The 51710-nt window shown below is 47.6% G+C and carries 48 protein-coding genes (1 of these 48 only partly in view); 27 read left to right on the top strand and 21 right to left on the bottom strand.

What is annotated here, in order from left to right:
* On the top strand, positions 1–589 hold a 589-nt coding region (pgk, locus tag HUF13_RS06850), incomplete at its 5' end, for a phosphoglycerate kinase (protein WP_173474427.1).
* A 251-nt stretch (positions 590–840) separates the two neighbouring features.
* Positions 841–1350: a hypothetical protein gene (locus tag HUF13_RS06845; protein WP_173474426.1), complete on the top strand. Its 510-nt coding sequence runs from the start codon at positions 841–843 to the stop codon at positions 1348–1350.
* On the opposite strand, the gene HUF13_RS06840 is transcribed toward HUF13_RS06845, so the two are convergent.
* Complete coding sequence (locus HUF13_RS06840) at positions 1347–1502, bottom strand: hypothetical protein (protein ID WP_173474425.1); 156 nt, start codon at positions 1500–1502, stop codon at positions 1347–1349. The genes HUF13_RS06845 and HUF13_RS06840 overlap by 4 nt on opposite strands.
* Positions 1503–1634: 132 nt before the next feature.
* On the opposite strand from HUF13_RS06840, the gene HUF13_RS06835 reads away from it, so the two are divergent.
* On the top strand, positions 1635–1781 hold the full coding sequence (locus HUF13_RS06835; RefSeq protein ID WP_173474424.1) for a hypothetical protein: 147 nt from the start codon (positions 1635–1637) through the stop codon (positions 1779–1781).
* 124 nt (positions 1782–1905) lie between these two features.
* Positions 1906–2253 (top strand): hypothetical protein, encoded by a 348-nt coding sequence (locus HUF13_RS06830; protein ID WP_173474423.1) that lies wholly within the window; start codon positions 1906–1908, stop codon positions 2251–2253.
* A gap of 224 nt (positions 2254–2477) precedes the next feature.
* Here the strand turns inward: HUF13_RS06830 and HUF13_RS06825 are convergent, their stop codons facing one another.
* Complete coding sequence (locus tag HUF13_RS06825) at positions 2478–3095, bottom strand: hypothetical protein (protein WP_173474422.1); 618 nt, start codon at positions 3093–3095, stop codon at positions 2478–2480.
* Positions 3096–3298: 203 nt separating this feature from the next.
* On the opposite strand from HUF13_RS06825, the gene HUF13_RS06820 reads away from it, so the two are divergent.
* Together HUF13_RS06820 and HUF13_RS06815 are read left to right on the top strand one after the other, a co-directional pair.
* Complete coding sequence (locus HUF13_RS06820) at positions 3299–6103, top strand: fibro-slime domain-containing protein (RefSeq protein ID WP_173474421.1); 2805 nt, start codon at positions 3299–3301, stop codon at positions 6101–6103.
* Positions 6104–6289: 186 nt separating this feature from the next.
* Positions 6290–6805, top strand: a complete 516-nt coding sequence (locus HUF13_RS06815; protein WP_173474420.1) for an LptE family protein — start codon at positions 6290–6292, stop codon at positions 6803–6805.
* Between the two features lie 146 nt (positions 6806–6951).
* On the opposite strand, the gene HUF13_RS06810 is transcribed toward HUF13_RS06815, so the two are convergent.
* Positions 6952–7437 carry an 8-oxo-dGTP diphosphatase gene (locus tag HUF13_RS06810; RefSeq protein WP_173474419.1) on the bottom strand — a complete coding sequence of 162 codons (486 nt, stop codon included), beginning with the start codon at positions 7435–7437 and terminating at the stop codon, positions 6952–6954.
* A 124-nt stretch (positions 7438–7561) separates the two neighbouring features.
* Between HUF13_RS06810 and HUF13_RS06805 the strand changes: the two genes are divergently transcribed.
* Together HUF13_RS06805 and HUF13_RS06800 are read left to right on the top strand one after the other, a co-directional pair.
* Positions 7562–7975 (top strand): ATP-binding protein, encoded by a 414-nt coding sequence (locus HUF13_RS06805; RefSeq protein WP_173474418.1) that lies wholly within the window; start codon positions 7562–7564, stop codon positions 7973–7975.
* Positions 7976–8011: 36 nt separating this feature from the next.
* Positions 8012–8308, top strand: a complete 297-nt coding sequence (locus tag HUF13_RS06800; protein WP_173474417.1) for an STAS domain-containing protein — start codon at positions 8012–8014, stop codon at positions 8306–8308.
* Positions 8309–8537: 229 nt separating this feature from the next.
* Here the strand turns inward: HUF13_RS06800 and ilvD are convergent, their stop codons facing one another.
* Positions 8538–10334: a dihydroxy-acid dehydratase gene (gene ilvD, locus HUF13_RS06795; protein WP_173474416.1), complete on the bottom strand. Its 1797-nt coding sequence runs from the start codon at positions 10332–10334 to the stop codon at positions 8538–8540.
* Positions 10335–10542: 208 nt separating this feature from the next.
* On the opposite strand from ilvD, the gene HUF13_RS06790 reads away from it, so the two are divergent.
* Both HUF13_RS06790 and HUF13_RS06785 read left to right on the top strand, forming a co-directional pair.
* The gene (locus tag HUF13_RS06790) at positions 10543–13803 is read left to right on the top strand and encodes an InlB B-repeat-containing protein (RefSeq protein ID WP_173474415.1); all 3261 of its coding nucleotides are present in this window, start codon (positions 10543–10545) and stop codon (positions 13801–13803) included.
* A 10-nt stretch (positions 13804–13813) separates the two neighbouring features.
* Positions 13814–13975, top strand: coding sequence for a hypothetical protein (locus tag HUF13_RS06785; RefSeq protein WP_173474414.1), 162 nt, complete (start codon positions 13814–13816; stop codon positions 13973–13975).
* Here HUF13_RS06785 and HUF13_RS06780 read toward each other — a convergent pair.
* Complete coding sequence (locus tag HUF13_RS06780) at positions 13972–15531, bottom strand: class I SAM-dependent RNA methyltransferase (protein WP_173474413.1); 1560 nt, start codon at positions 15529–15531, stop codon at positions 13972–13974. The two genes, HUF13_RS06785 and HUF13_RS06780, sit on opposite strands and share 4 nt — an antisense overlap.
* Before the next feature lie 22 nt (positions 15532–15553).
* On the bottom strand, positions 15554–15934 hold the full coding sequence (locus HUF13_RS06775; RefSeq protein WP_173474412.1) for a hypothetical protein: 381 nt from the start codon (positions 15932–15934) through the stop codon (positions 15554–15556).
* 226 nt (positions 15935–16160) lie between these two features.
* On the opposite strand from HUF13_RS06775, the gene HUF13_RS06770 reads away from it, so the two are divergent.
* Positions 16161–17363: a hypothetical protein gene (locus HUF13_RS06770; RefSeq protein WP_304038905.1), complete on the top strand. Its 1203-nt coding sequence runs from the start codon at positions 16161–16163 to the stop codon at positions 17361–17363.
* A gap of 94 nt (positions 17364–17457) precedes the next feature.
* Here the strand turns inward: HUF13_RS06770 and HUF13_RS06765 are convergent, their stop codons facing one another.
* On the bottom strand, positions 17458–18183 hold the full coding sequence (locus tag HUF13_RS06765; protein ID WP_304038903.1) for a TrmH family RNA methyltransferase: 726 nt from the start codon (positions 18181–18183) through the stop codon (positions 17458–17460).
* A gap of 138 nt (positions 18184–18321) precedes the next feature.
* On the opposite strand from HUF13_RS06765, the gene surE reads away from it, so the two are divergent.
* The 3 genes from surE to HUF13_RS06750 all read left to right on the top strand — a co-directional run bounded on the left by surE (position 18322) and on the right by HUF13_RS06750 (position 23963).
* Positions 18322–19137: a 5'/3'-nucleotidase SurE gene (surE, locus tag HUF13_RS06760; RefSeq protein WP_173474409.1), complete on the top strand. Its 816-nt coding sequence runs from the start codon at positions 18322–18324 to the stop codon at positions 19135–19137.
* Positions 19138–19189: 52 nt separating this feature from the next.
* Positions 19190–21916, top strand: a complete 2727-nt coding sequence (gyrA, locus tag HUF13_RS06755) for a DNA gyrase subunit A (protein WP_173474408.1) — start codon at positions 19190–19192, stop codon at positions 21914–21916.
* Positions 21917–22139: 223 nt separating this feature from the next.
* Positions 22140–23963: a glycoside hydrolase family 11 protein gene (locus HUF13_RS06750; protein ID WP_173474407.1), complete on the top strand. Its 1824-nt coding sequence runs from the start codon at positions 22140–22142 to the stop codon at positions 23961–23963.
* A 320-nt stretch (positions 23964–24283) separates the two neighbouring features.
* Here HUF13_RS06750 and HUF13_RS06745 read toward each other — a convergent pair whose 3' ends face one another.
* The 3 genes from HUF13_RS06745 to HUF13_RS06735 form a co-directional block, all read right to left on the bottom strand.
* Positions 24284–24973, bottom strand: a complete 690-nt coding sequence (locus HUF13_RS06745; RefSeq protein ID WP_173474406.1) for a hypothetical protein — start codon at positions 24971–24973, stop codon at positions 24284–24286.
* Positions 24974–25088: 115 nt separating this feature from the next.
* On the bottom strand, positions 25089–26045 hold the full coding sequence (gene dapA, locus HUF13_RS06740) for a 4-hydroxy-tetrahydrodipicolinate synthase (RefSeq protein ID WP_173474405.1): 957 nt from the start codon (positions 26043–26045) through the stop codon (positions 25089–25091).
* Between the two features lie 265 nt (positions 26046–26310).
* The gene (locus HUF13_RS06735) at positions 26311–26814 is read right to left on the bottom strand and encodes a hypothetical protein (RefSeq protein ID WP_173474404.1); all 504 of its coding nucleotides are present in this window, start codon (positions 26812–26814) and stop codon (positions 26311–26313) included.
* A 243-nt stretch (positions 26815–27057) separates the two neighbouring features.
* Between HUF13_RS06735 and HUF13_RS17285 the strand changes: the two genes are divergently transcribed.
* From HUF13_RS17285 to HUF13_RS06705, 7 genes are all read left to right on the top strand, one after another.
* A complete protein-coding gene (locus tag HUF13_RS17285; protein WP_304038901.1) occupies positions 27058–27420 on the top strand; it encodes a PD-(D/E)XK nuclease family transposase in 363 nt (120 codons plus the stop codon).
* 38 nt (positions 27421–27458) lie between these two features.
* Positions 27459–28088, top strand: coding sequence for a hypothetical protein (locus HUF13_RS17280; RefSeq protein ID WP_304038899.1), 630 nt, complete (start codon positions 27459–27461; stop codon positions 28086–28088).
* Positions 28089–28257: 169 nt separating this feature from the next.
* Complete coding sequence (locus HUF13_RS06725; RefSeq protein WP_304038898.1) at positions 28258–29871, top strand: phosphomannomutase; 1614 nt, start codon at positions 28258–28260, stop codon at positions 29869–29871.
* 27 nt (positions 29872–29898) lie between these two features.
* Positions 29899–30621, top strand: a complete 723-nt coding sequence (locus HUF13_RS06720; RefSeq protein ID WP_173474403.1) for a hypothetical protein — start codon at positions 29899–29901, stop codon at positions 30619–30621.
* A 113-nt stretch (positions 30622–30734) separates the two neighbouring features.
* Positions 30735–31478, top strand: a complete 744-nt coding sequence (locus HUF13_RS06715; RefSeq protein WP_173389159.1) for a YebC/PmpR family DNA-binding transcriptional regulator — start codon at positions 30735–30737, stop codon at positions 31476–31478.
* A 248-nt stretch (positions 31479–31726) separates the two neighbouring features.
* Entirely contained in the window at positions 31727–32785 is a 1059-nt protein-coding gene (locus HUF13_RS06710; protein WP_173474402.1) for a hypothetical protein, read from the top strand.
* A 106-nt stretch (positions 32786–32891) separates the two neighbouring features.
* Positions 32892–33977, top strand: coding sequence for a hypothetical protein (locus HUF13_RS06705; RefSeq protein ID WP_173474401.1), 1086 nt, complete (start codon positions 32892–32894; stop codon positions 33975–33977).
* A gap of 43 nt (positions 33978–34020) precedes the next feature.
* Here HUF13_RS06705 and HUF13_RS06700 read toward each other — a convergent pair whose 3' ends face one another.
* The 9 genes from HUF13_RS06700 to HUF13_RS06660 form a co-directional block, all read right to left on the bottom strand.
* Entirely contained in the window at positions 34021–35118 is a 1098-nt protein-coding gene (locus HUF13_RS06700) for an N-acetylmuramoyl-L-alanine amidase (protein WP_173474400.1), read from the bottom strand.
* Positions 35119–35177: 59 nt separating this feature from the next.
* Complete coding sequence (gene smpB, locus HUF13_RS06695; RefSeq protein ID WP_173474399.1) at positions 35178–35648, bottom strand: SsrA-binding protein SmpB; 471 nt, start codon at positions 35646–35648, stop codon at positions 35178–35180.
* Positions 35629–35982, bottom strand: a complete 354-nt coding sequence (locus HUF13_RS06690; protein WP_072826937.1) for an HU family DNA-binding protein — start codon at positions 35980–35982, stop codon at positions 35629–35631. The genes smpB and HUF13_RS06690 overlap by 20 nt, the downstream gene beginning before the upstream one ends.
* A gap of 32 nt (positions 35983–36014) precedes the next feature.
* Positions 36015–37016, bottom strand: coding sequence for a GTPase ObgE (gene obgE, locus HUF13_RS06685; protein ID WP_173474398.1), 1002 nt, complete (start codon positions 37014–37016; stop codon positions 36015–36017).
* Positions 37017–37221: 205 nt separating this feature from the next.
* On the bottom strand, positions 37222–38187 hold the full coding sequence (gene argC / locus HUF13_RS06680; protein WP_173474397.1) for an N-acetyl-gamma-glutamyl-phosphate reductase: 966 nt from the start codon (positions 38185–38187) through the stop codon (positions 37222–37224).
* Positions 38188–38439: 252 nt separating this feature from the next.
* Positions 38440–38937 (bottom strand): YchJ family protein, encoded by a 498-nt coding sequence (locus tag HUF13_RS06675; RefSeq protein ID WP_173474396.1) that lies wholly within the window; start codon positions 38935–38937, stop codon positions 38440–38442.
* Between the two features lie 198 nt (positions 38938–39135).
* Complete coding sequence (locus tag HUF13_RS06670; RefSeq protein ID WP_173474395.1) at positions 39136–39756, bottom strand: methyltransferase; 621 nt, start codon at positions 39754–39756, stop codon at positions 39136–39138.
* Positions 39750–40823, bottom strand: coding sequence for a 23S rRNA (adenine(2503)-C(2))-methyltransferase RlmN (gene rlmN / locus HUF13_RS06665; protein ID WP_173474394.1), 1074 nt, complete (start codon positions 40821–40823; stop codon positions 39750–39752). Before rlmN ends, HUF13_RS06670 begins: the two co-directional genes overlap by 7 nt.
* Positions 40824–40863: 40 nt before the next feature.
* A complete protein-coding gene (locus HUF13_RS06660; protein ID WP_173474430.1) occupies positions 40864–41226 on the bottom strand; it encodes a helix-turn-helix domain-containing protein in 363 nt (120 codons plus the stop codon).
* 203 nt (positions 41227–41429) lie between these two features.
* On the opposite strand from HUF13_RS06660, the gene HUF13_RS06655 reads away from it, so the two are divergent.
* The 3 genes from HUF13_RS06655 (at position 41430) to radA (ending at position 47445) form a co-directional block, all read left to right on the top strand.
* Positions 41430–42167: an SDR family oxidoreductase gene (locus HUF13_RS06655; RefSeq protein ID WP_173474393.1), complete on the top strand. Its 738-nt coding sequence runs from the start codon at positions 41430–41432 to the stop codon at positions 42165–42167.
* A 208-nt stretch (positions 42168–42375) separates the two neighbouring features.
* Complete coding sequence (locus HUF13_RS06650; RefSeq protein WP_173474392.1) at positions 42376–45981, top strand: EAL domain-containing protein; 3606 nt, start codon at positions 42376–42378, stop codon at positions 45979–45981.
* Positions 45982–46056: 75 nt separating this feature from the next.
* Positions 46057–47445 (top strand): DNA repair protein RadA, encoded by a 1389-nt coding sequence (gene radA / locus HUF13_RS06645; protein ID WP_173474391.1) that lies wholly within the window; start codon positions 46057–46059, stop codon positions 47443–47445.
* A gap of 129 nt (positions 47446–47574) precedes the next feature.
* Here the strand turns inward: radA and HUF13_RS06640 are convergent, their stop codons facing one another.
* Positions 47575–48888: a pentapeptide repeat-containing protein gene (locus HUF13_RS06640; RefSeq protein ID WP_173474390.1), complete on the bottom strand. Its 1314-nt coding sequence runs from the start codon at positions 48886–48888 to the stop codon at positions 47575–47577.
* A 122-nt stretch (positions 48889–49010) separates the two neighbouring features.
* On the opposite strand from HUF13_RS06640, the gene HUF13_RS06635 reads away from it, so the two are divergent.
* The 3 genes from HUF13_RS06635 to HUF13_RS06625 are packed head-to-tail and all read left to right on the top strand — an operon-like array spanning position 49011 to position 51363.
* Complete coding sequence (locus HUF13_RS06635) at positions 49011–50207, top strand: NAD(P)/FAD-dependent oxidoreductase (protein ID WP_173474389.1); 1197 nt, start codon at positions 49011–49013, stop codon at positions 50205–50207.
* Between the two features lie 7 nt (positions 50208–50214).
* A complete protein-coding gene (locus HUF13_RS06630; RefSeq protein ID WP_072827180.1) occupies positions 50215–50661 on the top strand; it encodes a SufE family protein in 447 nt (148 codons plus the stop codon).
* 9 nt (positions 50662–50670) lie between these two features.
* Positions 50671–51363 (top strand): hypothetical protein, encoded by a 693-nt coding sequence (locus HUF13_RS06625; protein ID WP_173474388.1) that lies wholly within the window; start codon positions 50671–50673, stop codon positions 51361–51363.
* Between the two features lie 158 nt (positions 51364–51521).
* On the opposite strand, the gene tsaE is transcribed toward HUF13_RS06625, so the two are convergent.
* Positions 51522–51710 carry the final stretch of a tRNA (adenosine(37)-N6)-threonylcarbamoyltransferase complex ATPase subunit type 1 TsaE gene (gene tsaE, locus HUF13_RS06620; RefSeq protein WP_173474387.1) on the bottom strand. Its footprint extends 225 nt past the window's final position, so the window shows 189 of its 414 coding nt (coding positions 226–414); its start codon lies off the right edge, out of view — the gene reads right to left on this strand; it ends in the stop codon at positions 51522–51524.

Here is a 51710-nt window from a genome sequence, read left to right as displayed (position 1 = left end):
CAAGGTCGCTGACAAGATCCAGCTCATCAACAACCTCCTCGACAAGGCCGACAAGATCATCATCGGCGGTGGCATGGCTTTCACCTTCAAGAAGGTTCTCAACAACATCGAAATCGGTTCTTCTTTGTTTGACGAAGAAGGCGCCAAGCTCGTTCCGGATCTGATGGCCAAGGCTAAGGCTGCTGGCAAGGAAATCATCCTCCCGGTTGACTACATCGCTGCTGACAAGTTCGCTGCCGACGCTGCTACCAAGGCTGTTTCTGACGCCGAAGGCATTCCGGCTGGCTGGATGGGCCTCGATGTGGGCGCTGAATCCACCAAGCTCTTCGTGAACGCTATCAAGTCCGCTAAGACCATCGTCTGGAACGGTCCTGCAGGCGTGTTCGAATTCGAAGCCTTCGAAAAGGCCACCGTCGAAGCTACCGCTGCTGGCGCAATCACCGTGATCGGTGGTGGCGATACCGCTACGGCTGCCAAGAAGTACGGCGCTGACAAGAAGGTGACCCACACCTCTACGGGTGGTGGCGCTTCTCTGGAACTCTTGGAAGGTAAAGTCCTCCCGGGTGTTGCAGTGCTCACTGACAAGTAATTCAAAAATTCGTAAGGCGAGTGAAGCGCGAACGCTTGCGTTCGCATTTCCGAGCCTAGAATTTTGCGCTTGCGCAAAAAATTCCTGACTTTAAAACCCTGCAAGTTTTTGCAGGGTCTTTTTTGTATTGTCTTCCCCGCTATACGATACTTAGCAACTTGTTGCTATAGTAGAGTTATCCTCTATGAGGAGAAGGCGGGGATCCCCTTTCGAAGACTCTCGCTTTTGCGGAGTTTTTTATATTACTTCGTATGAAAATTATTTTGTTGTGTATTGTGTTGATTATCGCGCCGTGCTTGGCTAATGAACCGATTCCGGTTATGCCAGTTGATTCTGTTGCGTATTATGACAGTTTAGCCAATTATAATTACCAAAGGTTTCGTGCTAACGAGTCTATGTCCGATGTGTTTTATTGGACGAGTGTTGGTTTGTCTATTGCCACCCCGATTTTGGTGTTTGCCGCTAGAGGTGCTTCAGAATGTTATGGACCTGAAGGATGCCGAGGGGGGAATGTTGTTTTGGATGCTATTGCGATTACCGCTGCGATTTTATTCTTGCCTTCTTGGATTACTTATGGCGGTTTCAGTATCGCAAAAATCAGGCGTCAGCGGGATTTCAATAATTACAATCGAAAAAAAGAGGAGCTTTTAGAGCGACGAAAATTGAACGACGCTGAATCCGTCAATTTGCAAGTGCAAATTTCTCCCTTGCTGAATCCTCTGGATGGGCGTTATGGCGCCGTTTTGGCTTTCTCGTTTTAGCCTTGTTCGCCTTGCTTTGGCTTGGCGGTTTCGTCGTGTTCCTCGATTTTACTGACTTTGGTGAACCAGTAGTCTTCGCTGTTGATGGAACTCATGTTGCCGATGAGTGCGTCGAGATCGAGATTCTTGATGTCGTTGTTTTCGTTAGGCATGGTATGAATATAAAAATCATTTAAAAAGGCGGTTCCCGCTCGGAGGCGGGAATGACAATAAAAATGGCGAATTTTACGTCAAAATTTTCAATGTCGGTGCGGTTTTTACGTAAAATTTTAATGTTGTATGTAATGAAAGCTGGTGAAAATGGTTCTTTTGTAAATTTTTTTGCCTTTTGGAGTATTTTTTTGAGTGAAAATAGGCTTTGGGGCTTGCGATTTGAGCTGTTTTTGGGGCTGAAACCAGATTTTTTAAAAATTTTGTTTAATTTGTACTAAAATTTACGTAAGAAACTCAAAAAATTATCCGTTTTTTACGTAAATATTGCCGAAAATTTGAAATCTAGATTTTCAGCGCCAGCCAGGAATGTAAATTTACGTAGTATTTAGCAAAGGAGCTTTTATGTCGATTGCCGAATTTTCGAAGAAATTCCACGCGGATAAGCGCGGTAACTGCGCCATGGCTGTGGCTTATGGCTACGCTCGCGCAACGGGTAAATCCGAAGAAGAAGCGGTGAAGGCTGCCGAAATGTTCCGTGCTTTTGGCGGTGGCAAGGCTCCTGATGGCTTGTGTGGGGCGCTTTATGCGGCCAAGATGATGCAGCCCGACCATGCCGATGCCATCGAAGACTTTTTCAAGCGTGGGGCGCAGGGTTGCACCAAGTGCGGCGAAATTCGCCCGAACAAAATTATCCCGTGCAACCGTTGCGTGGAACTGGCGGGCGAGGCGCTGGATTTTCTGGAGAAGTAACTAGATTCTTCGACTTCGCTTCGCTACGTTCATGACGCAATCAGCCTCATGCGCACAATGTATGGATTCTCCTTCGGAGAATGACTAAAACCAATTCCTAATTCCGAACTCCTAATTCCGAATTATCCCTGCATGGATCCTATCGGCTGTCGCCTCCAGGATGGCAAAAAAAACATTACCCCACTGGCTCGTACCTCAAAGGCGCGCAGCGCCAAGCCCATACCTCATAACCTCACGTTCAGCAAATCGTCTTCCCAGGCTTCTTTGAGCTTGCGGAGTTTTTCGAGCGATTTGTCGTCGGCCAAGCTTTCGTCGCGGGTTTGCATTAGCTGTTTGTAGCTTTCGGCAAGTTCGTTTGCGTGCGGGTAATCTGGAGCGAGCTTGGCTAGCGCTTCTAAAATGGCGTCGTCGGAATACAGGCGGGCAATCCCTTCGAGTGTGCGCTCGATGTATTTTTGCGTTTCGCCTTCGCTTTTAAAAGCCTCGGCTTCTTTAAATTCGAAAGGCGTAATTTTGTCCATCCATGCGGTTTCAGCGGTGTAAAGTTCGTTATCTTCAGCAATCGCGTCTTTGCGGCCAAAAATTTCCAACTGCGACTTGAGGTACGGACGATAGCTCTCGACATCGATTTCTAACGATGATCGTTCGGCGAATTCGGCAAGATTCCTCAAATTAGCTTCGGATGGATTGTTCAGAAGACATTCCTTGAGCACTGTAAGCTGATCTTTGGGTGGGAGTCTTTTGAATGATTCCGAACGGGTGGTATTGGCTCGGATTCTCAAGCGCAAAATGCGCAGGAGCAATAGCATCATGGCTGCAAAAAATACAATAGACCAATTCATGGGCGGAAAAAATAGCTATTCCATTTAAAAAGCCGGCTAAACATAGTTGATTTTGCCTATATAATACTATAAAGAGGATGTTTATCAAATGATTCCATGTTTTTACATATATTTTGCAATATCATCAGACCTCATTTTACTCTAATTGGTTTATATTTAGGTGGAATTGTTGTAACCTATTATTAGGTGGAGATTGGACTATTATGAAATTTTATAGATGGATTACTCTCGGTGCTCTATTTGGCTGCTCCGTTGCTGGCTTTGCTCAAGTCGCCAAGGATATCCGTACGTTGGATATTATCATTCGCGATTTCGAACCGAATCATCCCGATTTCGAAAACTTTTCTGAAGAATCAGTCCAACATTTAGACGAAATTTATAACTACGTGTCTCCTAGCGGCGGCGCTTTAATGAATTTTTATGGGTACGGCAATGATTGGTATGCTAGTTATCCATATCATACTACTTGCGGCAATGAAAACTCTTTCAGTAAGTTTGGCGCAGGTGTTCAGATTGGTACTGACGGCCTTCCGAAGTTGGCCAATTCCTATTTGCCAGGATATTTGCAGCAAACTTCTACTAACGAAACTTTGAAATACGGTGAATGTTCTGATAAAGGTAGAGATCCTGTTTCTGGTAAAGAAGTGACAATGCGTGGATACGCAAACGCTAGAGATGACGTGAGCGGCTACAAGTGTCCTGGTGGAAGAACAGTATGGAGTAATGAGGTTATTTACACGCCCGGCATGGTGATTCCATATTTGAAGTTTACCAAGATGGTTGGTGAAAAGTTTAATATGTACGATGGCGTTGTGATTGAAAAACTTAGTGAACGCTGTGATAACCAGTTCTTTAATGAATGGTATACTGATGTGCCTGGGCGAAATAGGCGCATCAACACAACGATGGTTATTCCGAAAGATCCGAATTCCAAATATTACATTTACGATTATAACTACAATAATGGTGGTTACTCTCCGCTCGATAGTATCAATCCGGATACGAGAGAGTGGGTGATGAATAAGCCCTGTAAATTGAAAGTTCAACCGGATACAACGAAATGCGATCAGTTTGAACCGCAGACGCTTTCGATTTTCTGCCCTCCCTATAATTATCAATATGCTTCCAGCCAGAAAGACTTCTTGGGACAGTCGACTGCTGAGCTTTGTAAGGAATGGTTGAATCAGGGTGGCCCACGTGCCGTTAATTCGTTTGGTTCTGGTCATAGCGCCGCTTGGCAGGCTGCTATTAAGTTGTATACTCTAGGCGATAATATTGGCATGAAGCATCTCCGCAACTATGCCTTTACCATGATGGGTTATGCCAGCTTCAAGTACAAGGCCGCAAACCAGGTGAACAGTTTGGGACTGCCGGAACCGGAAGTGTTCGAATTCGCCGGTGACGATGATATGTGGATTTTCGTCGATGGTGTGCTTGTTGTGGATTTGGGTGGTACTCACTTGTCTGCTCCGGGTAAGGTCAATATTCAGACTTTGGCTAAGTTCAATCATGGGTGCCATGCGGGTGAACCTCTTGCTGGTTATACGAACTGCAACGGTTCTTCTGATGCTACTGGTTGGGCTGATGATACTTGGCATCACTTGCACTTCTTCTATGCTGACCGTCAGTCCGATGGTTCTAACATTTACATCCGTACGTCTCTTGCCGAACTTGCTCCATCTCGTTTTGGACAGCCGACGGTTAACGATGTTGTTGTAAAGGTGGACGAAAACGGTAAAGCTCAAAACAGCATGTACATGAACGTTGCTCTTGCTGATTCTAGCTTTATTGCAATGAATAACCCGAATGTGCCGTCGATTGTAGTCTTGCGCAATAAGACTGTGTTGGGCGCTAATGGAATGCCTCTTAAGACGATTACGGGTCAAGATTCAATTGTAACGATGGTATATGGTTACTATGTAACATCTATGACAGGGCCGATTGACAAGGAAGATGCCGGTCAGATGTATCAGTTTGAAGGTGTCTTGAAGGACCTTGATGGCAATATTGTCGGTGACGGAGGCCTTTTGGGCGATGACCGTATAGCCTTTAACGTGCCTTGGAGCACGGGTCTTGATGATGACGGCAACGGCGGCAACTATACGGCTTTCGAATGGGCTCAGTTGATGGCTTGGTCCAAAAAGTTTGACGTCAGCTTAGGTGGCTTCTTTGTTGCTTCTATTTCTGGTAACCATGTTGCTGGTTTTGATGAACGTGAAAAGTGGGGTAAGATTACTTATACCGCTGTGGCTCAGACGCCTGTTATTCCTGATGATCCTGCTTACGACCGTCCGGACTTTACAAACGAAGCTCAAACACTTACTGATTTGGCTGGTAGCGGTGCTCTCCCGACGGACATGACTGCTGACCTCGTTTTGACGCCGATTCCGGCTGTTATTGGTACCGACCCGCTCAAGTGGGCTAAGGATAATGCCGATCAGCTTATGGCTTCTGGTGCTCAAGGTGCTACGGCTTACGCTCCAGGAACCTCTGTTGTGTATGGTGCTGGTCAGGGCGAAAACAAAACTCTCTGCTATAATGATGGTTCTGCAAACATTCCGGGCAAGAAGAGCAATGAAACTTGCACGAGCTGGTCTTTCCCGACGACTCAGCCGTTCCATGTGAATATCCGCGTGTTTGACCACTTGGGCCACTTTGTGAACCAGTACAATAAGCGTGTGACTAAGGAAGATTTCCAAAAAGCTTTGAATGGTTTGCCATCTTCTGCTGTTCAGCAGCCGCAGGGTACTAAAGAGTCTAGTTGCGGTGACACGCCGATATATGGTGCTACGGGTGCTATGCTTGCCACAATCAAGATGTATCCGGTGACTGACAAGGGACGCTTGCTTGCAACGGGTCCGTATATCTACCAGATGACGGTTGTGAAGGATGCTTACGAATACTGCTATAGAAGTAATGGTAGCAGCCCGACGATTATGACGATGCCGTTCCAGCGTACTACGGAAACGATTAGACGCGGCTATCGCAGAACAAAGGCTAAAAAATAGGGCTTAGTTCATTAAGTTTATGGCGCCCCGAGGCTCGTGCTTCGGGGTGCTTTTTTATAGGATTTTTTTTGATTGCTCTCGCCTTTTACTAAATGAGCGCCCGTTTTGGGCGCATGTATTGCGGCTCGGCAATGTCAGAGCGTAAAACGCTCTGCCGCTGCTCTCGCCTTTTACTAAATTAAGAGTATGCGTTGTTGTAAGATTGTTCCTCGTTTGCTTTGTATGATGATGCTTGCCTTGGCTGCTAGTGCGTTCTTTGGCTGCTACAGCTTTACCGCAAGTACGCTTCCGAGTCACATAAAAACGGTCAACATCCATGAGGTCGAAGACAAGACCCTTGACCCGGTGCTTGCAAATAACATCCATACTGCCGTTGTCGATATGTTCAAACGCAATGCTGGTGGCGTTCGATTGGTGAACGACGATGCCAATGCCGATTTTGAAATTACTTTGTTAAGCTATTCGAACAAGCCTGAAAACTACAATAGCAATAGCGATGTGGAAACATACCGCGTGACGATTCGCGTCGAAGTCAAGTTTTATGATAACGTAAAAGAAAGAATCATCTACGAAAGCAAGTCTCTTTCGGCAGATGGAGTTTATGACGTCCAAGCTAATGAAACCGAAGACCGCCATGGCCAGACGCGCGCCGTCGAAAAGCTCCAAGACCTGATTGTTTCGAACGCCCTCGCCAAGTGGTAATAAAAAAAGCGACTCGGCAATATCGTCCGAGAACGCATCTTGCCGAGTCAGGGGTTGGTTTGGAGTATTTCAAATATGCTTAATTTAAAGCGTTTTGTTAAGCCCCTATTTTAATTTTTATCAAAAAAAGCGAAAAAAAACTCTTTTTACAGAAAATCTTGGAGCGTGACACGCTTTTCGTTCAGCAATGCTTCGGTAAGCGTACTCCCTTTGTAGGTCAGCTTTAGCGAGAAGAATGGTTCACCGCGTTCGAGCAGCGCGAGGAAAATCAAATCGCCATCCCAGTGGGGGAGTTCTTTCACTTTTTGCTTGTCCACCCATTCCAGTTCGCCCTCGTCACAGTCCTTGATTGTGCCGGAAAATTCCGTTGCGGTAAACAAGTGCATGAATTCGGTTTGGTCCATGCCATCGCTGATGAAGGTGACGATGCCGCGGTATTTCGGGTGGATTAGCGTAAGTCCCGTTTCTTCAAGCGCTTCGCGGTGGATGCAGTCTTCGGGGGATTCCCATTCTTCGAACTTGCCACCAATGCCAATCCACTTGTCTTTGTTGATGTCATTTTTTTTCTTGACGCGATGGAGCAGTAAATATTTGTTGTCTTGTTCGATGTAGCAGAGGGTTGTGTTGATCATACTGCTCAAATATAGAATTGTTTGTAAGGAGATGATTTTTAGGGATTCTTGTTAAAAAAAACGACGCTTTTCGCTATATAAATGTATAATTATTGTATGATTTACGAAACTTTCGGCTGGTATTATGCAGAATTGCGATAAAGAAATCATAGTAGATTCGAAATTTGAAAATGTCAGGGCTCTTACGGAGTTCGTTGAAAGCGCTCTTGAACCGTATCATCCTTCAATGAAGGCTGTTACGCAGATTGGCGTTGCGATTGACGAATTGTTTAGCAATGTTGTTCGCTATTCGGGATCATCAAATATGAAACTTATTTTGCATGTGAACGAAGATGTGTTGACCGCTAAGCTTACTTTTATTGATGAAGGTGTGGAGTATGACCCGTTGTCAAAAGCTGATCCAGATGTATCGCTTTCGGCGGAAGATCGTGAAATTGGTGGACTTGGAATTTTCCTTGTGAAAAAGATTATGGACGGAGTTGAATACAAACGAGATGGACATAAAAATGTCTTAACGGTTGTAAAAAAATTGACTTAATTTATAAAAGAATTAAAATCTAAAATCGAGGCTAGAATGAAAATCGAAAAAAATGTGGATGCGTCCAATGTGTCATTTGCTTTGGAAGGACGTTTGGACACGATGACTGCGCCTTTGCTTGAATCTGAGATTCAAGGTAAGCTGGATGGCGTTACGGACTTGGAATTCAATTTTGCCAAGCTGACTTATATTTCTTCGGCGGGATTGCGCGTGTTGCTTTCTGCACAGAAGATAATGAACAAGCAGGGTAAGATGGTTATCAAGAATGTGTGTGATGAAATCAAAGAAATTTTTGAGGTGACGGGATTTTCAGATATTTTGACGGTTGTCTAAAATCTGATTGCAAATTTGTATGGATGAAAAAAGCGGTGCCTGTGAGGTACCGCTTTTTTGCATATCATTTTGGCTTTTCGGATTTGTCACCCCGGTCTTGAGCCGGGATCTCCTTTACTTACTTCACACCTGTGACGACCGGCGGCTCGATTGCAATTTACACTGCGATTCCTCGCCGCCTCTCGCCTTCGACGACTCGTTAATACGAGTCCGCCTACGGCTCACAGGATTACTTCACTCCGATGAGAGACAGGTCTCTTACAGCGCCCTTGTCTGCGGACGATGCCATGGCAGCGTATGCCTGCAGGGCCTTGGACACCTTACGGTCGCGGTTCTCTGGCTGCCATGCTTTATTACCGCGGGCTTCCATTTCCTTGCGGCGTTCGGCGAGTTCGTCGTCGGTGAGCTGCACGTTGATGCTGCGGTTCGGTATGTCAATTTCGATAACGTCGCCCGTGTGCACGAGGCCGATGTTACCCTTGTTGGCGGCTTCCGGAGAAGCGTGGCCGATGGAGAGGCCGCTCGTACCGCCGGAGAAACGTCCGTCGGTGAGGAGGGCGCAGGACTTGCCGAGGTGACGGCTCTTGAGGTAAGAGGTCGGGTAGAGCATTTCCTGCATGCCGGGGCCACCCTTCGGGCCTTCGTAGCGGATAACGACGACGTCGCCAGCCTTTACCTTGTTGCCGAGGATGCCTTCGACGGCTTCTTCCTGGCTTTCGAACACGATTGCCGGGCCGGTGAACTTCCAGATGGATTCGTCCACGCCGGCGGTCTTCACGATGCAGCCGTCGATTGCGAGGTTACCGTACAGAACAGCGAGGCCGCCGTCCTTGGTGTAGGCGTGTTCGCCGTCGCGGATAGCGCCCGTGGCACGGTCGAGGTCGTGGTCCGGGTACATGAAGTTCTGCGAGAAGGCGACCAGGTTGTACTTGCGGCCGGGGCCAGCGAGGTAGCGCTGCTTAGCTTCGGCGCTCGGGTTACGCTTGAGGTCGTTCACTTCGAGAGCTTCGCCCATGGTGGCGGCGTGAACGGTCTTTGCATTCTTGTGGATGAGGCCCATGCGGTCGAGTTCACCGAGGATACCCATGATGCCACCGGCGCGGTTCACGTTTTCCACATGGATGTTGTGAACGGTCGGGGCGACCTTGCAGATGCACGGCGTGTTGCGGGAAAGACGGTCGATGTCCTTCATGGTGAAGTCAACGCCCGCTTCCTGAGCCACGGCGAGCAAGTGGAGCACGGTGTTGGAGGAGCCGCCCATGGCGATGTCGAGGCGCATGGCGTTTTCGAAGGCTTCCTTCGTGGCGATGCTGCGCGGGAGGATGCTTTCGTCGTTCAAATCGTAATACTGGTGGCAGAGTTCCACGATGCGCTTACCGGCAGCTTCGAACAACTTCTTACGTTCGGCGTGCGTTGCAACGATGGTGCCGTTGCCAGGCAAGCTGAGGCCGAGGGCTTCGGTAAGGGAGTTCATGGAGTTTGCGGTGAACATGCCGGAGCAGGAACCGCAAGTCGGGCAAGCGTTAGCTTCGATGGCGGCCACTTCTTCGTCGCTGATGGTGTTGTCTGCGGAATCGATCATGGCGTCGATCAAGTCGAGGGCGCGGTCCTTGCCGTCCTTCGTCGTGACGTGGCCGGCTTCCATCGGGCCGCCAGAAACGAAGATTGCCGGAATGTTGAGGCGCATGGCTGCCATGAGCATACCTGGAGTCACCTTGTCGCAGTTAGAGATGCAAACGAGGGCGTCGGCGCGGTGGGCGTTTGCCATGTATTCGGTGGAGTCGGCAATGAGGTCGCGGGAGGGCAAGCTGTAGAGCATGCCGTCGTGGCCCATGGCGATACCGTCATCGACGGCGATGGTGTTCATTTCCTTAGCGACACCGCCGGCAGCTTCGATCGCGCGGGCGACCACCTGGCCCAAGTCCTTCCCAAAGTCTTCCACCTTGGTTCCAGTTGCGTGCCACAGGGCGCGTGCACCGGCCATTTCACGGCCTTCCATAGTCTTGAGCGAACGAAGTTTCGGCATAGTATAATCCTTTTGAATGCGGCGACAAAATCGCCAATTTTAGCAGAAAATTTAGCAAAAATGTGGATTTTCGCACAGTTATGAAGAGTTTTGGCCTTAAAAAGTGCCTTTATTATGATTTTTGTGAAAATTTTGTTATCAAATAATTACTTTTATGTTTGAAAGGTAGAAGCTATGAGTTATATTATTCATAGACTAAAGGAATTTTATGAAGGGGAATAGCTTTATGACAAGATTTTTCACGTTAGTCTGCCTTGTGCTTGGCATGGGGCAAGCTTTTGCGGCATGGGACGGAATATCCAAGGATGAACCCACCAAGGAAGGTGATACCTACATTATCGATACCGAGTCGAAGCTGGCTTGGTATGCCGAAAATTATACTAAGGGCAATGCGAAACTCACTGCCGACCTTGATTTGAACGGCAAACTTTGGACTCCGATTGCTGCGGGTATTGGTAATAAATCGTATTCCAAGGTTTTTGATGGTAATGGCCATATCATTAAAAACCTTTATGTCAATGGATCAGAGTTGGCTGCAATTGATAAGCAGTATGCCCAGAATCTAGGTCTTATTGCAGTGCTTGGTAGTGGAACCGTTAAGAATTTGACTCTTGAAAATGTAGATATTCAAGCATCAACCAATGCGGGTGATATTCTTGGACTAGATCAGCAGATTTCTGTGGGCGCCTTTGTGGGGTGGATGAATGAGTCAGAAAACAATCTTGTTGATGCTTGCATGGTTACGGGTACAATAAAGACTACTGGTAATGGTCAAGGTGTTGGTGGTATTGTAGGTAATGCTAAAAAAGGTACGATTTCTAATTGTCTGAGTTTTGTTGAAATCCAAGCGAGTGGAAAAAATGCTTATGTAGGGGGCATTATTGGTCTCATTAAAATTCATGTGAACGTATATTCTTGTGTGTATGTTGGACCGGGTGTGAAAACGGGTAAGGATGGTGCTGTTGGTGCCATTGCAGGATATGTTTCTGCGTCTCCGACTCCTGGAACTTTAGTTACGAAAAATGTTTTTTTCGAGTATGACGAGAATGAAAAAATTGATGGAATTGGAAAGGTTGATGAAGGGTGTGATGTTACTGACGGTACAAAGAGAGTTGATTTCAGTAATACAGATAACACTGTAGTCTCACTAAATGATGAAGAAAATGAAACGAAGCCGTGGTCTGTGGGCGAAACAACGCTTTTGCTCAATGGCTATGGACCCGATGGTTATAAGATTGTATTCGATGCCGACGGGGGTACTTTTGCGGATGGCGCTACTTTTAAGAATAAAGTCCTCCATGCGGGAATGGTAATTGTTGCCGATGAAGTGGGCAAACCGTCCCGTAAAGATTCGACGTTTAAAGGATGGGCTTTTACTAAAGGATCTGAATCTCCGGCCACCGATCTCGGAACCGTTACTGTTTCAGATACGTTGTTTGCGGTTTGGGCGCCTGTTTATGAAATCATTTTTGATGTGTCCATCCCTGGGGGTGAACACATTGAAAAGGTTATTCGGGTGACCAAGGGTGATGTGATTACTGTTGATGGCCTAGGTGATTTGCCGACGAAATACTGCAGTGCGTATGTTTCGGGAAATGAGGGCGAGTGCCAAACTTGGTCCTATTTTACAGGATGGGCAAATACAAATGTCTCTAGTACTAAAGTCGTTGATTTAAGCACAGTCGTGGCGGAGGAAGGCCTTAAACTTAATGCTGTATGGACGGATGTTGAAACTTACACAGTGACATTCAATGCGAATAAGCATGGTCAAACAACGGTAACTTATGTCCGTTTAGAGTCTGGCAACACGGTTGCAAAACCAGAAAATCCGGTTGCTGATGAAGGTTATGAGTTTGTGAATTGGTATACGGAAGAGTCGTGTACAAATACATTCAAATTTGAAACGCCTATCGATCATAGCTTTGTTTTATATGCTAACTGGAACCTCAAAAAATTTAATATTTCTTATGTGTTGAATGGCGCTGTGGATAAGGGGAATAATCAGGATTCGTATAACATTGAATCATCGACGATAGTGCTTGCCAATCCGACCGCAGCTGAAGGAAAAGATTTTGAGGGGTGGTTCTATGATGCTGGATTTACTCAAAAAGCAACCCAAATAATTCAGGGATCATCAGGCGATAAGACGCTTTATGCAAAGTGGTCTAATAAAACATATAAAATAACATACTTGGCAGACAATGAGTCGTATGGTTCTGTTTCGGACCAGATTAAGGAATATGGAACCTCTTTGACTCTTGCGTCTAAGGGGCATTTCCAGCGCTTGGGTTTTGACCAAGTGGGTTGGGCTACTTCGTATAATGGAAAGAAAGTTTATGATTTTGGGGCTAGCTATACGGCAAATGCACCTATTGTCTTGTATCCAGCATGGGATAAAGTTTCTTTTACGATTACGTATGCTGCGGGTTCGAATGCTACGGGTTCTGTTAGTAGCCAAAAGAAATATTATGATGAAGGACTGATGTTAGCAAAAGCTGGTGGCTTCACTCGTGACGGCTATTCTCAAGATGGATGGGCCACTCAAGATGGTGGCGATAAGGTTTATGGCTTAGGGGCCACTTATACTGACAATCAGAATATTACATTGTATCCGCATTGGGTTGCGGGGCAGATTAATGTCACTTATTATGGCCCTGTTGCAATCTATAAGTATCCTGGCTCAACAGGTAAGAAAATTGCTGTTATTAATGGTGAATATACGGGATCGGAAGAATTAAAGATTCCTAACGATATTGATGTTGATTCTGTTGTACTCGAGAGAAAGTTTAAAGTCGGAATCATGTCGACAATCATGTTGCCGTTCGCGATAGATACGTCTAAGTTTAAGGGTGGCAAGATATATAGATTCTTCACCATTGGTGAGTTCGATAAAAAATGGACTGTTAAAATTCAACGAATCTATACGCCCAAAGTCCAAGCGAATATCCCTTATTTTGTAATGCCTGCAGAAACGGACTTGAATTTTATCGGCCCTGTAACGTTAAATACCGAGGTTGAACCTCAGACTCCTGAACCTTTGACAACCTATAATAATTGGGAATACAGGGGCGTGTATCGTTATAAAGTTTTCGGCAATACACCTGCTGATTTGGGTTATGTTTATGGTTTTGCCGGTGAAGAACGCAATAATAAGCGTGTTGGCGAATTTGTGAAGGCTGGTGTTGAGGCTTATATACATCCGTTACGTGGGTATTTGATAAATAATAACAGAGCCTTGAAAAAAGCGCAGAACGGGTCTTTGGGCGGTTTCGGCTCGGGAATTTCCAGAGAAATCCATGTTGAAATCGTCGATGAAAATGATAATGTCGTGGATTCAGGAACGTTTGATACAGTGACGGGAGAAATTCGTTTGAACGGCTGGTTCGATGTGAAGGGCCGTCGCTTGAAAGCGAAGCCGACTGCACGAGGAAATTATTATCATAATGGTAAACATGTAATTATTAAATAAGGGGCTTTGAATGCTTGAAAAAAATGAACAAAATAAATTTATTGCAGAAACTTTGAACAAGGGCAAAAAGAAATATCAGCCGCCTCGAATGAGCGTGGAAGAATATGATTGCCACATGTTCTTATGTGGCTCTCCTGATAATATAGGCGTGGAAATCGATAAAGACTATTAATAGTTTAATTGGGCAATAAATACATTTAGGCTGAAGCCGCCGTGGCTTGTGGCGATTATTTTTGCGGCGGAGTTGTGTTCCGGTGAAAGTGCTGCGCATTCGCGTAACAAGTTCGATGTGCAGGTGTATTTGGAACCTTCTCGGCTGTCGTCTTTGGGCGCAAGGATTGCGACGGTAAGAGTCTTGTTGAACTGTTTTAGGTCGTGGGCTAGTTCTGTTAGCTTGCGGCCTATTTTTATATAAAGCTTTGGTGCGTCAAAGTCAAGGCGCTTTCCGTATGGCGGATTCAGTACGATAATGGGCGAGGCTTCTTTGCTAGTGTCTGCGATTTCTTTTGCGGTGTAGCTGAAAAAATCTTTGAGCTGCGGGTTGATGGTGGGCTTGTCGCCGTTCGGAGAGGTGCTTGCGAGCGGACTGCATTCTACGTTGTGCTTGATGATTGCGATAGCGCGTTCAGAAATATCACTTGTGACGATTTTTGCGATTGTCGCGAATGCATTGCCTTCCGACTTCCGACTTCCGACTTCTGACTTGATAATGAAATTCCAAGTTGCTTCTTTAAAGGCGGGTTGGTGCTTTAGCGCGAAGTCGCGGCATTTGCCTGGAATATGCTTGTTTGCAATGTATGCGGCTTCGAGGCTGAATGTGCCGCTGCCAGACATTAAGTCGAGTAGGCAGTAGGAAGTAGGCGGTAGACAGTAGGATGTAGTTACTAGTTCTGAGTTATTAGTTACTAGAAGGTGGTTGGTGGTTAGGGAAGCTGCTTTGATTGCTTCGAAAAGCATCGCGGCGGCGATGGTTTCTTTGAGCGGGGCGTCGTTGACGTATCGTTCGTGGCCGCGCTTGTAGAGTTCTTCGCCTGCGAGGTCGAGCCAAATGGTGCAACGGTCGTCTAGGAAGTTGACGTAGAGATTTTGAGGTGTGCCGCGATTCTCGTTTTGCGGCGGGGCGTTGTGGGGCGTCCCCGCAGAGGGGGTAGCGGATGCCGTGTCGGCAGGAGCGAGGGGGACTCTTACCCCTTCAATTATTTTATACAATCTTTCGGCAATGGCGTCGCTGTGGTACAAGCGCGAATGCTTACAAGTAACGTGAATGTTTATGGAGTTACTAGATAAATATCTTTCGTCTTTCGTCTCTCGTCTTTGGACTTTCGCTTCGCTCAATTCCCAACCATTCGGCTCGGTCATGCCCAACTCCGTTGGGCGCGACTCTCGCCTTAAATGGTTGTCGTCTAAGAAAAGTTCCCACGGGATTTCGCTTGCTTTTTTTTCGAGTTCGCGGAAGTTTTCGGCTTTGAAGTCGGTGATGTGCATGAGCACGCGGTTTGCGAGGCGGCTGAATGCGACTGCTTTCCAGGCTTCGGTAATCTTTGCGGTAAATTCTACTTTCCCGTCGCCGGTGACATGTGGCGGGTTTAAAGCATCACTCGTCTCAATGCCAATGAACTTAAGTTCATTGATAAGCGTTTGTTCGAAACCGAGCGGGACGACCGCTAAAAAACGGTGCGTTTTTCCGATGATATGTTTCTTGATGCGTTTTTCGAAGGCGTCACTCATATGGACTGCAATATAAAAATTGCTAAATGTCCAAATCGACTGCTATCAAGTTCTTCGAAGGTTTAGTCGGTGCGACTACAGGGAGCTTGCTCAAATCCAAGTTGATAGCGATGATGTCGCCAGAAAGTGACATGATGGCGCCGGTGGAAGTGTTGAATGTCCCGATGATGCTCCCAGAACCATCGCTTACGGTCATTGTTGACGGTGCGATAATGTAAACATTTGTATTAATTTGGTAGAAATAACTGGGCTCGCGGACAACGATATTTTGGGGAATTTGAATATCCAAACCAGCTTTCGATGTTCCGGATGCACTTTCCTGTACCGCTGCGCTTTCGGAGCAGTTCCAGGCTGCAATTATAATTCCGGTTAGTAAAAAGATTTTAAAAAACTGGTATCTCATTTTCATTCCACTCGTCACAGTTGTAAAAATATATTGACATTTTCATAAGCGGTTGCGAAAAAATATGTTAAAAACATTAAATGTTCCCGATGTGTTCTCCATCTTCTTATGTTCTTCGTACAGAAACATGACAGAATTGTTATTTCGTGTTTTCGCGGAAAAAAGCCGTGTTGTTGGCGGCTCTTTCAAACTTTTTTTTGCGTGTTACTATCTTTTTGATATGAAAATGAAAAAGTTTGCTTTTATTTCTGCGATTGGCTTTTTAGCCGTTTCTGCTTTTGCTGCACAGGGCGCTCCAGTGGGTGCTTCTGTTGATCCGACTCCCGAAGAACAGAAGGCTCTCGATGCCTTGAAGGGAAAGCTGGAAGGAGCTATTGTTTGGTCTACAAGCCGTGCAAATTCTCTCCATGATATTTGGATTATGAATGCGGATGGAACGAATGCGCGTGCGCTCACCAAGAGCAACAACGTGGACTGGTTCCCGCGTGTAGCACCAGATGGATCGAAGGTGCTTTTTAACCGCAGCAAGGGCGGCTGGGTTCCTGAAAATGATGCGAACTACCCAGAAAAGTGGGACTTGTGGACTGTCGGTATCGATGGCAGCAACGAGACGAAGCTCGTTGAAAATGCAACGTGGGGCACGTGGCGCCCGGATGGCAAGTCTATTGTGTTTAGCCGTGCCGGCAAGGTGTTCACGATGGATCTCGCGAGCAAAAAAGAGACGCTGGTGCTCGATGGCGAAAAGGCGTTCAAGGCTGGCGTGATTTTGCAGGAACCGAACATGAGCCCGGATGGCAAGCATCTTGCTATTACGCTCCGTGGTTCTATGCGCGAAACGGGCGTGTGGGACTTGGCCAAGAAATCTTGGACGAAGTCTGGTGATGGTTGCCAAATTGACTGGAATTTTGATGGCTCCAAGCTTTACCGCGTGAACCCCACGGGTAATGGCGGAACGGCTGCTCCGAGTGAAATTTTGTGGTTCACGGCCAAGGACGGCAAACAGGTGGAAAAGGTCGGCTTCTTCGGTATTCCGAAGAACGTAAAGCTGATGGACTTGCCGGGCCGTCGCAGCCATGAATACTTCCCGCGCCTCTCGCCAGATGGCAAGTGGCTTGTCTGGGGCGCTACGGACAAGGGCCATGACCATGACTTGTTTGACTATGAACTTTACATTTGGAAAATTGGTGAACCGGTTGAAACGGCAACTCGCATTACATACAACAGTGGCAATGACCGCTGGCCGGATATTTGGTTTGGTAAGGTTCCCGCTGCTGCCGCTTCGACGACTGCTGCAAAAGCTGTTGAAACTGCCGCGAATGCAACTGCTGCCGCGATTGCCGGTGGTGTTAGCGATGCCAAGATGGATGAACTCATCAAGGCTATTGACCGCTTGACCGAAGCTGTGAAGGCGCTTGCGCCGAGTAAATAGTTTTAGAAAAGGAGATGCCCGTTCAAGTCGGGCATGACAAGAAAAAATGCCGCGGCTTGATGCTGCGGCTTTTGCTTTTAGCGAAAGGTGCTTTTTACTTCGCGTTGCTGCGCAAACAAAATGCCATGATCGCGAATGCGCCGGCAACGTTCATGCTTGCCTTGCGGCCAGCCATCGGGATGGTGACTTTCATGGTTGCTTCGGCCATGATTTCGGGAGCGATGCCGAGTTCTTCGTTGCCGAGAACGATAAGGCCTTTTGCGGGCCATGTTACGTTATTTATACTTGGAATATCTTCGCCGGTTTCAAGAGCTATGATTTCGTAGCCGTTTTCTTTGTGCCATTTGATGCAGTCGAATGGGCTTTCCCAGCGTTTGATGGGTATCCATTCTTGGCAGCCGCGCGCGGCGCTTTTTACGGTTACATGATCGGGATTGCAGCTGTAGCCGCTTAAGTGAACTCCTTCGAGACCAAAGCAGTCTGTGCTGCGGATGATGGAACCGACGTTGAATGCGCTACGCAAGTTGTGAACGAGAACCGCGAATGGAATCGGTTTTTCGTTAGCCACTTCGCGGTCGCCTGGTTCCTGTTCCAGATAAACGTCTCGTTCAAAACCAAGCCCTGCGCGAGTGCGGAAAGTCTTGTAGAGGTCAATCATTTGTGCTTGGTTCTTGCCTGTCAATCTTTCGGATTCGGGCAGGTGGAGCCATTCGGTGTAGGTCTCGAACTCACGGCGGGCGCGTGGTACGTCATCGCCTAATTGCAAGATAATTACTCGTAAAAGTTCGGCCAGCCTCTTGAACTTGGAGGGCTCTTTCATGGCTAAAAATTTTGGTTCGGTGTACATGTTTTCAATGATAGAAAATTACCCTTTAAACGGCTAAAAATTGGCTTTTTTACGTGTATTTTTGAGGGGTTGACTCCGTTTTACCGCCCTTTTTTCTAGATTTCCATATAAATGGATAAAATACGGAAAATAAGGGTCCTCATAACGAACGACGATGGCGTTGGTGGTGTTAATCTGCACGCTCTCGCTCTTGCCCTGAGTGATATTTCCGATGTTTATGTTTTTGCTCCTGAAGATGAACAGAGTGGTGTCGGTCACGCCTTTACGATTCGTCGCGGGTTGCGCATTCAGCATGTCGAAGCTGTTCCGGGGAAGGCGAAGTTGCCGTACGAGGTTTACTCGGTTTCGGGTACTCCGGCAGACTGTGTGAAGTTTGCCATAGGGCATTTTGCCAATTACGGACTTGATGATAACACGATTGTTCCCGAAGGCTTTGATGTCTGTTTTTCGGGAGTCAATGTGGGCGAAAATTCTGGTGTGTCGTCGCTATATTCGGGGACGGTTGCCGGCGCCCGCGAAGCGGCCCTTTGGGGGGTGCCTGCGGTTGCGCTTTCGCTCCGTGGATTGAAAGGCAACCTGTTGCAGGTGGCGATTGATTTTGCACGTAAGATTGTTTCCGAAAAGTTGTTCAAGAAAATTTCCAGGGGCGTCTTCTGGAATGTGAATTTCCCGAAAGTCAAGGATGACGAATTTCTTGGCTTTAAGGCTTGCACGATGGACCGTGGAATGTTTACCGACCACTACGATCACAAGGATGGCTTGTGGTTCTTGGATGGCGAAAAGCTGTGGTCGATGGCTCCCGAGGGTTCGGACGATAACTTGCTAGATAAGGGCTATGCGACGATTACTCCGCACCGCATAGACCAGACCGATGAAGAAAGTTTGAAAGTAATAAATGAAATGTTGGAAGGGGGCGGAATGATTTAGGAAAAACTTCCTACTTCCTACTGTCTACTTCCTACTAATTTGAGGTTAACTAATGTCAGAAGAAATGGTACCTGGATCGCAGTTTAAGAGTCTTGTCGAACAAGACATGCAGGACTGCTATCTTCGCTACTCGATGAGCGTTATTGTCGCTCGTGCATTGCCGGATGCTCGCGATGGCTTTAAGCCGGTGCACCGCCGTGTGATGTACAGTATGCACAAGTTGGGCGTGGTTCCGAACAAGGGAACGGTCAAGTCCGCCCGTATCGTGGGTGATGTTATCGGTAAGTACCACCCGCATGGTGATTCTGCTGTTTATGAAACTTTAGCCCGTATGGCGCAGGACTTTTCTCTGCGTTATCCGTTGGTGTTTGGTCAGGGTAACTTCGGTTCTATTGACGGTGACAGCCCGGCTGCCATGCGTTACACCGAAGCTAAGATGAATAACCTTGGCGCCCTCATGCTCGAAGATCTTGAAAAAGATACGGTCGACATGGGCCCGAACTACGACGAATCTCTCGAAGAACCGTTGGTGCTTCCGTCTGCACTTCCGAACATGATTGTGAACGGAACGTCGGGTATTGCTGTGGGTATGGCTACGAACATGGCTCCGCACAACTTGCGCGAAGTTGGTGCCGCCATTCATGCCATGGCCGAAAATCCTGATATTACCGGTGAAGAATTGATGGACTACGTGAAGGGTCCGGACTTCCCGACCGGTGCTATTGTCTGTGGACGTTCTGGCATTCGCGAAGCTTACCTCACAGGGCATGGTCGCGTTCGCGTTCGCGCCCGTACCGAAATTGAAACGGATTCTAAGGGTAAGCCGCGCATTATCGTGACGGAAATCCCGTACATGGTGAACAAGGCGGAACTCTGCAAGAAGATTGCAGACCTTGTTCGCGACAAGCGTGTTGACGGCATTACGGACATCCGCGATGAATCGAGCCGCGACATCCGCATTGTGATTGAACTCCGCCGTGATGCAGTTGGCGAAGTTGTCTTGAATAACTTGTTCAAGTACACTCAGTTGCAGACGACGTTTAGCATTTACAACTTGGCGCTCGTCAATAACCTCCCGAAGCTCCTTACGCTCAAGGATCTTTTGCAGGTTTACATTGACCACCGCCTCGATGTGATTACGCGTGCCACGCAGTTTGATTTGAAGAAGGCTGAAGCTCGCCTCCACATCATTGAAGGCTTGCGTATTGCAACGCAGAACATCGATGAAGTGGTGAGAATTATTCGCCAGAGCAAGACGACTGAAATTGCAAAGCAGAGCTTGCAGGATCGCTTCTCGCTCGACGAAATTCAGTCCCAGGCCATCGTTGACATGCGCCTTGCTCAGTTGGTCGGCTTGAACATCGAAAAGTTGGAAGCCGAATACAACGAACTCATTGCAACGGTCGCTGACTTGAAGGACATCTTGGCAAAGCGCGAACGCCGCATTGCCATCATGCTCGAAAAGCTCGATGCCGTTGTGGCCAAGTATGGCGATGAACGCCGCACAACGATTGGCGAAGCTATTGACGATAGCGATGACGAAGACCTCATTGCCGAAGAAGAACAGGTCATCACGCTCAGCAAGGAAGGCTACATCCGTCGCTTGCCGATTGATACGTTCAAGGCCCAGAACCGCGGTGGTAAAGGTATTATCGGTGCAGGCCTCAAGGACGAAGACAACGTGGAACAGATCTTCACGGCTAGCACGCACAGCTACTTGCTCGTGTTTACGAACAAGGGCCGCGTTTACTGGACGAAGGTCTACCGCTTGCCGGAAGGCGCCCGCAATGGCAAGGGCCGCCCGATTGTGAACTTTGTGGCGCTCACGGAAGGCGAAAAGGTGCAGGCGATTGTGCCGGTGCGCAAGTTCGGTGGCTACTTCTGCCTCGTGTTTGCAACGAAGAAGGGCATCATCAACAAGATGGACCTCACGCTCTTTAGCCGTCCGCGTAAGGCTGGCGTCAATGCCATTAGCCTCGACGAAGACGATGAACTCGTGAAGGTGCAGCTCGTGGGCATGTCTGCCGAAGAATTCGAAGCGAGCAAGAACGCCTCTGATGACGATTCTGCAGAAGCCGTTGAAAACGCCGCAGAAGCTCAGGCTGCCGATGGTTCGACAGGCTCACCAACCGATGCTTCTGAAGAAGAATCTGGCGATGCCGAAGACTTCGCTAACCGCCCGATTCCGAAGGATCTCTTGATGATTGCGACCAAGAACGGCCAGGCGGTCACGTTCCCGATTAGCTGCTTCCGCGCTATGGGCCGTGGCACGCATGGTGTGAAGGGCATTACGCTCGCTGAAGGCGACGAAGTCATTTCGCTTTTGTGGCTCAAGGCTGGCAACAAGATTTTGACCATCACCGAAAAGGGTTATGGCAAACGTTCTGAACCAGGTTCTTACCGTGTGACCCGCCGTGGTAGCAAGGGTGTCCGCAACTTGAACGTCACCGACAAGATTGGTGCCGCCGTGTTCGTGGAAAGCGTCGCTGACGATTACGATTTGATCATCACGAGTAAGGATGGTCAGGTCATCCGCATCAAGGCTGCCGATATCCGCCTCACGGGCCGTAATGCCCAGGGCGTCAAGGCAATCACGCTGCGCGATGGTGACGTCGTGAAGGATGCAACAGCACTCCCGAGCGTCGAAGATATCGAACAGGATAGCGCTGACGCCAAGGAAACCTTCGACAAGGTCAAGGGCGTTGAAGTCGATGACGATTCCGTTGTAAAGGATGATGCTGAAAAGCAGGAAGTCGGTCCGACGGAAACTGAAGAATAATCGGAACAATAGTTCCCGAAAGTATAAAGCCTCTTCTTGGAATTATCCAGGAAGGGCTTTTTTTGTGTGTTGAACCGTCGATTGTGTGCAGAACGGCTCTTCGAATGTAAATTATTTGTCGTTGTTTTTCGCAACAACAAACTTTTTTTTATTTTACGTCTTTTTTTTTCTGCCACTCATATATTATGTTCAGCATAACTAAAATGTGAGGAGTATCATTATTATGAAAAACATTTCTAGTGTAGCCAAGATAGGCTTAGTCCTGTCATTTGGTTTGGCTTCTGGTGCTTTTGCCCAGGATTTCTGCAACGCAAGTCATTCTGGTACAAAGAAAACGGTCTCGTTTAGCGTTGGCGCGGGTGCCGACAAGGGTGAAACTGGGCCAATTGGTGATTTCCACTATGAACAGTGGAACAAGAGCGGCAGCGCTACAACCGATTTCTATACGGATGGTTCTTTCTCTTGCTCGTTCTCCAATACTGATGACTTCCTTTGCAGAGAAGGCCTCTTTTACGGAAGCAATAGCGGCAAGGATCCTCTTTCGGTTGGCAACCTTGTTGCCGATTATAGCATGAAGACTTTCACCAATGAAAAGTCTATTTCTTATGCCTATGCCGGTATCTACGGATGGATGCAAAATCCGTTGATCGAATGGTACATCGTCGATAACTGGGGTCCGGCCTCTAGACCGAATTGGCTTGGTACGTCTCAGGGCAAAATCACTGTTGATGGTGCCGAATACGAAATTTTCACGGCTGACGCCAACAGAGCAAGTATCGAAGGTAATAAACCTTTCAAGCAGATTTATAGCTTGAGAAGCACTGCTCGTAAGTGCGGTACGATCAGCATTACGGAACATTTCAAGGCCTGGAAGCAGAAGGGCATTACCCTTGGCAAGTCTTTGTACGAAGCAAAGATTTTGGGCGAAGCTGGTCAGTATCCTGAACAGCAAGGCGCTTCAGGAAAGATTGATTTTAATTATGCTAAAGTTTATGTGTCTGACGGTCCCTCAAAGCCGACTTCTAGCTCTTCTACGGCTGCTCCGAAATCCAGTTCCTCTAAGGGTAGCGCCGCTGTTAGCGGTACGATTGACGCTTGCAAGGATCAGATGGGTCACGAAGGCAATGGCAAGACTGATAGAGGTCGTGACAATTCCAGCGTGACGGGTAACGTCGGCAGCTCTCCGTACCACTATGAAATCTGGTACCAGGGTGGCAATAACTCCATGACCTACTATGATAACGGAACTTATAAGGCCAGCTGGAGTAATACGGGTGACTTCCTTGCCCGTGTCGGCTTCAAGTATGATGAAAAGCAGACTTATGAACAAGTTGGCCCCATCGATGCCTATTTCAACTGGAAAAAACAGGGTTCTGCCGGTGGCTACAACTACATTGGTATCTATGGCTGGACGGTTGATCCGCTCGTAGAATACTACATCGTGGATGACTGGTTCAATAAGCCGGGTGCAAATCTCCTTGGCCAGAGAAAGGGTGAATTCACGGTTGACGGTGATACTTACGAAATTTGGCAGAACACTCGTGTAAACAAGCCCTCCATTAAGGGGGATCAGACTTTCCCGCAGTTCTTCAGCGTGCGTAAGAGTGCTCGTTCCTGCGGCCATATCGACATCACGGCTCACTTCAAGAAATGGGAATCTCTCGGCATGAAGATGGGTAAGATGTACGAAGCCAAGGTGCTCGTGGAAGCCGGTGGTGGAACGGGTTCGTTCGATGTCACCTACTTCAAGATGACCGACAAGAAGCATCCGCTTCCGCAGCCTGAATCAAGCTCTAGTAGCGAAGCAAAGTCTAGCTCTTCTAAGACCGTGAAGTCTTCTAGCAGCACGATTGGTATCCACATGGCTCCGAGAACAGAACTCAAGAGCGGTGTTGTTCAGGTGTTCGACATGCAGGGCCGTTACCTCGGCAATGTGAAGGTCGAAGCTGGTGCAATCGTGAACGATGTTCTCAAGGCTAACTTCAAGAACTCCGGTATTTACATGGTGAAGCAGGGCACTTACATGCAGCGCTTCTCCGTGAAGTAAACGATCTTTAGCGTCATAAAGTCTCTCTCGTTAAAGACTGTAAAAACGTTCCTCCGTAAGGAGGAACGTTTTTTTGTGCTTTTTCTTTATACAAAAAAAACGAGCCCTGTTTTCGGGACTCGTTTTTTACTTTGTTGAAAAGCGGGACTACTTCTTAGACTTTGCGGTCTTCTGTGAGCAAAAAGCGACCGGTATTAACCGGTCGCGATTGACGCTTTCAGCGTCCGCGGCTTTACTCGGTCATGAAATTATGCAAGCATAATTTCATGACGCTCGTTTTGCACGCTTTTGCGAGAGCAAAGTCTTATTACAGTCTTGTATTATTTCTTAGACTTTGCGGTCTTCTTAGGCGGATGAGCGGCGATTTTCTTCACGCTCTTGTCCTCATCCTTGGCGGCCTTTTCAGCTTCCTTGAACATGGCTTCCACCTGTTCGAGAGCGCCGTTCGGATCTTCTTCGATGATTTCTGAAGCTTCGTCAACGAGTTCGGCGAATTCGTCGTACCAGTCCGCGAAGATTTCGACTTCGAGGTGGTCCACGCCCGGAACGGTCAAGCGCACGCCGCAGCTTTCGCCAACGCGGTCGAGGAACTTTGCAATTTCCGGACGGAGGAGGGAGAGGTCAAGACCTTCGAGATCTTCCGGTTCCAAGAGAACGCCATCGACCTTGTCGTCATCTTCGGCCTTCTTGGACTTCTTGTCGCCCTTCTTGCACTTGCAGTTTTCACCGCAGCAGCATTCGTTGTTGAAGTCACCGTTCATGGCGAGGTATTCTTCGTCATCGATGCCGCTGTCGTAGTAGAATTCGTCGTCTTCCAGATAAAGTGTTTCAACGAAGATTCCCTTTGCGCCGAGAGTCTTGGCTGCTGCCAAGAATTCCTTGAGGTCGCCGCCGAAGTAGCGAGTCGCTTCGGCTTCTTCGTTCAAGGTCTGCACCGGAATCGGAAGAAGCTTCTGCTTCTTGATGTGTTCGCAGACCAAGTCAGTAACGGATTTTTCATTCTTAGCCATTTGTGATTCTCCTGAAAAAAAAGTTATCAGTAGTCAGTAGGAAGTTGGAAGTGTAATAATCGCGGCTATGCCGCCACAATAAAACAACTGTCTACTTCTTACCGTCTACTTCCTACTAAACATGATACTTCTTCAAGCTCTGGGCCTTCTCGTCGATGAGCTTCATGATGCGGGCAACTGCGTCTGCACCGTTTGCCGTGTCCTTCACGCTGACGAGCGGCTGGAACAACGGGCTGTTGAAGAGCGTTCCGAGAGGAATCGGGTTCTTGCGGCAGAACGTGGCGTCGATGTAATCGCGTGCAGCCTTCTGCAAGTTGTGAGCCTTGTCCTTATCGCCAGCCTGGAAAGCCTTGTAGAGGTCAACGAAAGTCTTGCAAGCTTCCGGGATGTTGCCCGTTGCGCTCACGATACCCGTGCCGCCCATTTCGAGGAGGTCTGCGAAGAGGCCGTCTTCACCGCTCATCACAGCAAAGTCCTTGCCCTTCGTTTCCTTGATGACGCGCATCGTGTCTTCGTGGAACTTTTCGCCAAAACCAAATTCAACCGCCTGCTTGAGACCGATGATGTTCTTGTCTTCGGCAAGAGCGATCAAAGTGTCCGGATGGACGTAGCTGGAGGTACGGCCCGGAACGTTGTAAATAACGATCTTTGCACCCGTTTCGCTACTGAGCGTCTGGTAGTGCTTGAGCAAGCCTTCTTGCGGCGGATTGTTGTAATAGCCTGTCACGCAGAGGACTGCCACCGGAGCAATCTTCAAAACGTTTTCGATCATCTCGATAGATTCGCGCGTGCAGTTGGAGCCTGCGCCTGCAATCACAGGAACGCGACCGTCAACATAGTCGAGCGTGAACTTAATGATATCCAAGTGCTGCTGCGGAGAGACCGTTGCACTCTGGCCCGTCGTCACGGCGGGGAGCACACCACTAGCACCAGCTGCAATAACATCGTCAATCATCTGCCCCATCTTCTTGAAGTCGATGGAGTTGCGAAGGTTCTTAGGATCGTCGTTCTTGAGCGGGGTGAACAACGCGGGGAAAACACCAGTAAGTTGAGAAGCGTTTGTAATTTGCATAGTGACTATAATATAATAAAGTAGGCAGTAGACAGTAGACGGTAGGCAGTAAATTGTTATTGGAATTGCACCGTTTTGCAAAAGTAATGAATTTGCATCATCAAATAATTTTATAACCGATAGATTTGGGTTACTAGTTATTGGAATTTTGCATGTGAAAATGTGAAGAATATCGCGGAGCTTGCCACGAGCAAAGACTAGAGACGAGAGAAAAATGTGGTCGGAAAATGCTGTTTTATGAGGTATGCTCAGTCGGAAATTTTTTTCAAAAATTCAGTGCTAATGCTCCGCCATAGATTTGGTTTATAGGATCTATAATCGGGGCTATGTGAATGCTTAAGGTGGGGGTGGTTGCGTGTTTTTTTCGTTGAATATCGTATTCCGTATAATTGCTTTTTCGTACCGCTGCCGCAATTTCAAATCCGCCATAAACAAGGGCTGAGGTGGCTCCTATGCCGCACAATACAAGTGTTGCGATTGCCCATGGGTGTGACATGGACATACTGTAGTCACTATTTTTAGAATGTTGTTCTAAATAGTAAAGAAAAAATGTGATTGTAGATACTCCTGCTAATCCTGTGGATACTCCTGCAGTAATCAAAGCTATGTTTGCCGCTTTCTTATCGAAATTGTAACTGTCCAAATTATACTGGTATAATTGCTCGTAGTATGCGGCAGAGTCCGATGTTGCATTATCTATTGGCGTAATTGCTGTTTGCGCAAAACAGGTGGTTGCGATTAGGATTATGATATACAAGATTTTTTTCATGAGAAATTCCAACTTGCTAAGCTATGCTATTTTGTATGAATTTAAAATTTTTCGTGGTTTTGGAAACGCTTTACTTCGCTCAAAATAATAATTTAGTTTATAAGGTGGTCAAAATTTTTGACTGCCTTTTCTGCGTTAAAAACATTTTACGCAATTTTCGAAAAAATTTTAGTCCAAATGGGCGTCAAAAGCGTGTTAATATAACGGGTAGGGGATGTTCCTTACCATTATAAGGACATGCTAATGGCAAATGAAAATAATACAACAACAAAACCGTATATCGTCAAAAACGCAGATGGCGTAGAATACTTGCTTCCGTATTATCCGGCGACTTTCCGTGCGTTGCTGGATGACAAGGATACGATTCGTGACCTGCTGAACAGTATTCTTGAACTTGACAATGACCACGAAATTGTCGACCTCAGCTACGCATTCGAAAAATATATCGACGTGTTTATGCCTGGCGATGAGCCCATGCGGCTTGATGTGTGGGTGGCGACGCGTGACAACCGCTTCATGAATATCGAGTTGCAAAACCGCGAACATCCATTGTTGACGCCTTCGGCGTCCGCGGCTGCACTCGGTCATAAAATTATGCCAGCATAATTTTGCGACGCTCGTTTTGCACGCTCTTTTTGGACCGTATGCAACTTTACAACGCGTATCTAACGATACGTGGCAAGCATGACTACAATCGTTCGGAACAGTTCCTTGCGATGTCAGAAAAGGAAAAGGTGGCTCATTATTATGAGGTTCCTGAAACTGTTTCCATTTGGCTTTGCAGATTCCCGATCTTGGAGCCGAGGGAGATTTATAAGGACACGTGGATGCTTTATAGTAAGCACGATGTAAAGGCGGGGATGGCCTTGCCGCTGTTTTCGAAAAATAAATATATTATAGTTGATTTGGTTAAGTTCTTGAAGCTTCGCAAGGGCGTGAACTCCCGTGAAGATTTCTGGCTTAGGCTCATTTCAAGGGGCCCGCTTGAAGTCCCCGAATCGGAAGACCCGCTTCTCAAGAACGCTTTGGACCGCTTGCGGGTAAGCAATGCTGATCCTGAACTTTTGAAAAAAATGGAGCAATTCATGTTCGACGAAATGCATGCATACGATGCCGTTATTGCTGAGAATTTTCTCAAGGGTAAGACTGAAGGCAAGTCGGAAGGCAAAACTGAAGGCCATGCCGATGCTATAAGCGTTATGCAGGCAATGGGCTTGCCCCCAGAGAAAATTGCTGAGGCGAAGGCTCGGCTTGAAGCTTTGAAATCGAAGTAGTCGTTGCAATTTAAGAAACAGGTAAAAGTCAAGGCTCACATAAAAGTGAGTCTTTTTTTTACAAGAATTGTAACCCCTTGTTTTAGGCGTTTCTTCCTACAGTCTACTTCCTACTTCCTACTGGAATTTTTCTAAATTTTCCGCGTAAAACTTTAAAACAGGAACCATTATGGAAAACATTACCCAGATTTGGAAAAAGATTCAGTCCCCCGAATTCAACCCGGCTACTGACATGGCCTTGGTTGAAACTGTGAAGCAGGTCGCTTTGACCTCTCAGGAGCCTGCTAAGGTTAGTTTTGGCACCTCCGGCTGGCGTGGCGAAATCGGTTCTGAATTTACGCTCCGCAACTTGCAGGTGGTGGGTGCTGCTATTGTGCGTTTGTACAAGGAAGCAACTCCGGAACTTTTCGCTGCTCTGGGTGTCAAGGACTTTGCCGAACTCCAAAAACGCGGTGTGGTCGTCGGCCATGACAACCGCTTGCTCGGTCACGAATTCTGCGAAGCTGTCGCTGACCAGTTCGCAAAGGCTGGCGTGAAGGTCTATTATGGTGGCGAAATGCCGACTCCGGAATTCTCCGCTGCTATCGAAATGCTCGGTGCCGCATGCTCCATTAACATGACTCCGAGCCACAACCCGAGCCATTACAACGGCATCAAGTTCAATCCGGCAGACGGCGGTCCTGCAGGTCCGGAAATCACGAATGTCATCACCAAGCTTTCTAACGAAATGATGGCTACCTGGAAGTTCGAACCGGTCTCCAAGGTTGATTGGGAAATTATCGACTCCCTCAAGATTTACAAGGAATTCCTCGTCAAGCAGGGCACGATCAAGTTTGACCGCATCAAGGAATTCATCAAGAAGGGCCGCCTCACGCTCGTGTGCGACCACGTTCATGGTTCTACTCGCCGTCGTCCGGCAGCTCTCCTCGACAATCCGGAATGCCTCATCACGCTTAGGAATGAAGACGATTCTTTGTTCGGTGGTATCGCTCCGGAACCGTCCAGCAAGAACCTCGAAAAGGTCCGCAAGGTTTTGGACGAAAGCAAGTCCTGGTTCCGTCTTGGTGCAATCTTTGACCCGGATGGCGACCGTATTCGTTTCTACGACGGCACTCGCGAAATCGACATGAACCAGTTCGGTGCAATCGCTTTCCACTATATGGCAACCTGGCGCAAGGAACAGGGCTGCGTGGCTAAGTCCGTTGCAACTTCTAACTTTGTGAACATCATTGCCGAAAAGCTCGGCGTGCCTGTCATGGAAACTCCGGTGGGCTTCAAGAACTTCCGTCCGTGGCTCAGCCGCAATGCCAAGCAGAAGGCTCTCGTTGCATTCGAAGAATCTGACGGTATCTCCGGCCTCAACAACACGCTCGAAAAGGATGCACAGTTCGGTCTCCTCATCGCTCTTGAAATTCTTGCAACGACTGGCAAGAACCTCGGCGAATACCTCGACGCTCTCTACGAAGAATATGGCCGCTTCTATCCGACCCGTTCTGGTTTCGAAGTCGACAAGTCTCTCGTCGGTGAACCGCTCAAGGCTAAGGTCAACGCCATTGCCGATATCGCTCAGCCGGGTGCTAAGGTCATGGTCGGTGCAAATGAAAAGACCGTGAAGCAGCTCCTCACTCTCGATGGCGTGAAGGTCATCTTCGACGACGATTCCTGGATGCTCGTACGTCCGTCCGGAACGGAACCGAAGGTTCGCATTTATACCGAATGCCGCAACCCGGATGAAAAGGATCCGATGTTCGAAGCAGCCAAGGCTTTGTTCTTCAAGAACTAGAAATCTGTTGTTGGAGTGGATTAGAGAATGAAAAAAATTCTAACGGTCATCTTCCTCGCATGCGCTTTTGTGTTTGCACAGGAAGGCTCCATCAAGCCGGGGTTCCAGGCATTTTCTGGTGCTTTGATCAAGCTCAAGAAGGCTGAACATGGCTTCCACAAGTTTAGACTCAGAGTCGATGTTGCTCCGTGGTCTTTCCTTGCCGAAGGCGAAGTTCAGGCTCCCGGTGGAGATTCCGATGTCCTCATTACGGCTCTTTTCGATAGAGCGCTTTACGCTGTGCTCGCCTACATTCCGGACAAGATTGCTGCCGGTTCCGATGGCGAAGAATACAACGTGGGCTTCTTCGACATGATGCTTTATTATGATGAGGAACCGACTAGAATTCGTAACTTGTCGTTCAAGCTTTTGCCGCCGGCGAATGATAGCTGGGCTCAGAGTATTTTGGATGATGCTTTGCAGTCGGGCTCGCTTTTGGGCAAAATCTGGAGCGGTAGGTATGAACGTGAAATTACCAGAGCGTCTGCTGTTCCTATAGATAAGACAAAGCTTATCGATATGCAGCAGAAGCGTAAAGAGGCAAAGGCTCTCGAAGCGGAACGCAAGGCTCGTGAAGCATCTGAACGTAGAGCTAGTATGCAGAACGATAAGGTGAAGGTCAAATCCAAGAAGCACGATGGCTCGATGGATTGCAATAGCCGAAAGCTCACCGCAAAGCAGAGACGCCTTTGCAAGATGAACAGTAAGTAGAATTTAGAACTTAGAGCTTTGGTTCGACAGGCTCACCAACCTTTAAGGTCCCTGAGCTTGCCGAAGGGCCAACTAAGTTCTGCCAACTTTTTTTAACCAACTAGAGGTAAATTATGTCCGGTCACTCCAAATGGGCCACCACCAAACGTAAGAAAGCCAAAACTGACGTCGCTCGCGCCAAGGCTTGGAACAAACTCATTAAGGAAATCTCCATTGCTGCTAAGCTCGGCGGCGGCAACCCCGACGCTAACCCGCGTCTCCGTGCTGCTATCCTCAAGTCTAAGAGCCAGAGCTTGCCGACCAAGAACATCGAAAGTGCTATTGCCAAGGGTACGGGTGCTAACTCCGGTACCGAAATGACGGAACCGTTGTACGAAGGACGCGGCCCGGCAGGCATTGCCATCATGGTGCAGTGCATGACCGACAACAAGGTCCGTACGGTTGCCGAAATCCGTAACATCTTCAACAAGAACAACGGCTCCATGGGCGAATCCGGATCCGTGTCCTGGGCTTTCACCTATAAGGGCGTGATTGTCGTTGACGCTGAAAAGTATCCGGAAGATCAGGTGATGGACCTCGTTCTCGAAGCAGGTGCAGAAGACATGAGCACGGAAGACGGCGTTCATGAAATCTCCACTTCTCCGGAAGCTTTCGACGCCGTTTCCAAGGCACTCGAAGCTGCCAACATCGAAATGATGAGTGCAGAACTCAGCTACGTTCCGAATGACCCGGTCAAGCTCGGCCACGACGACGCTGTGAAGCTCCTCAAGCTCATCGACAAGTTCGAAGATCACGACGACGTTCAGGAAGTCTACCACAACGCCGAAATCGACGAAGCCGACATGGACGCGGAGTAAGTGATTAGTGGTTGGTGGTTAGTGGTTAGGTGAAGAATCGCGGCGGAGCCGCCCTGTTAAGGACGCACAAAGTGCGTGATACTAATCCTAAAACCTATAACCTGTAACCTAAAACCTTTTAAAGCCGATTGCTAAAAGCAGTCGGTTTTTTGTTATTGACTTAACGTCAACGAAAAATTTGAAACGGGCTTTTTTGAAGCGTTGTTTTGAGGGAGCTTGTTTGTATATTAAGGGAAAAGGAGAAATTCATGAATATTCGAAAGTTTTGGCGCTTGAGTTGTTTGACTGTCGCATCGTTTTTTTGGGCGAGTTGCTCGGAATCCAATCCACAATTTCCTGTAGCGCAATCTGCTAATCCTGATTCATCTGCTGATGCGAATGGGGAAGGTTTTGGCGATGAATCTTCAAGTCCTGCTGTAGCTCCTGAATCAAGCTCATCTGAAATCGCAGCGCAAAGTTCTTCTTCTGAAATTTCTGTAACAAGTTCGGCAGCTGTTGAAAGTTCGTCTAGTGCCCCAATTTATGCCTTGGCTCGTGACTCTTCTGTGACTTGTGAAGAAATTCAGAACTTGGTTCCAAATCCACGATTTTCTTATTCCGCATGTGATGATTACCAAAAGAGATTGAGTTCTGATATGAACATTTCGGAAAAAATTTTGACGGAATGGGAAGAAAAACTTCAGTCGTGTGAAGCCATTCCCGAAATGTCTCCGGCGGTTTATGGAATTGAGCCTACCGTAAGTTATCCAACGGTGATTATGGAAACATCGTATAAATGTTCCAATGACAGTACCTACGAAAATTGTGTTTTGGATGATAATTTAATCTATACGAGTCGTCAAGAATATAACGAGGCTCATGGTATAAGTTCTAGTTCTTCTCCAGAAAGTTCAAGCTCCGCTACAGATTTGGTAAAATCTTGTGCGCAAGGAGACTTTGCCTTGTTTGTTGATATCCTTGCTGAAGTACAAACGGCTTTGTATGAAAAATTTTCCAAGCAACTCGAAGAGAATTCTTCTTTGAACGAAAAAGGCAAGGAATATTTAGAAGGTCTTTTGGATCATGAAAAGAAAGCATTCAAAGCAAACCTCGCTCCTTATATGTTGAGTGATTATTATGATGATACTTATGGTTGGGGAATGAGCCGCAAAACTGATCTTTGGTTCAATGGCTATATCGCAAAGACCAAAACTTGCGAAGATGGTACGCGCGTAATAACGGATCGTTACAAGGAAAAATACGACGCCATTCTTGCTGAATGCATCGAAATTATTGAGAATAAAGTCAATGGCGTTAGTGCCGATTAGATTGTCGTTTTTTATTGACGGAATGTCAACGTTTTTTGACTGTTTTGAATGACTTTTGAAAAATCGATTTTGATAAATTATATGTTGAAGAAAAAAGGAGAATCTTATGAATATTCGAAAATTTTGGCGCTTGAGTTGCTTGACTGTTGCATCGCTTTTTTGGGCGAGTTGCAGCAGTGATTCAAATCCTCAGTTCCCCATAGCTCAGGCTGCAAATCCAGATTCATCTGCTGATGCGAATGGGGAAGGTTTTGGCGATGAATCTTCGAGTTCTGCCGTAGCGCCTGAATCGAGTTCTGCGGCAGAAATTGAATCAAGTTCCACCGATGCTCCGATACCTCCTAGTTCCTCGTCTACAGTGTCTGAGGTGAGCTCATCTAGTGAAACGCCTTCTTTGGGTAGTTCTAGTTCTTCAATTGCTGGAAGTTCCTCTAGTGCTGCGAGTTATATCTTGGCTAGAGATCCTTCTGTGACTTGCTATGCTAATTCTTATATGGGAACGACGGCTTGCAGTAGTACAAAAGATATTTCTTGTGAAGATTATAAAAAGTATTTGGGTTCGGATACAACGTTGTCTGAAAAAATTATCTCAAGATGGGAAAGTGCTCTCCAGTCTTGCGGTGCTGTTAAGGACTTGTTTCGGGAAGAACCGCTTTATGGCATCTCTTATGGGGGCTGCCCAATGCGTATGTTTGTGGACATGAAATGTTCTAATGACAGCTCTTATAGCGATGTTAAATTAGATGGGAAAAAATTCTATACGAGTCAAGAAGAATACAATAAGGCTCATGGTGTTGCTCCAGATGTTATTGTAAAAAATTGCCCACAAGGAGATTTTGCTTTATTTATGGACATCTTGGCCGATGTTCAGAAAAAATTGTATGAGGTTGTTTCTGGATGGCTTATGGAAAATGTAGAAAGGGATCCTTTGGAACAAGATTATTTAGATAGTCTTTTGGATTACGATAATAAAACTCTAAAGGGGCGCGCTCCCTATATTGTAGGGGATGTGGATGAAGATGCTCGGTTGAGTCTGCTTTCTAATTATTGGTTTGATGGCTACATTGCAAAGACGAAAACCTGCGAAGATGACACGCCTGTAATCACGGAACGTTACAAAGAAAAGTACAATGCGATTCTTGCAGAATGCCTTAAAATTATCGAGGCAAATTTAAAGCCTGTTAGCAAATAGGTATCCTAACTACTACAAGCCACAAACCACTGCACCGAAGGCGCTATCTTCCCAGCGTTTCTCTATAGGTGTGGACGGCGTCCTTGTAATTGCTGACCGCTTCTGCAATGCGGTCGGCAAGGTCCTGCTGGCCAACCTTCGTCATCATGTAGGCTTCATCTTCTTCGTTGCTGATAAAGCCAAGTTCAATGAGCACAGCGGGCATCATGGCGCCTACGAGAACCATAAATCCAGCACCGCCAACGCCTGTGTTCATTTTCCTGATTTTTCCGCCTTCAAAACTGTCGAGCAATTTTTCAGTAAATAAGTAGCTAGTTTGTTTGTACTGTTCGAGCCTAGCTTCGAGCTTGAACCATTCCAGCGGTGAAAGTTCGTCCTTGGCATTCTTTTCGCCATAGAGTGTAGCGACCGCGTTTTCACGACGGGCTATAGCTTTGTCTTCTTCGCTTTCCGGGGCGCGCAATACGTAGAACTGGAATCCCTGGATCTGCTTCTTGCGTTCTTCGGTCGCGTCAATCGCGTTGCAGTGCAAGCTGATGAACAGGTCTCCATCCCATTGGTTTGCAAGTATGGCGCGTTGGCTCAGCTCGATGAAAACGTCCTTGCTGCGGGTGAGCTTGACGTTGAAGCCTTCATTGGCGAGGTTCTTGCGCAAGAGTTTTGCAACTGCAAGTACGATATCTTTTTCTTGTGCTCGTTTGCCCGATGCGCCTGGGTCCTTGCCTCCATGACCGGGGTCAATCACGATGGTGCGGACTTCGCGGGTGCCTGCAATTTCTGCTTTGGGCGGCTTCGGTTTTACGACAACCGGCGCTGTCGGTTTTGGTTCTGCAACCTTGGGCGCTTCTGTTTTTGCAACCGGCTTTTCTACAAAGTTCTTTGATTCCGGAATGGGCTTGGCTGCTTTTGTATCAATCAAAGCAGTCCTGAAAGAAATTTTCTTTGCATCGTTTTCGGCTATCCAGATATGCCCGTTATCAAGTTTTGGAGCCTGCGAAAGTTCAATCGTACGGCCATTGCGGTTCATGTACGGAATGCCAACGGCAAACTTGAGTGTATCCCTGGGGGAAACAATCGAAAAAGTTTTTTGCACCGGATACCAGCGAAATGATCCTTTGACTTCGCGAGCAATCGACTCCACATCGACCCTTGCCGAAGCTGCAAGGGCTAAGCTACATGCTACTAGTAGCAAAGCAAAAATTAGCGATAGGCCTTGGCGGCGCGAGCCATTTCCATCTTGGCGTCGCGGACTAAGATGTCTTGTCGCTTGTCGTGTTGATCCTTGCCTCGGCATATTCCTACTTCGAGTTTTGCGATACGGTTCTTAAAGTACAGTTTCAACGGGATGATCGTGCAACCCTTCAATTCCTTCGCCTTGCGCATTTTTTGAATTTCATGCTTGTGGGCGAGGAGCTTGCGGCGGCGAGCCGGAAAATGGTTGAATCGGTTTGCGAAAAGATATTCGTCAATGTGGGCACCGACAAGCCAAAGTTCATCTTTGTTCTCGTCGATATCAATCCATGCTTCGCCCAATGTGCATTTGCCATCGCGGATAGATTTGACTTCCGACCCGATGAGCATGATTCCTACTTCAAATGTTTCATCCACAAAGTAAAGGTGGTTTGCCTTTCTGTTCTGGATAACAGGCGTACTAGATTCTTTCTTTGCCATCTTTAGGAACAAAAGCCTCTTCTTCTAAGTCGAAAGGAAGCTTATTGATTTTTTCGATTAAATCCTTGCTGGGTTCGAAAACCGGACGTGTCTGGGCGGGGATATTGACCAACTCGCCAGTCTTAGGGTTCCGGGTGCGGCGTTCCTTGCGCTGTTTATTTTTGAAGCGACCGAATCCACGCAGCTCGATGTTGCTGCCTTCGATAACAGAATTAGAAATCGCGTTGATGAGTTCTTCCACGATGACTTTGGTCTTTACTTGCGTAAATCCAGTCTGGGAAGCGATTTCATCAACGAGTTCCTTCTTGGTTATGTTGGACTGAGTCGCCTTCATATTAATGAATTTACAATATTTTTTGCGAACAGTTAGCCTTTTTTGCTCCAACCGATGCTTTTTTTGTGCATATGTGGCACAGCTTCGTCCAAAGCCTGCTGGAGTTCCGCGCAACCTTCGCCTGTGACTGCCGAAGTGATGACCACTTTCTGGCGGTGCTTTTTGAATTCCTTGATGGCGTTTTCGATGCCGAGGTCGCTCTTGTTGAGCGCTACGACAAAGTTCTTTTCGGCAAGCTTCGGGTGGAATGCCTTGAGCTCTTCCTTGAGCACCTTGAACTGCTCGTAGGCGTTTTCGGCAAAACCGTCAATCACAAAGAGCAACGTGTGAGTACGTTCGATGTGCTTAAGGAACTGGTGGCCAAGGCCTTTGCCTTCGCTGGCGCCTTCCAAGAGACCTGGGATGTCTGCGACCACAAAGCTGTGGCCGTTCACCTGCACGATGCCGAGCACCGGTTCAAGTGTGGTAAACGGATAGTCGCCAACCTTTGGACGGCCGCTAGAAATCTTGTTCACGAGGCTGGACTTGCCCGCGTTCGGGAATCCGACAAGGCCAACGTCTGCCATGAGCTTGAGTTCGAGGAAGAGTTCGCGGACTTCGCCCTTTTCGCCCGGTGTGCATTTGCGCGGGGCCTGCACCTTCGGCGTTGCGAAATGCTGGTTGCCCATGCCGCCCTTGCCGCCACGTGCGGCAATCCACTTCTGGCCCGGTTCGGTCAAGTCGGTGAGGATATGGCCTTGTTCGTCCTTGACGATCGTTCCGCGAGGAACACTGATGATCAAGTCATCGGCAGATGCGCCGGAGCAGCGCTTGGCGCCGCCGGGCTGGCCGTTCTTTGCCTTGTAAATTCGGGTATGGCCCATGTCGAGGAGTGTGGTGTACTGTTCGTTCACCTGCAAAATGACATGGCCGCCGCGACCGCCGTCACCGCCATCGGGGCCGCCGAGGGGCACGAACTTTTCACGATGGAAACTGCAGATGCCGTCGCCGCCTCTGCCAGAGCGTACTTCAATGGATTTTTCGTCTAAGAACATGCGCCAAATTTAGAAATTTTTGATGAAATTCATAGAGTACAAATTTCACCTCCAAAAACAAAAAGCGTCAAAACTCGTTAAATTGATGATTTCTTGACGAAAATGTTGGGCTTCTCAACAACGAAAAAAGTTACCGAGGTTTTCTCGGTAACTTTTGAAATTTTTGCTTGGAATCTACTTCCTACTGTTTACTTCTAATTTCCTGCTAAACAAGGCTCGTGGTTTCGTCGAGGCCGAGAGCGATGTTCATGTTCTGAATGGCGGCGCCGCTTGCGCCCTTGCCTAGGTTGTCGATAATCGTCGTGACCTGCATGATGTTTTCGTTGCCAAAAATCTGGATGCGGGCGTTGTTCGTGTCGTTGCAGACCGTCGGGTCCAGGCGTCCATTGAACAGCACCGGAGCGGCTTCGTACGGCAAAACCTTCACGAACTTCGAACCTTCGTAATGCTTGGCGAGAATCTCGGTCAAGTCCTGCGGACCGACCTTCTTCGTGAGCATGTTCGGGAAGATGGCTACCGTCACGGCCATACCCTTGTAGTATGGGCCAAGCACCGGGTTGAAGAACGGAGCGAAATCAAGTCCGCAGACCTTCTTCATTTCGGGGAGGTGCTTGTGGGCGAGCGCGAGCGCGTACGGGGCGGGAGCCATGATTGCCTTGGATTCACCGGCCTTGTGGCTCAAGTTTTCTTCAGCTTCGTATTCGGCAATGAGCTTCTTGCCGCCGCCGGAGTAACCGGTGATGCTGTAAGCGGCGAGGTTAGCACTCTTTGGGAGGATTCCTGCTGCAACGAGCGGATACACACCAAGGATAAAGCCGGAGGCGTGGCAACCGGGGTTTGCAATGCGCTTGCTCTTGGAAATCGCTTCGCGTTGGGCGAGGCAGAGTTCCGGCATGCCGTATGTCCAAGCCGGGTTTACGCGGTGGGCTGTGGAAGCGTCGATGATGCGCGTGTTCGGATTCGTGCAGAGGGCGGCGCTTTCCATGGATGCTGCGTCCGGGAGGCAAAGGAACGTCACGTCGGATTCATTGATCATCTTCTGGCGTTCGTTCACGTCCTTGCGGAGTTCTGGATTGATCTTGAGAATTTCCAGGTCGTTGCGCTTGGCAAGTCTCTCGAATATTTGCAGGCCAGTGGTCCCTGCTTCACCATCTACAAAAATTTTGAACATTGGCTAGTGGTTGGTGGTTAGTGGTTGGTGGTTAGTGGTTGGTGGTTAGGACCAAAGGTCCGTGGCTGAGTTTGTGGTTAGGTTGCTTTTTGCATCCGGGGCGTTACGGGGTGTCCCCGTTAGAAAGGGTGATGGAAGACCCGGCTAGATCCTTTGACTTGGCACAGGATGACACAGCCGGGGCTGCAATCAGGGGAAGGCTTTCCCCTTCCGCTGACAACTTCCTACCGTCTACTTCCTACTGCCTACTTCTTACTTATTCGCGCCGCAGCACTTCTTGTACTTCTTGCCAGAACCGCACGGGCACGGGTCGTTACGGCCGACAACCGGACCTTCGTGGCGAACGGTTTCCTGCTTCACGGCACGGCCATCGTAGAAGAACCATGCACCGCCGACCTTGTGAAATTCACCAAGTTCGTGGTGGTTACGGGTGATGTTGCCCTGCTTGAAACGTGCAATGAATTCGACCCAGCCGATATTCTTTTCTTCTTCGGTCTTGGTCTGCTTGATTTCGATGCCGAGCCATTCGGACTGACGGCTCCAGGCTTCTACGCTCGGTTCGTCAAAGTCGTCACGCTGGGTGGCTTCGAGGGAATCCTTGAGCCATGCGATTTCGTGCTTGGCGTAAGCCGTGTAGCGTGAACGCATCAAAGCTTCGGGGGACTGGGCGAGTGCAGTTTTCTTAATGATTGGTTCGCAGCATTCGCTGTATGCTTTGCCAGAACCGCAGGGACATAAATCGTTTGCCATAGTAAAAATCCTTCTATAAAACTGGTGCAAAAATACAAAAAATTGGGACGTGTGTGGAGTGCTCCGCGCATTTTTTACAAGCACCAAGTCTATAAAAAAGACCCCGGCACGGAGACCGGGGTGACAATTAAAATGTTGGCTAGCTTGACAAATTGAATGTACTAAGTTCTAAGCTCTAAGTTCTGCCAACTAATACTATTACAGGCACTTCTTCATGAGCCAGAATTCTTCCTTGCCTTCGCGGCCCGGAATGCTGTTCGTGGGCTTGATGCGTTCAACGATGTCGAATACGCCATCCAAACGGGCCATGAGTTCGCCTTCGCTCATGCAGTGCGGAGGACCCTGCATGGTCTTGCCGTTCATGAGCGGGTACATGAGGCAAATGAACACGCCATCGTCCTTCATCATCTTGTAGCAGACTTCGAAGAATTCGTCGCGGCGGCCCGGGTGGATTGCCGAGAATGCACCGTAGTCATAAATAATGTCGAATTGCTGGCCACCGCGCTTGGCGTCCTTCGGCGAAAGCGTGAACAAGTCAAGGTCGAGAGAGCGCAGATTCTTGTGCTTGCGGCTCAGATGGTCCAGTTCATCGACTGCGGTCGGGGCGAAATCGACAGCCAAAACATCATGTCCACGCAAAGCCCAAGCCTCGGCATCGTAGCCGAACCCGGCACCGGGAATCAGCACGGAGCCCTCTGTGGGGCAGGAGGGGTGCTTGAAAAATTCGAGCAGGGCCGGGGTCGCCTTCTTGAAATTCCAGTAGTCCTTGCCTTCGGCATAAAGATTGTCCCAGAATTCCGGGAGGTTTTGCGTTAACATTTATTACCTTCCTTTTTGTACGCTAATTGTCCACATGCGGCAAGGATGTCCCTACCGCGCGGATTGCGGATCGTGATTTGAATTTCAGCAGCTCGCACGGCGGCGAGAAAGTCTTCCACCTCTTCAGGGGTGGGGGCGTGGAGCGTCGGGTCATCACCATCGTTTAGCACAATGGCATTCACCTTCACACGGCGCGGGGCGCAAATGCGGATAAGTTCCTTGGCGGCCTTGGGAGTGCAGGTGATGTTCTGGATGAGCACGAACTCGAACGTCACGTAGTTATCGGTGCGGCGGATGTAGTCATCTACCGCTTCCAAAAGTTTTTCGATGGGCCACGTCTTGTTCACCGGCATCACGGACGAGCGGTATTCGTTGTTCGTGCTGTTGAGGCTCACGGCGAGGCAGCAGGGCGTATTGCGGTCCACGAGTTCCTTGATCTTCGGGACAACGCCCGAGGTACTCACGGTCATGCGCTTTGCGCCCATGTTGAAAAGTTTCTGGTTGTGCAGGGTACAGCAGACGCGGTGTACGTTTTCAAGGTTGTTGAGCGGTTCGCCCATGCCCATGAAAATGATGTTTGTCACCTGGGCGACTCCGCCTTCTTCGTTCATGAAGCCGTTGTCTTTTAAGTACCAGTTGACGTTGATGATTTCTTCGAGGATTTCGCCCGCTTCGAGGTTACGCGTGAACCCCATCTTGGCCGTACGGCAGAAAGCGCAGTTCATAGCGCAGCCGACCTGAGTCGATACGCAAACGGAATAGCGACCATTTGCCGGAATCATCACGGTTTCGATGTGGTGACCGTCCTCGGTCTGGAACAGCCATTTTACCGTTCCATCGACAGAAACAGAACGCTGGTCTTCCTTGAGACCGCAAAGCGTGAACTGTTTTGCCATTTTTTCGCGGAGGGTGGGGGAGATATTCCCCATGTCGTCGTAAGAGCGCACCTGCTGGCAGAATAGCCATTTTTGAATTTGATCAGCGCGATAGGGCTTTTCGTCTACATTCCGAAGCCAAGCTTTGAGCTCGTCGGTTGTCAAAGTTTTTATATTGCGCGGCCATTCCATCGATATTAAAGATAGAAAATTTTAAGCTTTTTGTTAAGGGCTAGGGTATGTGTATTCCTTTGGCCTTGCGTATGTACTCTAGACTTGGATCGGTACTTTCGGCGGCTATTTGTGTTGGTGATGTGGCTTTTGCGGCTTGCTTTGGGCGTTGTTGCCTTACGAGATGTTGGTAAATGCGGTCCAGTTCTACCATGAGGGTGCTGATATTTGTCTTGAGCGCTATCGAAAGCTGTGAGAGCGTATCGATAGACGGGACTCGCTTTCCACATTCCATCTGCGAAATGAATTGCCTGGAAATCCCTGATTCCATAGAAAGCGACTGCTGGGTATGGCGTCGCGATTGTCTAAATGTAATCAGAAGGAGTCTTATTGCTTCGTGGAGTAGGAGCGTCTCGTAATACATCGCACCAAATTTTATGAAAAATTTGAAAATAATGGTGCATGCGATAGTTTGCAAAATGACGTAAAAGTTTAATAGCTTTTGATGGACTTATTTTTTACCATTGTGTACAAAAACATGTCGGTTCGTGGTTGTTTTCATGGATTTAAAGAATATTTTCGTGATGAAACAACGTTAAATTCTGCGCATGGCGCAAAGGAGTATGAATGATCAACGTAAAAGGGAAATGGTGTCTTATTACGGGTGGCTGCCGTGGTGTCGGTCGCCTTATTGCCATCGAAATGGCTAAACTCGGGGCTAATCTCATTTTGCAGGGTCGCGACAAGAGCCATGCCGAAAAGGTGATTGCAGAACTTGCTCCGTATGGCGTAGAGGTCAAGGCCGTGGGTTGCAATCTCGAAAATGAATCGGAAATCGATGCGGCTTTGGCTGAAATTGATTCTTTCGGTGTACAAGTGGACCTCGTTTTCAACAATGCTGGCCTCATGAGCCGCTATTTTACGGATTATACGACGAATACGATGGACGATTTCCGTCAGGCGATGGCGGTGAACTTCTTTGCGCCCATTAAAATTGCCTACCACTTTTTGCCGGGAATGATCAAACGCGGTTTTGGACGCATGCAGTTGACTACAAGCGGCATTGCCAATGAGCCGGAACTTGCCGGTTATGCTTGCGCGAAGGCTGCCCTCACCAAGTTCGTGAAAGATTTTGCCTGCAAGCTCAACGGAACCGACGTGATGATGAACGTGATGGATCCGGGTTGGCTCCGTACGGATCTCGGAGGTCCTAACGCCCCTAATGCTCCGGAAACGGTTGTCCCGGGTGCTCTTGTAAGCGTGCTTTTGGACGATAAAAAGAGCGGTCGTTGGTTCAGCGCCCAGGATTATGTCGGCATGAGCGTTGTCGATGCCGTCGAAGCCGGAAGTAAAGTTTCCGCCTAAAAAAGTCACCAATATTGCGCTTCATCACACTTTCCTTTATTTTTGTTAAAAAAATGTGTTTTAAAACTTGCGGATATCCCGAATTTAAACTATTTTAAACATTGGATGGGTGTTCTCGAATTTAGGGGAGTGATGTATTCGTTATAGGACGTGGATTGCGAAATTGTGTTTTTTGCATCTATCCTCGTTGTAACGGAGGCGTGAAGCTATGCTGGTGCAGGATGATATAAAATTTATTGAGGAAACCCGGAATGAGTTGGAGCATTCCGAGATTCCGCTTGCTGTCTACCAAATTGTTGATGGACATGTTAAGACTATTCTTGTTTCTGAAGGCCTTGTTCGTTGGCAAGCTCCTGGTTGTAGTCGCGAAGACTTAATTAGATTCCTTGATACGGACATGTATAGAGATGTTCACCATGAGGATCTTGTTTTTGTTGCAACGAAGGCCAAAGAATTTGCCAAAAATAAAGATGGGCGTTACGATGTCCTTTATCGTCAAAAATTGTATGGTCAAGATGAATATCGAACAATTCATGCTGTAGGTTACCACCGCAATTTTGAGGATGGGACTGAATATGCCGTTATTGTTTATGATGACGTGACTTCGGCTTTAGAATCTAATGGTGGAAGTCGTATAATTTTTGATAACAGCCTTATTGAATTTTTGAATACGGATAAGGTTGAACCTTTCGTTATCGTTGATGCAAAGACGCACGAAGTTTATATGGTCAGCTCCTCTGCGGAACGTATTTGGAATCCTGTAAGGGCTTTTGATTCTGGAATCAAATTCGAAGAGTATTTCTTTAGAGATAGCGAACAGAGTGAGATTAGTATTGATGATATTCTTGAAAAAGGCGAGACCATTTTCCGAAACCCGCATTCGGGCAAGGAATTGATTTTAAGCGCATCGTTGATGCAATGGCGTGGTAAAAATTCCATTCTATTGCGAATAAGTGAACATGCTGATCGCTATTTCGACCCTTTAACGGGACTCCCCAATATGGAATATAGCCGCTTGTGCGGCGAAGATTTTGCAGCAGATATCAGGAAAAAAGGGGGAAGCCCTTCGATTGTCTTTTTTGACATAGTCGGAATGAAACTGTATAATAGCGCAAACGGTTTCGACATGGGAAACGAATTCCTGATTAATTTTGCGGCGTGCCTAAAAAAGAATTTTCCGAATAATTTGATTTGGCGTTTCTCTAACGACCATTTTGCCGTCATTGTCGATATTCATGATATCGAAGAAAAACTGAATGAAATTCGCAAGTGTGTTAAAAGTTCCATTTCCAAAATTTCGATGGACCTTTATGTGGGCATTTCAAAGATAGATGAATTTGATGCCATCCTTGATGCGAGCGAAAAAGCAAAACTGGCATGTCATGAGCAAAAGAAAAATGGCGATACTTTTATCCGCTATTACGATGATGATTTACGCAAGGATCTCTTGCTCCAGAATTACATTGTCAATCACATTGATGAAGCCGTTACCAATGGCTATATCAAGGCTTATTATCAGCCGGTTGTGCGTACGATTACAGAAACATTTTGCGGTATGGAAGCGCTTGCCCGTTGGATTGACCCGCAGTATGGTTTCTTGAATCCGGCTGCTTTTATCGGAGCGCTAGAAGAATCCCGCCAAATCCATAAGCTTGACTGCTGTATTATTGAACTTGTTTGTAAAGAAATGCGAGAGGAACTTGACCAGGGGCATCCCATTGTTCCTGTTTCGTTTAATCTATCGCGCTTGGATTTTATTGGCTGTGATATTTTTGATGTTGTCGAAAGTATTCTTAAAAAGTACAGAATTGATCGCGAGTACATTCGTGTAGAAATTACAGAAAGTATCATGGCTTCGGATTCCTATGTCCGGAGCGAAGTTGAAAGATTCCGCTTGGTGGGTTACGAAGTCTGGATGGACGATTTCGGAAGTGGCTATTCTTCGCTGAACACCCTCAAGGATTATAAGTTCGATGAACTTAAAATTGATATGGCGTTCCTTGCGAATTTCAATGACGCCTCTCGTACGATCATTCGTTCGACAGTTCGCATGGCGAAAAATCTTGGGTTAAAGACATTGGCTGAAGGTGTCGAAACTAAGGAACAGATGGAATTTTTGAAGGGAATTGGTTGCGAAAAAGTTCAGGGATACTATTACGGAAAACCGCAGCCGTTGCATGATACCATGAAACACATGGAATCCATTGGTGTGCCTATAGAAGACCGTAATATGCGTCTTGTGTATTCTAAACTTGGGCGTATAGACTACTTGGTGGAAACGCCTAAAGCGATTATGGCTTATGCCAATGGCATGTTCAAGTTCTTGTTTACGAATAAATTGTTCAATGAACAAACTCAGAGCCTTGGCTTTGCCGATATCGAAGATGTTGAAAAGTCAATTAATGATCCCGAAGATCCTGCTTATCGCATACTTCATGAGGCCGAAAAGTCCGCTTATAAGGGCCCGCGTCAGATTACGTATGCCGTTCGTGGAACATATGTTTTTTTAAGCGGGAGCTTGGTTGCCGATATCAACGATAGCCACATTTACGATTTGACTTTGCGCAATACGCATGTGAGTGCTTTTGATAATTCTTCTAGCGATTCGAAGGTGACGCTCCCGACGGATGCAAAGACTATTTTGCTTGCAGATGTCAATCCGCAAAATAGAGGGTTCCTCGAAAATGTCTTGAAGGACGATTATAACGTGCTGCTGGCCGAAGATGGCGAGCAGGTGCTCAACATTTTACTGGAATACGGCAACCGTATTTCGCTCGTGTTGCTTGATGCAGAACTCCCTAAAATTGATGGATTCAAGATTATCCAGAAATTCAAAAGGCGTAGCCAAGAACTTCAAATTCCATTTATCATCATGACCGATAACATGGAACTTGCAAAAGAAGGCATTCGCTTGGGCGCTTACCAGTTTGTACGCTTGCCTATTAAAGATAAGGATTTGATCAAGGCGAAAATCGATAGCGCCATCAAGAATACAGAATTTCTCCATCAGATTGCCCTCAATTTCGTTGAATATGTTCCTGGCGGCGTGATTGTGTTTAACGCCTCGAATGCTGAAATTCTTTATGTGAATGCTCGCGTATTGGATATTTTCGAATGCGATAGTGTCGAAGAGTTCCGCGAGTTTATCGGTGAACATTTTAAAAATACGATTCTTCCCGAAGATTATGAAAAGACGGATAATGAACTCAAAAATCAGGTCCAGAGCGGTAGTACGGCTACGAAACAGGTGACTTATCGAGCCAGAACGGCTAAAGGAAAAATCAAGCGCATCTATCATGTCGGAAAAGTCTTTAAAGATACGCCGTATGGCAGCGTGTTCTCTGTATTTATTTCAGAAGATGACATGGCAATGAAAAGTTACTTTACTCGTAAGGAAACTTTTGATGAGTTTATGGCGTCTGGCGAGGCTACGCATACGAGATCGTATGAACCTGGCTATAAGGGATTTTTATTCTGGAACTTGACGAAGAATTCGCCCGTGATTCGAATGGATGGTATTACTTACATTCCGGCGGAACTCACGGATAAATATACTTACGAGGCTCACTACCGCTTTTTGAGAACTTTGATGTTGAATGATTTTGCAAATATTCGAAAAACAGTAGATTACACTCGTGAAAAGTTGATTCTCGATTACTTTAATAAGAATATCGTGCCGCCGCTGGATGTGAGCTATGATATCGAGAATACCTTTTTTACCATTCGATCAAGTTTTAGTATGATGATGGATCCGGATTCTGGCGATATCATCTTGAAACTTCAGAATGAAAATATCGAGACTGTAAAAAAATAAAATAATCCCTGCTTTTTTGTGCATTATTTATCGTGCTGACACCTTTTGTCAGTACGTTTTGTTATATTGGTGCTCATGGTAGCACTAAATAAGTCTAAAAAAGAAATTGAGTATCTCTGTACGGAATGTGGAAATACGACTCCCAAGTGGGCAGGCAAGTGCCCGTTTTGCGGAGCGTGGAGTTCCCTTAAAGAACATGTAGTTGAAAGAGTCGCTGAGGTTGGGCGTGCTGGGCGCGGGCTCGGTGGCCCGGTGCACAAGGTTGTTTTGCTCAAGGATGTGGCGACGGAAGATACGCGCCGCTTGAGTACGGCGAATTCGGAGTTCGACCGAGTGCTGGGGGGCGGTTTTGCTCCGGGTAGCTTGGTACTGATTGGCGGCGATCCTGGCATTGGTAAATCCACGCTTGTGCTTACGACTCTTGCTACCATGAATGCGGCGGGTGTCAAAGCGCTATATGTGAGCGGCGAAGAAAGTGCGTGCCAGGTGAAGCTCCGCAGTGAGCGATTGAACGTTTCGGGGAGCGACATGATGCTCCTTTGCGAAACGAATCTCGAAAAGATTTTGGAACAGGCACGTGAGGTGAAGCCTCAGGTGCTTGTGATAGACTCTATCCAAACGGTTTATAAGAGCGACCTTGCGGGAACGCCTGGGTGCGCAACTCAGTTGCGCGAATGTACGCTCGACTTGATGGTCTTTGCGAAAAATTCCGGTTGCATTACAATCTTGATTGGGCATGTGACGAAGGACGGGCAGATTGCCGGTCCGAGAATTTTGGAGCACATGGTCGATACGGTGGTGTATTTCGAGGGCGACCGGAATCATCAGTACAGGCTTTTGCGAACCATCAAAAATCGCTTTGGCGCGACAGATGAAATTGGCGTTTTCGAGATGACGAGTCACGGACTCAATCCGGTGCTCAACCCGAGTAAGGTCTTTTTGCAGGAAGGCGTGCCGCCCACACCAGGGAGTGCCGTTTGCTGTACGATGGAAGGTTCTCGGGCGCTGTTGTTTGAGACGCAAGCGCTTGTGAACCAGACCAATTTTGCCGTGCCGCAGCGAGTGGCGGCGGGGATTGACCCGAAGCGTTTGACGATTATCCTCGCGCTTTTGGAAAAGTTTGGAGGTGTGACGATTGGGGCGTCGGATGTGTTTGCTAGTATCGCTGGAGGCATGAAGGTGAACGATGCTTCGTCGGACTTGGCGCTTGCACTTGCTGTTGCAAGCAATCATTTGAACATACCGATATCTAGGCAGACGATTGCGATTGGCGAACTTGGACTGTCTGGCGAGGTGCGTGGCGTAAGCCTCTTGGAACAGCGATTAAAAGAAGCTCATCGTTTGGGAATGACTGAAGCTGTAGTGCCTGCGAGTTGCAAGCTTTCCGAAAATGTAGGTTCCATGAAAGTCGTGAAAGTCCATAGCCTTTCTGATGCAATCAACTGGCTCATGGATAAGAAGTAGTTGTTAGGGGTTTGGATGTGGTTTGTGGTTAGTAAACAATGGTTAGAGGTCTGGGATCAGAGGGATGCGAGAAGTAAAATAAAAAGGACGCTCGATTGAGCGTCCCTAATTTCCGTTATTCAATTGGGCTTATTTTTCGCCCGGTCTCTTGAAACCGTAGGCGCGCGGATCAAAGCCGGCCGGGAACTTGGTTCTTTCGTTGTAGGTCACCTTCTTGGCGGTGAACTTTTCAATCTTTGCACCGGTCAAGTCTGCACCGGAGAAGTCCACGTCTTCCATCTTGGTGTCGGCATCGATCTTGACACCTTCCATCTTGGCGTTGAGGAAGGTAACCTTGATGAGCTTAGCACCGGAGAAGTTTGCACCGGAGAGCTGTGCATTGTTGAATGCAGAGCGTTCGATGGTGGAGTTGGCGAAGTTTGCCTTGGTGAGGTCGGCGTTGTCGAAGATGTCCTTGAAGACGTATGCACCGTCGAACACGGCCTTCATGAGTTCGGTGTAGTTGAACACGTTCTTGCTAACGCTAGCATCGAAGAAGGAAGCCTTGTTGAGCTTGGTCTTGTCGAAGGTGCTCTTGGAAACATCGCCCTTGTCGAAAATAACGCCGTTCAAGTCCTGGTTGTTGAACTTCATGTTCTTGACCTTGGACTGGGCGAACTTAGCCTTCTGGAGCTGGGTTCTGGAAAGGTCCACGTCATTGAAGGTGGTCAAGGAAAGGTCTGCTTCCTGGAGGTTCACGTTGTTGAACGTTGCACCGCTGAAGTTAGCCTGAGAAAGACCGGCCTTGGCGAAGTTCACATTGTTGAGCGAGACGCCCTTGAAGTTTGCAGCGATGAGGTTGCAAGCCGTGAAGTCCGTCTTTTCCATGGTGGTCTTGCGGAGGTCGCTATTAGCCATCAAGGAACGGGAGAAGTTCGTATTGGTGAGGTTAGCCTTGCTGAAGTCGGCACGGGTAAGGTCCATGTCCATAGCAGAAGCCTGAGTGAGGTCAGCTTTGCTGAAATCGCATTCGTCAGAGACCTTCATAGCGTCCATGCGGGCGTTCTTGAGGTTGGCCTTCGGGAATTTACTATCGAGAAGAGTTGCACGATAGAGGTTTGCGCCTTCGAGGTTTGCACCTTCGAAGTTTGCAGAACGAATGTCTGCGCCGCTAATCGTTGCACCCTTGAGGTTTGCGCCTTCGAAGTTTGCGCCGCTAATCACGGCATTACGGAAAGAGACTTCGGGAAGGTTTGCGCCTTCGAAGTCCGGAGACTCACCGGCAGAGCGCTGGAAGTCCGTAACGCCCTTGACGGCTCTTGCCTTCTGGAACTGATAGTTGTCGATACGCTTGTCGCGGAAGGATGTATTCAGGTCCTTACCTCTGAAGTCTTGCGCAGACACGTTAAGCGCAAGAGCACTAAGGAGGCAGAGACCAAATTTATAGACGTTCTTCATATTCATAGTCAAATTCCCTTTATGAAAAAGTAAATCAAATAACGGATAGCCCTAAAATAACTAAAAAATTTGCAAAACTAACAATGAAAAATAAAAACTGACCAAATAAATACTAATTTTACGTTGAAATGACAACTTTTCGTTCAAATTCTTACAATGCGGTGATTTGCGGTGCGGGGCCTGCCGGTCTTATGGCTGCTTTCCAGCTAGGAAAAATGACAGGCGGTGCCGGACGAATCCTTCTTTTGGATAAAAAGGAACCTTGGAAAGAGCCTATTTTTTGCGCCGAAGCTGTATCTACCCATCGTTTGAACGAATTGTGGCCGATCGACGAATCTTGGGTGCGCGGGAGTATTTCCGGTATTTACTTTACCTCGCCCAAGGGTTACAAGGCTGAATTTTACAGTAAAGATTGTGGGCGTTTGCTCGACCGTTCCAAATTCCATCATGCGATTGCCGATGCCTGCGTTGAAGCGGGCGTGGAGTGCCGTTTTGACGCTCTTGTTAAAAGCATTTCGCGTAGCGAAAATGGCTGGAATTTGAATGTCCAGGTGGGCGAAGAATTCTTTGAAATTTCGGCAAAAACGGTTATCGATGCAACGGGCCCGGGCTGCCGCCTCACTCGTGGAATCCCATGCCTAGAAGGGATTGAATCGGGTGATACTGACTTGGAACCGGGAATTTTTGCGGTGGCCGAGGGTATCGAACACAAGCGCGACCATATCGATTTGTTTTACGGGAGTGAATTCCCGGGCGGTTACGGCTGGATTTTCCCGCGTGATGGCAAGGAAGTAAATATTGGTTTTGTTCTTGCGAAAGATGTAAAGCCCGATATGCCTTTGCGCGAAAAGCTCAAGCATTTTATTGATACCCATTATCCAGGTGCTAGTATCAAGGCTATTTATGGTGGCATGATTGCTTGCGGCCAGTCCAACAAGCCGCTTGCCAAGTGCGGGCTTTTTAAGGCGGGGGATGCCGCCAGTTGCGTAAACCCGATGAGCCGTTCGGGGATTGTCGAAGCGCTTTTGAGCGGAAAGATTACTGCGGAAGCGGTTCACGAATGGCTGAATGCTACAGATGACGCATCCCGTGCTCGCATCGAAGCTTCTGTCCTTGACCGCTGGATGTCTTCTTTGGGAAAGTCCCATTTGCAGATTGCAAAGGCGAAACCCGGACTTGCAAAAATCAAGGACGAGCAGTTTGATAAGGCGGCAAAACGCTTGTCGAAGCTCCCGCGCGAGAAGCAAACTTTGCTCCGGATTTTCTTTGCTGTGTTGTGGTCTTGTCCGTCGGTAATTTGGAAAATGCGTTCTTTTTTGCACTAATATGAGTATGTCAGAAAGTATTGTTGATCGTCAAGAAAAGATTAGGGCCAAGTTCGCTTCGTTTAGCGATCCGGATGACAAGTGGAAATTCCTCTTGGATTTGGCTCGTGAGCACAAGGGCATGGATGCTTCGCTCAAGGCCGAAAAGTTCATAATTCAGGGTTGCGCTTCGACGATGTATCTTGTGCCGAAATTTGAAAACGGAAAAATTCATTTTGAAATGGATGTCGAAGGCGGTACGACGAACCCGCTCATTAGCCGTGGCTTGGGTGCGCTTGCCTTGCAGATTTTCAATGACATGACTCCGGCAGATATCCTTTCGGTGGACCCGACGTTTTTCCAGCAGATTGGGTTGAATGTGGGGCTTTCGCCGACGCGTTCGAATGGATTTGCTAGCTTGATGAAACAGATTTATTTATATGCACGCGTCTTTGACGCAATTTCAAAAAAGTAGGACTAATATATGTTTAGTTTTTTGAATGGAAAGAGCCCGTTTGACGAGGCTGAAGAAAAACTGGAAGCCGGTGAAACCATTAATGGGAGACCGAAGCTTTCGCAGACGCCGATTATGGGTTGGCAAGACGGTGTGTTCTTGCTCGTGCTCGCCGGTTTAATCGTGGGCGGGTATTACTGGTACCAATATACAAAGCAGCAAAGTGCAGAAGTGTTTGCCTCGTGCGATGCCATGTATGTCGCTGCAGAAACAAACGTTTTGAAGTATGCAGATGCTGAAGCCTGCTATAACGAAACGTGGGACTTGAGTTTCGTGAGCGATTCCATGGAAATCCTCCGCCAGAACCGCTTGGGCGCTATTGAAGATATGCGCAACCAGCAGAAGGATTTGTATGCCGATGCCATGGGCGCTATGGCTGCCCGCGATACGGTGGCTGCATATAATATAGTGAAGGATTACAAGGGCCCGATGCTTTTGAGCCAGGGTGACCGCAAGGATTGGAGTAAGATTGCCAATAGCGAAGAAGTTAAGGCTTGTGTGGCTGCCGCCGCTGCTCGCGCCGATTCGATTGCAAGGGAAAAGGCGATTGCTGATTCTTTAGCTCAGGTTGCTGCGGAACTCCGTGCAAAGGCTGTTGCTGATTCGATTCAAAAGGCGAACAAGAAACTTGCTCGCAAGGGTAAGCGCAAAAAAGCGCAATAGGTGATTTAGTCAGTAGTGATTAGTAAACAGTGGTTAGTAGGCAGTAAACAGTAATAGCTAGATAGTTAGGCGGCTTTGCCGCGATTATAAAACACTTCCTACTTCCTACCGACTACTTCCTACTGTTCCTTAACCACTAATCACTAACTACTGAAATATTATTTCGCGATTTTCTCGACAGTAATTTCGCGTTCAGTTTCGGAAACAATTTGAATTTTGACGACGTGGGTGATGCCTGCGTCGTTTTCTTCTAGGCGTTCGGGCCATTCGATGAGGCTGATTCCGCTTTCGAGATAGTCAGGGTCCATACCGACTTCATAAAGATCGGCGCCTCCTTCGAGACGGTA

The sequence above is a fragment of the Fibrobacter succinogenes genome (assembly GCF_902779965.1).
GTDB lineage: Bacteria > Fibrobacterota > Fibrobacteria > Fibrobacterales > Fibrobacteraceae > Fibrobacter > Fibrobacter succinogenes_F.
This window is presented reverse-complemented; position numbering and strand designations above follow the sequence as displayed.

Bases quoted from the DNA above. Each gene is read 5' to 3' on its own strand.
- HUF13_RS06845 (WP_173474426.1), top strand. From the start codon at position 841: ATGAAAATTATTTTGTTGTGTATTGTGTTGATTATCGCGCCGTGCTTG.
- HUF13_RS06840 (WP_173474425.1), bottom strand. From the start codon at position 1,502: ATGCCTAACGAAAACAACGACATCAAGAATCTCGATCTCGACGCACTC.
- HUF13_RS06835 (WP_173474424.1), top strand. From the start codon at position 1,635: ATGAAAGCTGGTGAAAATGGTTCTTTTGTAAATTTTTTTGCCTTTTGG.
- HUF13_RS06830 (WP_173474423.1), top strand. From the start codon at position 1,906: ATGTCGATTGCCGAATTTTCGAAGAAATTCCACGCGGATAAGCGCGGT.
- HUF13_RS06825 (WP_173474422.1), bottom strand. From the start codon at position 3,095: ATGAATTGGTCTATTGTATTTTTTGCAGCCATGATGCTATTGCTCCTG.
- HUF13_RS06820 (WP_173474421.1), top strand. From the start codon at position 3,299: ATGAAATTTTATAGATGGATTACTCTCGGTGCTCTATTTGGCTGCTCC.
- HUF13_RS06815 (WP_173474420.1), top strand. From the start codon at position 6,290: ATGCGTTGTTGTAAGATTGTTCCTCGTTTGCTTTGTATGATGATGCTT.
- HUF13_RS06810 (WP_173474419.1), bottom strand. From the start codon at position 7,437: ATGATCAACACAACCCTCTGCTACATCGAACAAGACAACAAATATTTA.
- HUF13_RS06805 (WP_173474418.1), top strand. From the start codon at position 7,562: ATGCAGAATTGCGATAAAGAAATCATAGTAGATTCGAAATTTGAAAAT.
- HUF13_RS06800 (WP_173474417.1), top strand. From the start codon at position 8,012: ATGAAAATCGAAAAAAATGTGGATGCGTCCAATGTGTCATTTGCTTTG.
- ilvD (WP_173474416.1), bottom strand. From the start codon at position 10,334: ATGCCGAAACTTCGTTCGCTCAAGACTATGGAAGGCCGTGAAATGGCC.
- HUF13_RS06790 (WP_173474415.1), top strand. From the start codon at position 10,543: ATGAAGGGGAATAGCTTTATGACAAGATTTTTCACGTTAGTCTGCCTT.
- HUF13_RS06785 (WP_173474414.1), top strand. From the start codon at position 13,814: ATGCTTGAAAAAAATGAACAAAATAAATTTATTGCAGAAACTTTGAAC.
- HUF13_RS06780 (WP_173474413.1), bottom strand. From the start codon at position 15,531: ATGAGTGACGCCTTCGAAAAACGCATCAAGAAACATATCATCGGAAAA.
- HUF13_RS06775 (WP_173474412.1), bottom strand. From the start codon at position 15,934: ATGAGATACCAGTTTTTTAAAATCTTTTTACTAACCGGAATTATAATT.
- HUF13_RS06770 (WP_304038905.1), top strand. From the start codon at position 16,161: ATGAAAAAGTTTGCTTTTATTTCTGCGATTGGCTTTTTAGCCGTTTCT.
- HUF13_RS06765 (WP_304038903.1), bottom strand. From the start codon at position 18,183: ATGAAAGAGCCCTCCAAGTTCAAGAGGCTGGCCGAACTTTTACGAGTA.
- surE (WP_173474409.1), top strand. From the start codon at position 18,322: ATGGATAAAATACGGAAAATAAGGGTCCTCATAACGAACGACGATGGC.
- gyrA (WP_173474408.1), top strand. From the start codon at position 19,190: ATGTCAGAAGAAATGGTACCTGGATCGCAGTTTAAGAGTCTTGTCGAA.
- HUF13_RS06750 (WP_173474407.1), top strand. From the start codon at position 22,140: ATGAAAAACATTTCTAGTGTAGCCAAGATAGGCTTAGTCCTGTCATTT.
- HUF13_RS06745 (WP_173474406.1), bottom strand. From the start codon at position 24,973: ATGGCTAAGAATGAAAAATCCGTTACTGACTTGGTCTGCGAACACATC.
- dapA (WP_173474405.1), bottom strand. From the start codon at position 26,045: ATGCAAATTACAAACGCTTCTCAACTTACTGGTGTTTTCCCCGCGTTG.
- HUF13_RS06735 (WP_173474404.1), bottom strand. From the start codon at position 26,814: ATGAAAAAAATCTTGTATATCATAATCCTAATCGCAACCACCTGTTTT.
- HUF13_RS17285 (WP_304038901.1), top strand. From the start codon at position 27,058: ATGGCAAATGAAAATAATACAACAACAAAACCGTATATCGTCAAAAAC.
- HUF13_RS17280 (WP_304038899.1), top strand. From the start codon at position 27,459: ATGCAACTTTACAACGCGTATCTAACGATACGTGGCAAGCATGACTAC.
- HUF13_RS06725 (WP_304038898.1), top strand. From the start codon at position 28,258: ATGGAAAACATTACCCAGATTTGGAAAAAGATTCAGTCCCCCGAATTC.
- HUF13_RS06720 (WP_173474403.1), top strand. From the start codon at position 29,899: ATGAAAAAAATTCTAACGGTCATCTTCCTCGCATGCGCTTTTGTGTTT.
- HUF13_RS06715 (WP_173389159.1), top strand. From the start codon at position 30,735: ATGTCCGGTCACTCCAAATGGGCCACCACCAAACGTAAGAAAGCCAAA.
- HUF13_RS06710 (WP_173474402.1), top strand. From the start codon at position 31,727: ATGAATATTCGAAAGTTTTGGCGCTTGAGTTGTTTGACTGTCGCATCG.
- HUF13_RS06705 (WP_173474401.1), top strand. From the start codon at position 32,892: ATGAATATTCGAAAATTTTGGCGCTTGAGTTGCTTGACTGTTGCATCG.
- smpB (WP_173474399.1), bottom strand. From the start codon at position 35,648: ATGGCAAAGAAAGAATCTAGTACGCCTGTTATCCAGAACAGAAAGGCA.
- HUF13_RS06690 (WP_072826937.1), bottom strand. From the start codon at position 35,982: ATGAAGGCGACTCAGTCCAACATAACCAAGAAGGAACTCGTTGATGAA.
- obgE (WP_173474398.1), bottom strand. From the start codon at position 37,016: ATGTTCTTAGACGAAAAATCCATTGAAGTACGCTCTGGCAGAGGCGGC.
- argC (WP_173474397.1), bottom strand. From the start codon at position 38,187: ATGTTCAAAATTTTTGTAGATGGTGAAGCAGGGACCACTGGCCTGCAA.
- HUF13_RS06675 (WP_173474396.1), bottom strand. From the start codon at position 38,937: ATGGCAAACGATTTATGTCCCTGCGGTTCTGGCAAAGCATACAGCGAA.
- HUF13_RS06670 (WP_173474395.1), bottom strand. From the start codon at position 39,756: ATGTTAACGCAAAACCTCCCGGAATTCTGGGACAATCTTTATGCCGAA.
- rlmN (WP_173474394.1), bottom strand. From the start codon at position 40,823: ATGGAATGGCCGCGCAATATAAAAACTTTGACAACCGACGAGCTCAAA.
- HUF13_RS06660 (WP_173474430.1), bottom strand. From the start codon at position 41,226: ATGTATTACGAGACGCTCCTACTCCACGAAGCAATAAGACTCCTTCTG.
- HUF13_RS06655 (WP_173474393.1), top strand. From the start codon at position 41,430: ATGATCAACGTAAAAGGGAAATGGTGTCTTATTACGGGTGGCTGCCGT.
- HUF13_RS06650 (WP_173474392.1), top strand. From the start codon at position 42,376: ATGCTGGTGCAGGATGATATAAAATTTATTGAGGAAACCCGGAATGAG.
- radA (WP_173474391.1), top strand. From the start codon at position 46,057: ATGGTAGCACTAAATAAGTCTAAAAAAGAAATTGAGTATCTCTGTACG.
- HUF13_RS06640 (WP_173474390.1), bottom strand. From the start codon at position 48,888: ATGAATATGAAGAACGTCTATAAATTTGGTCTCTGCCTCCTTAGTGCT.
- HUF13_RS06635 (WP_173474389.1), top strand. From the start codon at position 49,011: ATGACAACTTTTCGTTCAAATTCTTACAATGCGGTGATTTGCGGTGCG.
- HUF13_RS06630 (WP_072827180.1), top strand. From the start codon at position 50,215: ATGTCAGAAAGTATTGTTGATCGTCAAGAAAAGATTAGGGCCAAGTTC.
- HUF13_RS06625 (WP_173474388.1), top strand. From the start codon at position 50,671: ATGTTTAGTTTTTTGAATGGAAAGAGCCCGTTTGACGAGGCTGAAGAA.